We start from the raw sequence: 55,515 nt of genomic DNA, 5'->3' as shown, positions 1-55,515 counted from the left end.
CTGCGAGCCCGCCCTGTGCGACCTGGGTGGTGCCGAAGCGGATCGCGAGCTTGTCGCGCTCGGCGGGTTCGCCCGCCTTGCCGACCGCCATGACGACGCGGCCCCAATTGGCGTCCTCGCCCGCGATTGCGGTCTTCACCAGCGGTGAATTGGCGATCGACATGGCGATCACATGCGCGCTGCGGTCGCTCTCGGCGCCCTCGACGGTGATTTCGATGAGCTTCTGCGCACCCTCGCCATCGCGCACGACGAGCAGCGCGAGCTGGTGGCACAGATCGGCAAGCGCGGCGAAGAAGGCGTCGGCGCCGTCATCCTCGGCGCTGGCGATCGGGGCATTGCCGGCCGCTCCGGTGGCAAAGGCGAGCACGGTGTCGCTGGTCGACGTGTCGCCATCAACGGTGATGCACGAGAAGGTGCGGTTATTGGCATGCGCCAGCGCGCTCTGGAGAAAGGCCGGATCGACGGCGGCGTCGGTGAAGATGAAGCCGAGCATCGTCGCCATGTCGGGCGCGATCATCCCCGACCCCTTGATGATGCCGACCAGATTGACCGTGCGCCCGCCGACCACGGCCTGCGTCGCCGCACCCTTGGTAAAGGTGTCGGTGGTCATGATGGTGGCGGCGGCGGCTTCCCAGTCGCAGGGTTCGGCGGCAAAGGCGGCGTCGAGCCCTGCCTCGGCCTTGTCGATCGGCAGCGGCACGCCGATCACGCCGGTGGACGCGACGAACACGTCGGAGGGCTCGCACCCGATCCGCCCGGCAGCGCGCGCGGCGATGGCCTCCACGGCGGCGCGCCCGCGATTGCCGGTAAAGGCGTTGCTGTTGCCCGCATTCACCACCAGCGCGCGCGCCTGCCCCAGCACCAGCGCGCGGCGGCACCATTCGACTTCGGGCGAGGGGCATTTGCTCTGCGTCAGTACGCCCGCGACCGTGGTGCCCGGCGCGAGCGTGACGAAGGTGAGGTCGCAGCGATCCCAATTCTTGTAGTGCGCGCGCGCGACATGCGGCGTCACGCCGGCAATCGCGGGCAGCGTGGGGAAGGGCAGGGCGAGCGGGGAGCGTGTCGTCGACATGGCGGCCGGAATAGGCGCGCGGCGCGGGGAGGGAAAGAGGGCGCAGACGACAGGTGAAGCTGATATTTTGTCAGGTGTAGTTGACATGGGCGCTTACACGGCGCAGTTTTGTCATGCAAACCTGACAGTGAGTCGTGTTTGCCTGACGACGGAAGGAGCGAGGCGATGAAGAATCGGCTCAAGGTGCTGCGCGCCGAACGCAATTGGAGCCAGGCGGAACTGGCGGGGAGGCTCGACGTGTCACGCCAGGCGATCAATGCCGTGGAGACGGGGAAGTTCGACCCCTCGCTCCCGCTCGCCTTCCGCATCGCGCGGCTGTTCGCGCTGCCAATCGAGGAGATTTTCGATGACGAGCAGGGACATGACTGACAGCAATTGGGGCGAGCGCCGCCTGAGCGCGCGCGACCGGCGGCGCCGGACGATCCGCGTGGCGATGATCGTGGCGGCAATCGCGTTCGGCGTGTTCGCGCCGAAGCTGGTGGCGCCGGGGCCCGATGCGGCGCTGGTGAAATTCCTGCTGTCGCTGGTCTATGCCGGGGTGATCTTCGTCGGCGGACTGGTGTTGTGGCGCCAGACCGACGAAGTCGAGCGGCAGCGCGCGATCCACGCCGCCGCCGCGATGGGCTTTACCAGCCTGTTCGCCACCGTGCTGGTGATGCTCGCGGCGCCGGTGTTCGGGTTGCACAACCCGGCGATGATTATCTTCTGGATCAGCCTCGCGGCGGGAGCGGTCACCTGGGTGGTGCAGCGCGTGCGGGGTTGACCTTTTCGGTCCGAGGCGGAGGATCGGCAGGCGCGGTCGAACATGTCTGGCGCGCCCGGGGGCGTATATGGATGAAGTCGATGCGGTGAAGCACAGCGCGCCAGCGCCGGGGGTGGTGAGGCAGTTTGCACATCGTCCGCAGCCACGCTTCACCGGCGACGGCGTGGTGCTCCGCACGGTCGTCATCATCACGGCGGTGCTGATGCTCGGCGTTGCGCTGTTCGCAGGCGCGTGGCTGATCCTGAACCGGGCGATGCCGATAGTCACGCAGATCGCGGGTGCGTTTACGAAGGAAGCCGACTTTCCCCAACCGCCGGTCGCACGTACACTCCCCGAGCCGCCCGCACCGCCGACGATTGGCCCGCCAAATGCCCCGCTCCAGCCCGCCGAGAGCCCGGGCGCGTGGGTGACCAACGACGACTATCCGGCGGGGGCGATCCGGGCAGGGCAACAGGGCGTGGTCGGCTTTCGGCTGAGTATTGGAACGGACGGGCGGCCTAAGGGATGCGAAGTCACGACAACCAGCGGCGTGCCGTTGCTAGACGCGCAGTCTTGCCGGCTGCTTGTCGCCCGCGCGCGATTCCAGCCGGCGCGCGATGCGCAAGGCCGGGCGATACCGGCGACGTACAGCAGTCGCTTCCGCTGGGAGTTGCCCTGAGCGCGATTGGGGCGGTTGCGACTGGACATGTCGCCGGGGGTGCGTAAGCAGCGTGCGTTCAGCAATCGGCGGCAGTTCGGGTGGGGGTTGGAAAAGCCGCCGCTCCCGACCAACGGACTCGCGCAACCCGACACCGCAACGGCCGTTGTCGCCTTTGAAATCGGGTAGCTTTTCCGTTCGGCGCGGATTTGGGTTGGACTAGCGCGCCGCGAGTACCTATGTCACGCACTGGAGCGCCCGCATCCATCGTGCGGCGCATTTCTGGCGAGAACCCACGGCTTGGAACTGCTGCTTCTCCTGACTGCGTTGTTCGCGAGCCTCACCGGCGTCGGTGTGGGCGAGGGTGCGGTGCGGCAGGTGCAGGGCGTGGCGGTTGTCCGTGCTGCCGAAGGTGCGCAGGCGGCGGTGCTGCCCGCGCGGCGGGCGCTGCCCGTTGGGGTCGCCGCGATCGGCTATGCCGGCGCTGCGCAGATGTGGGCGCTGCCCGACTTTGCCGCGCTGCTCGCCACCCGCCTGCCGTTCGAGCGCCGGCTGGAATAAGCCCTGCGCGGCCCGTTCGGCGGCCGTGCTTCTCCTGATTTCGCTTCACGCGGGCGCCGGCCGCATCGGCGCGCCCGTATCGACACCCATCCAGATACGACAGGAAACTCCCATGTTCGGCGGCCTGGCCAAGACCTTTTTCGGTTCCTCCAACGAGCGCTACGTCAAGTCGCTCGGCACGATCGTCCAGAAGATCAATGGGTTCGAACCCACGATCTCCGCGATGTCCGACGATCAGCTCGCGGCGCAGACGATCAAGTTCCGCGAGGCGCTGGCGAACGGCGAGAAGCTCGACAGCCTGCTGCCCGAAGCCTTCGCCACGGTGCGCGAAGCTGCGAAGCGCGTGCTGGGCCAGCGGCATTACGACGTGCAGATGATCGGTGGCATCGTCCTCCATCGCGGCGAAATCGCCGAGATGCGCACGGGCGAGGGCAAGACGCTGGTCGCGACGCTGGCGACCTACCTCAACGCCCTGCCGGGCGACGGCGTGCACGTCGTCACCGTCAACGATTACCTGGCGGCGCGCGACGCCGACTGGATGGGCCGGGTCTATCGCTTCCTGGGGCTGACCACGGGGACGATCGTTCCCAACCTGACCGACCAGCAGCGCCGCGACGCCTATGCCGCCGACATCACCTATGGCACGAACAACGAGTTCGGCTTCGACTATCTGCGCGACAACATGAAGTATGACCGCGCATCGATGGTGCAGCGGCCCTTCAACTTCGCGATCGTCGACGAGGTGGACTCGATCCTGATCGACGAGGCGCGCACCCCGCTCATCATCTCGGGCCCGACCGACGACCGCAGCGAACTGTACAAGAGCGTCGATCTGGTCGTGAAGCGGCTCGACCCCAAGGATTACGACAAGGACGAGAAGCAGCGCACGGTCGTGCTGACCGAGGACGGCACCGAGAAGGTCGAGCGGATGCTGGAGGAAGCCGGCATCCTGGTGGGCGCCAACCTGTATGATTTCGAGAACACCCAGGTCGTCCACCACCTGAACCAGGCGCTGCGCGCGAACGTGATGTTCAAGCGCGACATCGATTACATCGTCAAGGACGACAAGATCGTCATCATCGACGAGTTCACCGGTCGCATGATGGACGGCCGCCGCTGGTCCGAGGGGCTCCACCAGGCCGTGGAAGCCAAGGAAGGTGTGCAGATCGAGCCGGAGAACCAGACGCTCGCCAGCATCACCTTCCAGAATTATTTCCGCATGTACCCCAAGCTGTCGGGCATGACCGGCACGGCAGCGACCGAGGCGGCGGAATTCTACGACATCTACAAGATGAACGTCGTCACCATCCCGACCAACCTGCCGGTCAAGCGCGTCGACGAGGAAGACGAGTTCTACAAGACGACCGAGGAAAAGTTCGCCGCGATCGCCAAGAAGATCCGCGCGCATTCGGCGAACGGCCAGCCGGTGCTGGTCGGTACGGTGACGATCGAGAAATCCGAGCTGTTGTCCGAATTCCTTCACAAGGAAGGCGTCGAGCACGCCGTGCTGAACGCACGCCACCACGAGATGGAAGCGCATATCGTGGCGCAGGCGGGCCGGCTGGGTGCCGTGACGATCGCCACCAACATGGCGGGCCGCGGCACCGACATCCAACTGGGCGGCAACCTGGAATTCCGCGTCCATGACGAATTGAGCGGGATGGAGGACGGCCCCGAAAAGGACGCCGCGATCGAACAGATCCGCCGCGAGATCGCCGTCGAGAAAGCGCGCGTGCAGGAAGCCGGCGGCCTGTTCGTGCTGGGCACCGAGCGGCACGAGAGCCGCCGCATCGACAACCAGCTGCGCGGCCGTTCGGGCCGCCAGGGCGATCCGGGCCTGAGCCGCTTTTACCTCAGCCTCGACGACGATCTGCTGCGCATCTTTGGCTCGAACACGCTCTTCGCCAAGATGATGCGGTCGAACATCGAGGATGGCGAGGCGATCGGCAGCAAGTGGCTGACCAAGGCGATCGAGACCGCGCAGAAGAAGGTCGAGGCGCGCAACTACGACATCCGCAAGCAGGTCGTCGAATATGACGACGTGATGAACGACCAGCGCAAGGTCATTTACGAGCAGCGCGCCGACATCATGGATGCGGACACCGTGGGCGAAGTCGTGGTCGACATGCGCGCCGAGACCGTCAACGCGATCGTCGGCGATGCGTGCCCGCCCAACAGCTATCCCGAGCAGTGGGACGTCGCGACGCTGAAGGAAAAGGTGATGGCGACGCTGGGCGTCGACCTGCCGATCGATCAGTGGATCAAGGACGAGGAAGCGATCGAGCCCGAAATGGTGGAAGAGCGCGTCCGCGACGCCGCCGATGCGCTGATCCAGTCCAAGGCGACTGATCTGGAGCCCGAGACCTGGACTCAGATCGAGAAGTCGATCCTGCTCCAGAACCTCGACCATCACTGGAAGGAGCATCTGGCGATGCTCGACGCGCTGCGCCAGGTGATCCACCTGCGCGCCTATGCGCAGAAGACGCCGCTCAACGAGTATAAGCACGAGGCGTTCGCGCTGTTCGAACGGATGCTGACCAGCATCCGCGAGGACGTGACCCGCACGCTGGCGTTCGCGCAGTTCCGCATGGAGGAGGCGCCTGCGCTTCCCGAACTGCCGGACTTCCTGACGACGCATATCGACCCGCTGACCGGCGAGGACGATACCTATGATTACGACGCCGGCGCCGCGGGGCTCATCACCACGCGCCTGCCGCAGCTGGGCATTCCCCAGCCGAGCGGCGAGGATCTGGGCACCGACCCTGCGCTGTGGGACGGCGTGGTCAGCCGCAACGCGCCGTGCCCGTGCGGTTCGGGGCGCAAGTACAAGCACTGCCACGGGGCGCTGACGGCGTAAGCCGGACGCACTGGGCCAGACGCAGAAAGGGCCGCCGGTGGGATGCACCGGCGGCCCTTTTTGTCTGTGCGATCCAGGCGGGGTGCCCGGGGGCCCTGGCCCCCCGCTTTCGCGGGGGAACGGGTCAGCGCGTGGTGGGCATCTGGATCTGCTTGCCCAGCCGCTCGACCACTTCATGCGCATCGAACGCGCGGAGATTGTCGGCGGGCTTGGGGCCCTTGCCCATCACGATCTCGGCCATCGCTTCATACCGGTTGACGGTGCGGTAGTCGAAATCGCGCGAGCGCCAGAAGGGATCGTCATAGAACGGGTCCCAGCTGCGCCAGCCGAACTGCGGGCGGTAATAGCGCCAGTACGGGCTCCAATAGCCCCACGGGCCCGCACCGCCCCAAGCGCCGGGGGTGCTGTAGGTTTCGCTGCGCTTCTCGGTATCGCGGGTGACGAGCACGAAATGGTCGAACCCGCTCTGCAGCGTCAGTTCGGCGGCGCGATAGAGCAGATAGCGCTCGACGGTTTCACGCGCAGTCAGGCTGTTGCCGGCGAAGCTGACGCGGAAGCGATTGCTTTCGATCTGCTCGTCGGAATAGCCTGTGCGATACTCGCCCACGCCGGTGGCGGGCTTGTACGGCGTGGCGGTCATGCAGCCGCCAAGTGCCAGCGCGGCAGCCAACGCCGCCAGGCCGGGGCGCATCAGGGTGCCTTTAAACATGGTTCCTCCGATAAATTGGGCGAGGGGCGGGATGCCGATCGCTGGACGAACGCGCGCGGGGGGCTTTATGTCCCGCGCCGGGCCGCGTCGAACTGTGCCCGGTGTACGATTGACGGTTGCTGAACGGGTCAGGCGATCCGATCGGGCACCTCCATCGCTTCCGCGGTCAGGGTCTCCTTGGGCGCCATCGCTTCCCAGGGGAAAATGAACCAGTCCTTGGTCACGGCGCGGTCGATCGCGCGGGCGTGGTACTCGACCTGCTGGGTCGACCGCAGATTGTTCAGCAGCACCGCGAAGCGCACGCCGTCCGCCACGGCGCCCTGTGCCGCCAGCGCGGCGCGGATTTCGCCGATGGTGCGGCCGCTGTCGTTGATGTCCTCGACGAACAGCAAGCGGGCGCCGGTGCGCGTGCGTTCGGCGAGCACGGCGACCAGCTCCTCGCCGAACTGAGCGATGCGCGTCGAATGATCGATCGACACGAGCGGCAGGCCCATGCGGTGCGACAGATAGACCGCCGGGGTCAGCCCGCCGCGCCCGACCCCGACCAGCAGCGTCGGCACCCATTCGGCGGCGGCCTGTGCGATCGCCTCTACGCCGGCGACCAGATCGTCATGGGTGAAGGGCGTGAAGACGATGTTCATCGCTCAGTACGCCGCGACATAGGCATCGAGCCGGGCGAGATGGCGGGCGACGTCGGCATCGTCGAGGAACGAGCCGAGAAAGCTGTTACGCGCCAGCGTGACCAGGTCGTCGCGGTCCAGCCCGCGCCCGTGCGCCACGGCGCGGTAATTGTCGGCGACATAGCCGCCGAAATAGGCGGGATCGTCGGAATTGATCGTCGCGCGCAGCCCCTTGCGCAGCATCTCGTCGATCGGATGCGCATCGATCGCGGCGACGTTGCACAGCTTGACGTTGGACAGCGGGCAGACGGTGAGCGTCATGCTCGACCGGGCGAGGCGCGCGACGAGATCGGGGTCCTCCAGGCTGCGATTGCCATGGTCGAGCCGGTCGATGTGGAGCAGGTCCAGCGCCTCGCGCACATAGGCGGGCGGGCCTTCCTCGCCGGCATGGGCGACGCGCTTGAGCCCCATCGCGGCGGCGGCGGCGAAGACGCGGGCGAACTTGGACGGCGGATGCCCCAGCTCGGACGAATCGAGCCCGACGGCGGCGATCCTGTCGATCCAGGGCTGCGCCTGGGTCAGCGTCTTGAACGCATCCTCTTCATCCAGGTGGCGCAGGAAGCTGAGGATCAGCTTTGACGTGATGCCGTGCCGCGCCTCGGCATCGGCCATGCCCGCGAGCAGGCCGTTGGCGACGACGCCGAAGGGGATGCCGCGATGCGTGTGGGTCTGCGGATCGAAGAAAATCTCGGCATGGACGACGCCGTCCGCCGCGACGCGATCGAAATAGGCGATCGCCAGGTCGCGGAAATCCTCTTCGGTGCGCAGCACGTCGGCGCCGGCGTAATAGATGTCGAGGAAATCCTGGAGATTGGAAAAGGCATAGGCGGCGCGCACCTGTTCCACCGTGTGGAACGGGATCGCCACGCCGTTGCGCCGGGCGAATTCGAACATCTGCTCGGGCTCCAGACTGCCTTCGATATGGAGGTGCAGTTCGGCCTTGGGCAGGCCTGCGAGGAAGGCGTCGAATGCGTCCATCGCGTATCCATTGCAGGGGCCGGGCAGCGGCGCAAGCGGCCGCGAATGCGGATTGCCCCGCGCACGGGCCGGGCATATTATGGGGCAACCATAATCGGTCGCCTGTGTGTTTTTCTTCAGCAGGGGGCGATGATGGATATTCCGAAATTTCTGACGGCGGTGCGCGCATCGTTCGGGAAGCTCGAGCAGAGCCAGGTCGACGGATTCGGCGCGGTGCTGACTGCGTGCGAAGGCGAGCCGCTGTCCTATGCCGCCTATATCCTGGCGACGGCATGGCACGAAACCAACGCGACGATGCAGCCCGTGCGCGAAGCCTATTGGCTGAGCGAGAACTGGCGGCGCACGCACCTGCGCTATTTTCCCTGGTACGGGCGCGGCTATGTCCAGCTGACGTGGAAATCGGGCTATGAGCGCGCCGATCGCAAGCTGGGGCTGGGCGGCGCGCTGATCGCCGATCCCGATCTGGCGATGCGACCGGACATCGCGGCGAAGGTGATTCGGCGCGGCATGGACGAGGGCTGGTTCGCCGACCGATCGCTGGACGATACGCTGCCCGCGCACGGCGCGGCGAGCTTTGCCGCGTTCGCCGCCTCACGGCCGATCGTCAACGGGCATGACAAAGCCGATCTGATCGCGGGCTATGCCGTCACGCTGCAGGCGGCGCTGGAGAAGGCGGGGTGGGGGTGAGCCGGGGCCCAGGCCGATCGGTCAGGCGCCCCGTAAAGGGGTGATTCGCGCTGACGATCGGGCTGTTTCCGCACAAAGAAACAAGTGGCTCCCCGGGCCTGATTCGAACAGGCGACCATTCGATTAACAGTCGAACGCTCTACCGCTGAGCTACCGGGGAACACTTGTTTAGCGACCGAGGCCGCTGCGGGAGGCGCGCCTATAGCAGCGGGTTTCCGGACTTCGCAAGCCGGTTACGCAATAAATTGTTCCATCGTTATCCGATCGTCCAAAGCGTGCTCCGGATCGAAGAGCAAAGTGAGGTCGCGCAGGTGGTCGATGGCGATGTCGACATGGGCGACTTCGCGGACTTCGCGCTGGTCGGCGACCGCGCTGACGGGGCGTTTGTCGGCCTCCAGCACGCGAATCGAGATGCGGGTCTTTTCCGGCAGAATCGCCCCGCGCCAGCGCCGGGGACGGAACGGGCTGATCGGCGTGAGCGCGAGCAGCGCCGAGCCGAGCGGGAGAATCGGGCCGTTGGCGGACAGGTTGTACGCCGTCGATCCGGCAGGCGTCGCGACGAGCATCCCGTCGGCGACCAGTTCGGGCAGTACGATTCGATCGTTCACCGTCACTTCCAGCTTGGCGGTCTGGCGCGTCTCGCGCAGCAGCGAGACTTCGTTGATCGCGGGCAACACGAAATGCTCGCCGTCCACCGTGGTGGCGGTCATGCTTAGCGGTGAGACGCGGAACGGCTTGGCGCGGGCAAGGCGCTCTTCCAGCCGGTCCAGCCGCCAGTCGTTCATCAGGAAGCCGATGGTGCCCAGGTTCATCCCGAACACCGGCACCATGCGCCGCGTTTCTAGCATCGCGTGGAGCGTCTGGAGCAGGAAGCCGTCGCCGCCCAGCGCGATGATCTGTTCGGCCTCGGCCAGCGGCACCCAGTCATAGGCGTCGCGCAGTTCCTGGGCGGCTGCCTGGGCGGGAGGGGTCGGCGATGCGACCAATGCGCGCAACGTCATCCGCCGGTCACGCTCATGTGGCGGCCGACAGCAGGTGCGCTGCCCCGTTCGATTCGGAAATCGTGGCGTGCGGGCTTGATCGTCAGTGCCTCGTCGATCGCGGCATCCAGCGCCGGTATGCCCCCGGTGCGAATCGCCGCCTTCAAGTCGACCTGGTCGTCATGGCCCAGGCACATGTACAGCTTGCCCTCGGTCGTCAGCCGCACCCGGTTGCACCCGTCGCAGAAATTGGCGGTCAGCGGGGAAATGAGGCCCAGCCGGGTGCCGGTGCCCTCCACGCGCCAATAGCGGGCCGGGCCGCCGCTGCGATGGCCGTCGCCGACCAGCGCGAATCGCGTGTGGAGGTCGGCCAGCACTTCGGTGAGCGGCAGGAAGCGATCGACGCGGTCCTCGTCGATCGCGCCCATCGGCATCGTCTCGATCAGGGTCAGGTCGTGGCCCTCGGCGGCGCACCAGGCGAGCATCGGCGCGATCTCGTGCGCGTTCAGGCCCTTCAGCGCGACCATGTTGATCTTGACCGCCAGCCCGGCGGCGCGGGCAGCGGCGATACCGTCCAGCACGACCTGGACATCGCCGTGGCGGGTGATGTGGCGGAACAGCGCGGGGTCGCGGCTGTCCATGCTGACATTGATCCGACGCACGCGGGCATCGACCAGCGCCTCGGCATGGTCGGCCAGCCGCGTGCCGTTGGTGGTCAGCGTCAATTCGTCCAGCCCGCCGCCGATATGGCGCCCCAGACGGCGCGCCAGGTCCATCACGTCGCGGCGCACCAGCGGTTCGCCGCCGGTGAGCCGGATCTTGCGCACGCCGCGCGCGATGAAGCGATCGGCGATCAGCGCGATTTCCTCGAGCGCGAGCAGTTCGGAGCGCGGCAGGAACGTCATCTGCTCCGCCATGCAATATCGACAGCGCAGATCGCAGCGATCGGTCACCGAAATGCGGAGATAGCTGATGGTGCGGCCATGCCGATCCACCAGCTTTTCGACGGAGGGGGCGGGCATGATGCTCATGTATAAGGGGTAAGCACTCGAAGCCCCCCAAACAACCCTTCCCAATGGTAGTGGGCGCGGGTTGCGGCTATCGAAGGGGCAATGGAAGAGAAATTCTCGATAGTCGACGTGGCCGCCGCGCCCCCCGAAGTGACCGTGTTCGTGCTTTCGTTCCGCCAGCGCGACGAAGTTGCGGCGGCGACGGCCGGCGGCGGATGGCGCGTCGTGGCGGCGCGCCGGCCCGAGGGGGTGGACCAGCGGTTCCTGGCCAGCGGCGCGCCCGTGGCGGTGATCGACGCCCGCGGCGCGATGAGCGAGGCGCTGGAGGCGGCCAAGGCGCTGGGGCCGACGATCGCATCGCACGGCGCGGCGATGCTGATCCTGGTCTCGCAGAGCGACACCGTCCACATGCGGCATTTCTACGATGCGGGTGCGACGCATTTCCTGAGCAGCCCGATGTCGTCGGCGGCGATGGCGCATGCGATTCGGTTTGCGATTCGCCATACCGAGCGGCTGGCCGGGTGGAGCGGGCATTCGGCGGGCCCGGCGGAGCCGCTGGGCTGGCGCTATGACCCCATGCTGGGCTCGCTACAGCTCACGCCGGGGCTCGCGACGCTGCTGGGCGTGAGCGAGGCGCCGGGGCTTCGCGCGGCGATGCGACGGCTCGATTCGGCCGATCGGGCGCTGGTGCGCGCGGCGCTGACCCGGCTGGGGCCGGGGAGTGGGTCGACAGCCTTCGCGCACGACCTGTCCGGGATCGGGCGCGTGGTCCAGCATCTGCAATATGACGACGCGACGGGGCGGCTGCACGCGCTGGTCGAGGCACTGGGCGTGGCCCCCGATGCCAGCGCCGCCGTGCGCGACGCGCTGACCGGCGCGCGCGACGGGCCCAGCGCGCGGCGATGGATCGACCGCTGCCTTGCCGAAGGGGCACGGGTGGGCGTGGTGCTGATCGGGCTCAGCCGGTTCGATACGGTCAACACCGTCTATGGCCGCGCCGCCGGCGACGCGCTGCTCCGCGCGGTGTCCAAGCGGGTGGGCGACGTGACCCGCGAGGCACTGGGCAAGGATGCGATCGTCGCGCGGCTGGGCGGTTCGGAATTCCTGGTTGCCAGCTTTGGCGTGGACGAGGCATCGCTTGCGAAGGCGAGCGAGAAGCTGGACGCGGCGCTGAGCCGGCCCTTCGTCGCGGGGGGCGAGATTGCGCCGCTGGGCGCACGGATGGCGAGCGCGATCAGCACGGCGGGGGACAGTGCCGCCAGCGTGCTGCGCCGCGCGAGCGAGGCGTTGCTGGGCGATCCGGTGCGCACCGATTCCAACGCGCCGCCGATCGACGCGCTGGTCAACGACCTGCATCGGGCGCTGGAGCGCAGCGAGATCGGCGTGCTGTACCAGCCACAGGTCGCGATCGCGAGCGGGCGCGTGATCGGCGTCGAGGCGCTGGCGCGGTGGCAGCACCCCAAATATGGCGAAGTCGGCGCCGAGCCACTGTTCGCCGCGGCCGAGCGCGCCGGGCTGGAACTCCAGCTGAGCGACCATGTCCAGCGGCGCGCGCTGTCGGGCGCGGCGCAATGGCCCTCGTCCCTGTCGAAGCTGCGGCTTTCGATCAACGTGACCGCCGCCGAAGTAGCGAAGCCGGGCTTTGCCGACAGCCTGCTCGGGCGGATCGACAGCAGCGGCTTTCCGCGCGCACGACTGACGGTGGAGATCACCGAGAGCGGGATCATGGCGGAGCTGGGCGAGGCGGCGCGGCTGTTGTCCGAACTGCGCACCGCCGGGTGCCGCGTGGCGATCGACGATTTCGGGACGGGCTATTCGAGCCTCGCCTATCTGAAGGCGCTGCCGCTCGACTATCTCAAGATCGACCGCAAGCTGAGCCAGGACATCACCGGATCGCATCGCGATCGCGTGGTAGTGCGCGGCGTCATCGACATGGCGCGTTCGCTGGGGCTGGCGGTGGTGGCCGAAGGGGTCGAGACCGAGGCGCAGCTGGACCTGCTGGCGAAGGAAGGGTGCCAGTATTTCCAGGGGTTCCTGTGCGCAGGGCCGCTGGATGTGCCTGCGCTGGCAAAGCTGGTGAACGGATAGGCGGGCGGGGGCCGGATCGCGACCGGCCCGCCCGCTCCGGCGTCGTCAGTGCATTGCGTGATGCGACGCAGCGGCACGGTTCTGCGGCGCGGCGCGGCGCGAGGCGCCGACAACGGTCGTGAACGCCGACGAATGGGTGCTCAGAGTCTGGACTTCGTCGCTCAGCGTCCGTGCCGCCGCCGATGTTTCCTCGACCATCGCCGCATTCTGCTGGGTTGCGCGGTCCATCGTGCCGATCGCCGAGGAAATCTCGGTGATCGCTTCGGCCTGGACGTTGTTGTCCTTGGCCATGCAGGCAAGCAGTTCGTGGACCTGCCCGACTTCGGTGGAAATGCCGGCCAAGGCGCTATCCACGCGCTGGACCATATCCACGGCGGCGACGATATCGGTTTGCGTTGCCGTGAGCTGATCGCGCGCCCGACCGGCCTCTTCTTCCGCGCGCATCGCCAGCGCGGAGACGAGATCGGCTACCACGGCAAAGCCACGGCCGGCTTCGCCCGCACGGCCCGCTTCGACTGCTGCGTTCATCGCGAGGACGCGGGTCTGGAACGCGATCTTGTCCAACCCTTCGATCACGCTGTCGATGCCCTTGGCGCTGTCCGCCACGCGAGTCATTGCCTGAACCGCCTCATCGGTGATGCGGCGTCCGCTGCCGACGGTCTCCAGCGTCTTGTCCGCGCGTGCGACGGTTTCATTGGCGGCAGTCGCGGTGGCGCGCAGCCGGGTGTCCATCTGGGAGATCGCTGCCGTGGTCTGTTCCAGGCTGGCGGCATTGCTTTCGGTGCGGCGGGCCAGATCCTCCGACGCGGTGCTGATTTCGCCGATGCCCGATGCAATCCGCCCCGTGCCTTCGGTCACTGCGCCGATCATCGTGCGCATCTTGTCGATGGTGTCGTTATAGGCGCGTTCGACCGCCGCAAAATTCTTGGGCATCCCCTCCAGCGTGCGCGTCAGGTCGCCGCCGGCCAGCGCGTTGAACATGTCCTCCAGCTTCGAGACGGCGGCGGTGCGATCGGCTTCCTCGACTTCGAAATAGACCGAAAGCGAGACTTCCATGTCGAGGAGTGCCGCCTTGGTCAGCGCGACCGAGACGTCGACTGCGCTGGGGCCCCGGAACATCGCCAGTGCGCGCCGCCACCAGGGCAGGTTGCGGTGTGCGCTGCGCATCAGCCCCTCGATCACGATCGCGTAGCTGCCGATGTACCAGCGCGGATCGAGCCCGATGCGCGCGTGGGTGGCGCCGATGCGGCGGGCACCGTCCATGTACTCTGCGTCGAACGTGCCTTCGCTGATCCGCGCCCAATGCCGCTCCTGCGCCGCCTTGGCACGGGCCATGTGCGCGGTGTCGGTGAAGAAGCGCGCGGTTTCCGGCGTGGCGCTGGCGCGGGCGTAGAAGCGGTCGAGCGCGGGGCCGATGGAACTGCGGACGATGGATTGTGCGGAGCGAAGCTGATCGAGTTGGTCCTGGTCCATCTCCATGAACGCCAGACGCGACCTTAGCGAGTTACTCACGCACACATCCTTTCGGGGAACCGTCGATACAGCCGACGGTGCCATTATAGACGGTTCCCGAGCAGGAGGGGGCGTTTACGGTGAGTAACTCGACAGTAGAAACGCGCTAACCCGCCGCCTTCGCCAGCCCGCGCGAGATCTGGAGCGCGGCGTTCAGGCGCGAGCGCGGGTTGTTCCACTCGCGGGTCACGACCAGCTTCATGTCCGGACGCAGCCGGGCGGTACCGTCCAGCCGCTCGACATAGGCCATCAGCCCCGCGACGTTGGGGAACTTATCTTCGTGGAAGGTCACCAGCGCGCCCTTTGGCCCGACGTCGATCTTGGCGATGCACGCCTTTTTGGCGTTCAGCTTGGCCTCGATCAGCCGCATCAGGTTTTCGGTCGCATCGGGCAGCTTGCCGAAGCGGTCGATCATCTCGGCGGCGAAGCTCTCGATCCCGTCGCTGTCCTCGATGTCGTTGAGGCGGCGGTACAGCCCCATGCGCAGGTCGAGATCGGGGACATAGTCCTCGGGGATCAGGATCGGCGCATCGACGGTGATCTGGGGCGACAGGTCCTTGGGCCGTTCGTCGCGGATGCCGCCGGCCTTGGCGTCCATGATCGCCTCTTCCAGCATCGACTGGTAGAGTTCGTAGCCGACTTCCTTGATATGCCCCGATTGCTCGTCGCCCAGCAGATTGCCGGCGCCGCGAATGTCGAGGTCGTGGCTGGCGAGCTGGAAGCCTGCACCCAGCGATTCGAGATCGGACAGCACCTTCAGGCGCTTGTCCGCCGCCTCGGTCATCTGGCGTTCGGGCGGCGTGGTCATATAGGCATAGGCGCGCGTCTTCGACCGCCCCACGCGGCCGCGGATCTGGTAGAGCTGCGCCAGCCCGAACTTGTCCGCGCGATTGACGATCAGCGTGTTGGCGCTGGGGATATCGAGCCCGCTCTCGATGATCGTCGTCGAGACGAGCAGGTCGTAGCGGCGATCGTAGAAGGCGGACATCCGTTCTTCCACTTCGGTCGGCGACATCTGGCCGTGCGCGACGACGTAGCTGATTTCGGGCACATCCTGCGCCAGGAACTTCTCGATATCGGGCAGGTCGGAAATGCGCGGTGTGACGAAATAGGCCTGGCCGCCGCGATAATGCTCGCGCAGCAACGCCTCGCGCAGCACCACCGGGTCCCACGGCATGACATAGGTGCGTACCGCAAGGCGATCGACCGGCGGAGTCTGGATGACCGAGAGTTCGCGCAGCCCCGACATCGCCATCTGGAGCGTGCGCGGGATCGGCGTCGCGGTGAGGGTGAGGACATGGACGTCCGCCTTCATCCCCTTCAGCCGTTCCTTGTGCGTCACGCCGAACCGCTGCTCCTCGTCGACGATGACAAGGCCCAGCCGCTTGAAATCGACGGTCTTGGACAGGATCGCGTGGGTACCGACCACAATGTCGATCGTGCCGGTCGCCAGCCCTTCCTTCACCGCCTTTGCCTCGGCAGCGGGGACCAGGCGGGAGAGGCGGCCGATTTCCAGCGGGAAGCCCTGGAACCGCTCGACGAAATTGCGATGATGCTGGCGCGCGAGCAGCGTGGTGGGACACACGACCGCGACCTGGAGGCCCGCCATCGCCGCGACGAAGGCGGCGCGTAGTGCCACCTCGGTCTTGCCGAAACCGACATCGCCGACGATCAGCCGGTCCATCGGGCGGCCCGCCGCCAGATCCTGCAACACGTCGTTGATCGCGCGATCCTGGTCGTCGGTTTCCTCATAGGGGAAGCGATCGACGAACGCGGGGTAGCCGCCGGCGTCGGGCTCCAGCACTTCTCCGGGGCGCACCGCGCGCTGGGCCGCCGTCGCGATGAGTTCGCCCGCGATTTCGCGGATGCGCTCCTTCATCCTCGACTTGCGGCGCTGCCACGCCTCGCCGCCCAGCTTGTCGAGCGCGGCCCCTTCCTCGCCCGCGCCGTAGCGCGTGAGGACTTCGAGATTTTCGACGGGCACGAACAGCTTGTCGCCGCCCGCATAGGTCAGCGCGACGCAATCGTGCGGCGCCTTCTGCACCGGGATCTGGGTTAGTCCCTCATAGCGCCCGATGCCGTGATCGACATGGACCACGAGATCGCCGGGCGACAGCGTGGCGAGTTCCTGGAGGAAGGCGTCGGTGTTCTTGCGCCGCTTCGACCGCCGCACCAGCCGGTCGCCGAGCATGTCCTGTTCGGTGAGCACGGCCACATCGGGCGCGGTAAAGCCATGGTCGAGCGGCAGGACGACAAGGGCCACCCCCTTGTCCGCAGCCCCCAGCGCCTGCTGCCACGAGTCCGCCGGGACCGCGCCCTTGAGCCCGTGATCCTCCAGCAGCCCGCGCAGCCGCTCACGCGCGCCGCCCGAATAGCTGGCGAGCACGGGCTTTTGCCCCGCCTTGCGCAGCTTGGCGATGTGGGCGACCACTGCCTCGTACACGTTGGTGCCGGCTGCCCGCTCGGGGGCGAAGTCACGCGGGCCATCCACGCCAAAATCGAGCACGGTTGCCGATTCGGGCTCGTGGAAGGGCGTGGCGGTATGGACGGGCGCCGCGTCCTGGAGCGCGGTCCATTCGTCGGGGCTCAGGTACAGCGCGTCGGCGTCGAGCGGGCGATAGCTGCCCGGCGCGGTCGATTCGGCGCGGACGCGGTTCTGCTGGTAATCGGCGATAGCCTCGAACCGCTGCTGCCCGGCGCCGTGAGTGGCGACGTCGCGAACGATGACGCTGCCGCCCGGCAGGTGATCGAACAAGGTTGCCAGCCGATCCTCGAACAGCGGCAGCCAATGTTCCATCCCGGCAAGCCGGCGCCCGTCGCTGATCGCCTGGTACAGCGGATCGCCGGTCGCGTTGGCGCCGAACTTGTCGCGATAGCGGCTGCGGAAGCGCTTGATGCTGTCTTCGTCGAGCAGCGCTTCGGATGCGGGGAGGAGGGTGAAACCATCGACGCGCCCGGTGGTGCGCTGGTCCTGCGGATCGAAGGTGCGGACGCTCTCGATCTCGTCGCCGAAGAAATCGAGCCGGAGCGCCTGTTCCGCGCCGCTGGGGAACAGATCGACCAGCCCGCCGCGCACGGCGAACTCGCCTGCGTCATTGACCGTTTCGACCCGGTGGTAGCCGTTGGCCTGGAGCAGCACCGCCAGCTTGTCGAGCCCGATCCGCTCGCCCGGCGCCAGCCGCGCGACGAGCTGGCGGATGCGGAACGGGGTGAGCGTGCGCTGCGTCGCGGCGTTGACGGTGGTGACGAGCAGGCGGGGCTTGTCGCCCTTTGCCTGGAGCGCGTGGAGTGTCGCCAGCCGCTCCGCCATCACGCGCAGCGTCGGGCTGGCACGGTCATAGGGGAGGCAATCCCATGCCGGGTAGGACAGGACCTCGAGATCGGGCGCGAAATAGGGGGCGGTCGCAGCGATCGCGCGCAACGCCGCTTCGTCGGGCGCGATGAATACCGTCACGCCCGCCGCGCGGGTCAGGTCCGCCAGCATCCATGGCAGGAACCCGGTGGGGGCACCCGCCAGCGTCAGCGGGCGCGAAGCGGCGAGGATCGATTTCAGGTCCGGCATGCGTTCTTCTTCTGCCGCTTGCCCGGTGCGGGAAACGGTGGGGGAGGCGGGAATCAGCGGGAGATGGGTACGTAGTTCAGGGTCTTGAGCGCGTTCATGATGGTGCCGTGGTAGCGTTCGGGCGCGTCGTCGGTTCCCATTGCCCAGGCCATGATATCGACGTCCTGTTCCTCGATCAGTTCCTCGAACAGCGCGATCTCGGCATCGTCCCATCCGGCCGAATGCGCGTCGAAAAAGCCGCCGATCAACAGGTCCGCTTCTTTCACGCCGCGATGCCAGGCGCGAAACCGAAGGCGCTTCAGACGATGTTCCCGGTCCATGCTCTTCCTCAACGGCAATTGGCCGGCGGCGCTGGAACACGCGGCCGGCTGGGTATAGGGGTCCGCAGATAGTCATGCGACCCGACATTCTCAATCCACTGTTCGCGGAAGTCACCGCGCTGAAGGGCATCGGCCCGGGGCTGGCCAAGCCGTTGGAGCGGCTGGGCCTCGCGCGCGTCGTCGATGTCGCGTTCCATTTGCCCACCGGCTTCATCGATCGCGAGCCGCGCGACGAACTCGACATGGCCGATTCGGGGCGTGTCATCGCGATCACGCTGACGCCGGTGCAATATCGCTTCGGTGGGGGCGCACGTTCGCCCGCGCGCGTGCAGTGCGTCGATGGGGCGGGAAACCACGTCACGCTCGTCTATTTCGGCGGCAATTCGGGGTGGGCGAAAAAGCTGTTGCCGATCGGCGAGCCGCGCTGGGTGTCGGGCAAGCTGGAGCATTATGGGCAGGACCTCCAGATGGTCCACCCGGACCATGTGCTGCCGCTGGACGAAGCGGCGCTGCCGGGGCGCGAGGCGGTCTATCCCTGTTCCGAAGGGATCACGTCGCGGCGGCTGGCGGCGCTGGCCGCGCAGGCGATCGAGCGGGCGCCGGTGCTGCCCGAATGGATCGAGCCGAGCCTGAAGGCGCAGCAGGACTGGCCCGACTGGCGCGACGCGCTGGTGCGCATCCATGCCGATCCGGCGGATGCCAAGGCGCGGGCGCGGCTGGCCTATGACGAGATTTTCGCCAACCAGCTCGCGCTGATGCTGGTGCGCGGCGAGGCGCGGGCCAAGCGCGGGCGCCCGCTGAACGGCGATGGCCAGTTCCGCGATGCGCTGAAGCTGCCCTACAGCCCCACCGGTGCGCAGGCGCGGACGATCCGCGAGATCGAGGGCGATATGGCGCAGGCCCAGCCGATGCTGCGGCTGCTCCAGGGCGATGTGGGCTCAGGCAAGACGCTGGTGGCGGCGATGGCGCTGCTGATCGCGGCGGAGGGCGGGGCGCAGGGCGCGCTGCTCGCGCCGACCGAGATATTGGCGCGCCAGCATTTCGATACGCTCAGCCGGATGTTCGGCCCGCTGGGCGTGCGCGTCGCGATCCTTACCGGGCGCGACAAGGGCAAGGCGCGCGAAGCGACGCTGATGGGGCTGGCGGATGGGTCGATCGACATATTGATCGGCACGCATGCGATCTTCCAGCAGGGCGTGGGCTATCGCGACCTGGGGCTGGTGGTGGTGGACGAACAGCACAGGTTCGGCGTGGCCGAGCGGCTGATGCTCCAGGCCAAGGCACAGGTGCCGCCGCACCTGCTGGTGATGACCGCGACGCCGATCCCGCGCACGTTGCAGCTCGCCAGCCATGGCGAGATGGACGTCAGCCGCCTCGACGAAATGCCGCCGGGGCGTGAGCCGATCGAGACGAGCGTGATTTCCGAAGAGCGGCTGGACGAGATCGTCACGGCGCTGGGCCGGCACCTGGGATCGGGCAAGCAGGCCTATTGGGTCTGCCCGCTGGTGGAGGAAAGCGAGAAGATCGACCTTGCCGCCGCCGAGGCGCGCGCCGTGCAACTGACCGAGCGGTTCGGCGCCGCCGCTGTCGGGCTGGTCCACGGCCGGATGAAGCCAGCGGAGAAGGACGCAGTGATGGCGCGCTTCGCCGCGGGCGAGCTGGGCGTGCTGGTGGCGACGACGGTGATCGAGGTCGGGGTGGACGTGCCCAACGCGACGCTGATCGTGATCGAACATGCCGACCGGTTCGGGCTGGCCCAGCTGCACCAGCTGCGCGGGCGCGTGGGCCGGGGCGGGGGACGATCGGTGTGCGTGCTGTTGCGCGGGGCCTCGCTCAGTGAAACGTCGCGCGCGCGGCTGGCGTTGATGCGCGAGACCAATGACGGCTTCCGCATCGCCGAAGAGGATCTGCGGCTGCGCGGCGCGGGCGAGCTGCTCGGCACGCGCCAGTCAGGTGAGATGCAGTTCCGGCTGGCGACGCCCGAGATGCTGGGCGGATTGCTGCCCGCCGCGAACAGCGACGCGCGGTTGCTGATCGATCGCGACGGCGGGCTGAAGGGCGAACGGGGACAGGCGGCGCGGATCGCGCTGTATCTGTTCGAGCGCGATTCGGCGGTGGCGCTGCTGCGGTCGGGGTGAGGGCTATTTCATGCCCTTGAGCAGCACGGCGACCATTTCGTAATAGCCCGCCAGGTCCAGCGCCGGGTCGAACTGGCAGCCGATCCGGCCCCCCAATGCCCAGCGGACTTCGGCGATGGTGCTGCCGATCACGGGAAGCGTCACGCGAATCCGGTCGCCGATCGCGAAGCCGTCGTCTGACCGTACCATCATCCCGTGCGCAGAGATGTTGACCACCAGCAGCGTTCGGGCTGCGCCGTCGGGTCCCATGGCGCGGGCGCGATAATGGACGTCCTCGCGCGCGTCGCGCCGGATCTCCACCGCACTGCTCGTCGCCTGATACGTCACACCCGCCCCACACAGCCTGCGTCAGACGTACCGGGCTATCGGGCGCGAGTGAACGTCCGCCCAACGAACCTGATTAATGCGCTCTTATCGTGCGCTCGGGGGTCAGGCGGGGATCAGCAGCCCGTGGCGCTTCTTGCCGAAGCTCAGCTTGACCTGCCCGGTGACCGCGATGGTCGCCGCAGCGTCGGTCGCGACGACATCGTCCACGCGGATCGCGCCCTCGGCGATCTTGCGGCGCGCCTCGCCCTTCGACGCGCAGAGGCTGAGCGCCACCAGCGCATCGACCAGCGCGATGCTGCCGCCCTCGACCGCGAAGCTGGGCAGCGCCCCGCCGGCGGTGCCTTCCTCGAACGTGCGGCGCGCCGTCTCGGCGGCTTCCTCGGCAGCCGCGCGGCCACGGCACATCGCGGTCGCTTCGTTGGCGAGGATCTTCTTCGCTTCGTTGATCTCGGCGCCGCCCAAGGCTTCCAGCCGTGCGATCTCGTCGAGCGGCAGATCGGTGAACAGCCGCAGGAAGCGGCCGACATCGCGGTCGTCGGTGTTCCGCCAGAACTGCCAGTAATCATAGTGCGACAGCTGATCGGGGTTCAGCCACACCGCGCCGGACATGGTCTTGCCCATCTTGCCGCCGTCCGCCGTGGTGATCAGCGGCGTGGTGACGCCGAACACTTCGGTGCCGTCGACGCGGCGGGACAGCTCGATGCCGTTGACGATGTTGCCCCACTGGTCCGATCCGCCCATCTGCAGGCGGCAGCCCGCGCGGCGCGACAGTTCCAGGAAGTCATAGCCCTGAAGGATCATGTAGTTGAATTCGAGGAAGCTCAGCGACTGCTCGCGATCGAGCCGCAGCTTGACCGAATCGAAGCTGAGCATCCGATTGATCGAGAAATGCCGGCCGATGTCGCGCAGGAACGGGATGTATTCCAGCTTGTCGAGCCAGTCGGCGTTGTCGACCATCACGGCGTCGGTCGGCCCGTCGCCGAAGGTCAGGAAATTCTCGAACACCGTCTTGATCGAGGCGATGTTGCTGGCGATCGTGTCCAGCGTCAGCATCTTGCGCGCTTCGTCCTTGAAGCTCGGATCGCCGATCTTGCCGGTGCCGCCGCCCATCAGCACGATCGGCTTGTGGCCCGCCTGTTGAAGGCGGCGGAGCAGCATGATCTGCACCAGGCTTCCGACATGGAGCGACGGCGCGGTGGGATCGAAGCCGATATAGCCCGGCACAACCTGCTTCGCGGCAAGCGCGTCGAGCGCGCCGGCATCGGTCACCTGGTGGATATAGCCGCGCGACGACAGAAGGCGGAGCAGATCGGAGCTGTATTCGGTGGTCATGATGCGCGCCGCATAGCCAATGCAGCGGCGCGCGTCATCCCCGCTACGCCGTTTCAGGCGGTTTCGGACAATGCCCGGGTCGGTACGGGAAGGGTGGGAAGGGGGGCGCGGGCGGCAGCGATGGCGGTGGACAGGACGATCGCGTCCTCGATCGCGCCGGTCGAGACCTGGCCATGGCGGCGCATCGACCGCATCCGCAGCGCAAAGGTTGCATACGAGGCGAGCACTGCCGTGGCGCCCGCCACCGCCGCGCTGGCGAAGCGATCCTTGCGCGGCGACAGCGCCATCCCCGAGAACGCCGCATTCATGCTGCGCACGATCACGGCGGGCGGGATGATCCGGTCGGGCGCAGTCTTCTGTTTGTCGCCCGCGAATTCATAGACGGCCAGCGCCATGGTCCCGAGCGACACCACAGGGTGGCCGAGCCAGCGCGGGGCGCCATTGTCGGCGGGCAGCGTGTTCGTGCGCGCGGCATTGGCGACGACGGCGAGCTGAGTCATCGAACGGGCACCGGCGGTAAGGCCGATCAGGATGGCGCGAAGCATGGGGGTTCTCCGATTGGGGTTCGGTTGCGGGAACGCGCGACCCGCGGCAAGGATGCGCGCGCTTCCCACACGGGCTTGTGCAAGCTGGGCGCGAACCGATACGCTGGATGCGCCCTATGGCTGTCGTGAGCCAGGCGATGACTGCGAGAGGTTGGAGCTATTTTGACAAGCTCAGGACAAACGGGGGAAGGGGGCAGCGGCCATCCCATTCCGCTTGTGCCCCACCCGGCCAAGCCGGCGGCGCGGGTCACAGGTGTCGCGGTCGAGGTTGCACGAGTCGCGCCCGATACGCTTGCGCTGCGCTTCCTTGTGTCGGGCACGGTCGAGGCGTTGGTCGTGCCCGCGACCGAAGCGCCCGCCCGCCGCGACGGGCTGTGGCAGACGACGTGCTTCGAGCTGTTTGCCCGGACCGCGACGGGCTATGTCGAGTATAACTTCTCGCCCAGCAGCCAATGGGCCGCCTATCGGTTCATGGCCTATCGCGAAGGGATGGCGGAGCTGGACGGCATCGACGCGCCGGTGATCGCGCCGGAGCGTGCGCCCGGCAGCTATGCGCTCGACGTCCGCGTCGCGCTCCCCGCCGATACGGGGATCGGGCGGCTCAGCCTTACCGCCGTCATCGAGGAAACCGACGGCACCAAATCCTATTGGGCGGTCGCGCATCCGGCGGGGAAGCCCGATTTCCACGATCCGGCTTGCTTCGTCCTCGAACTCCCGGCAGCAAGCGCGGCATGAAATTCGGTATCGACCGGCTGCTCGCCGACCCCGCACTGCGCAAACCGCTTGAGGGCAAGCGCGTTGCGCTGCTCGCCCATCCCGCCTCGGTCACGGCGGACCTGACGCATGCGCTCGACGCGCTGGTCGCGGCGGGGGTCAATATCTCGGCGGTGTTCGGGCCGCAGCACGGGGTGCGCGGCGATCTGCAGGACAATATGATGGAGTCGCCGGACTTCACCGATCCTGTATATAACGTGCCGGTGTTCAGCCTGTACGGCGAAGTCCGCCGCCCGACGGGCCAGTCGATGGGCACGTTCGACGTGATCCTGATCGACCTTCAGGACCTGGGCTGCCGCATCTACACCTTCGTCACGACGCTGCTCTACGTGCTGGAGGCCGCCGCTGCGCATGGCAAGACCGTGTGGGTGCTCGATCGCCCCAATCCGGCCGGGCGCCCGATCGAGGGCACGACGCTGCTGCCCGGGTGGGAGAGCTTTGTCGGGGCGGGGCCGATGCCGATGCGGCACGGCATGACGCTGGGCGAAATGGGGCGCTGGTTCATCGCGCAGTTCAACCTCGACGTCGACTATCGCGTGATCGAGATGGAGGGCTGGGCGCCCGACGCCGCGCCGGGCTTTGGCTGGCCGGCGGAGCGCCCGTGGATCAATCCCAGCCCCAATGCGCCGAACGTCAACATGGCGCGCGCCTATGCCGGCACGGTGATGCTGGAGGGGACGCTGTTGTCCGAGGGGCGCGGCACCACCCGGCCGCTGGAGCTGTTCGGCGCGCCGGACATCGACGCGCGCGCCGTGATCGCCGAGATGCAGGCGCTGGCGCCGCAGTGGCTGACCGGCTGCACGCTGCGCGACATGTGGTTCCAGCCGACGTTCCACAAGCATGTCGGCCAGCTGTGCTCGGGCGTGTTCCTCCACGCCGAGGGGCCGGGATATGACCATACCGCCTTCCGCCCCTGGCGCGCCCAGGCGCTGGGGTTCAAGGCGATCCGGCGGCTGTATCCCGACTATGCGCTGTGGCGCGATTTCCCGTATGAATATGTGTTCGACAAGCTGGCGATCGACGTCATCAATGGCGGGCCGGCGCTTCGCGAATGGGTGGACGATGCGGGCGCCGAGCCGGGCGATCTCGACGCGCTGACCCAGCCGGACGAAGCCGCGTGGGACGCCGTGCGGGCGCAATATCTGTGCTATTGATTGCACAGCCCGGCCTGACCGCCTAACCCTCGATCATGCTGGCAGGCCTGATTTTCGCTATCGAGGAGGCGAGCGACCGACCGGGGTCGCTGGTCGCGACGTTGCCGTTCGGGGGCATGACCTTGCTCGAATACCAGGTCCGGCTGCTCGCCGGGGCCGGGGCAGAGCATGTGCTGATCGCGGTGGGCAAGATGACGCCGGCGCTGCTGGCGGCCGTGAACCGCGCGGGCAAGCGCGACCTGCACGTCGAAATCGTCCGATCCGCCGAAGAGGCCGTGGAAAAGGTCGATCCCGCCGCGCGGGTGGTGGTGCTCGCCGACGGCCTGGTGACCATGGACCCGGTGATGGACCGGATGGCGGCGGAGGGGCGCGAGGCGCTGCTCGTCACTGACGACCCCGGTTCGCCCGCCGCGATCGAGCGGCTGGACATGCGCGATTGCTGGGCGGGGATTGCGCGGATTTCGGTGCCGCAGCTGGGGCAGATCGCCCAGATGCCCGAGGATTATGATTTCCAGTCGGCGTTGCTGCGCGTTGCCGCGCAATCGGGCGCCGAGCATATTGCGTTGAGCGGCAATTGGGCCCGCGGCGGCCATGCCGTGGAGCGGAGCGCGGAAGGGCTGGCTTCGCGCAACACCGGCGTGCTCGCGGCGCTGACCGAGCGGCGAGTCGACTGGGCGGACCGATGGGTCTTCACGCGCATCGCCCGCATCGTGCTGCCCGAGCTGGTCGCGCGCAACGTGCCGGCGTGGAGCGTACAGGCAGTGGCCGGGGTGACGGCGCTTGCGGCACTGGCGCTCATCGGGCTGGGATATGTGGGCGGCGGCTTCGTGGCGGGGCTGGTTTCCACCGCTGCGCTTGCCACGGGGACGGCGATGGCGGCGCTGCGCGGCGAGGAACTGCGCGCGCGCGGGCTGGAAATGGCGATATTGGGATTGTTCGGCGCAGCGACCCTGCTGGCCGGGTGGGGAGAGCGCGGCGCCACTGCGTCCACGACTCCCGTCGTCCTGGCGCTCGTCGCGGTCGCGGCGCAGTTGCTGGTCGAGCGTGCGCCCACCCGACACCGCCGCTGGTGGGCCAGCCCCGCCGCGCAACTCCTTGTCCTGACGCCCTTTGCGCTGGCCGGGTTCGTCACCGCCGGCCTTGCCGCAGCGGCCCTGTACGCCTTTGGCACACTTGCCGGGGCGGTCGAGGGAATGCGCGAAAAAGCTTAGTCTCGTGTTTACTTCATTTGGGGTAGCAAGGGGGCTATGTCGGATAATCCCATCGACATGCGCAATGGCATCGCCATGGGCGCACGGGAGCTGATCGCGCGGGCGGCGGCTGCGGACGGCCGTGCCTGCAAGGGATTGGCGGTCGCCATCGACGATTTTTTCCTGCCCGACGACCATCGAATCGACGAACGGACCCGATCGGCGCTGCGCGCTTTGCTCCAGTCGCTGGTCGAAACGGTAGCCGCGCAGATTCGCGAGCACGGCGCCCGCCTGCTTATCGGACGCGGCGAGCCGGCGCTGGGCGCCGCGCTGGCAGCACAGGGTGCGTCGGTGTTCCAGCGCCTCGCGCAAGCCGGCGTGCTGCGCGATTCCGTTCTGATGGCCGAGGCGCTGGGCCGCGTGCGGCAGGATGCGCTGGGCGCCGCGCTGCCCATGCATGCGCCGGACGATCCCGACCAGCCCAGCCTGCTCAGCCGCTTTGCCGAACACCCCGATCGCGTTCTGGCCAGCGGAGCGATGGCGCTGCTGATCGCGGAGAGCCGGCGACGGGTCGGCCCGGATGCGGGGCAGGCCGGAACCGATCTGCCCGCCGAATTGCACCACAAGCTTGTCTGGTGGGTTGCCGCCGCGCTGCGCGCGCGCGTGGCTGAGGGCGCAGGCGAGGGGCTGGCCGTGCTCGACCGCGCGCTGTGCGACGCGGCGCAGCGCAGCCTGGCGGCATATGACGAGGGCGATCGGCTGGAGGCGGCGGCGCTGCGCTTTGCGGCGGCGATCGATGCGCAGGCGTCCGAACTGCCCGCGCTGCTGGTCGAATCGCTGGGCGACCGGCGTATCGCGCTGTTCATCGCGCTGCTCGCGCATGCGATCGGCGTGGACTATGCGCTGGCGCGCGACGTCGTGCTCGATCCCGCTGCGGATCGGCTGTGGCTGGCGCTGCGCGCGCTGGAGCTGCCGCGCGATGCGATTGCGCAGATCGGCTATGCGCTGTGCGAAGCCGATGCGCGCCGCGACCTGGAGCGCTTCGCCGATGCGCTGGACGTGATCGCGGCGATCTCCGGTGCCGAGGCGCGCGACGCGCTGGCGCCGTTGCGGCTCGATGCGGATTACCGCGCAGCACTGGTGGCGCTCGCGCAATCGGCGGGGAGCCGATGAACGTGATGGACCCCGCGCTGCCCATCGCGATCGGGCGAGTCGATCCGCACGGGCGGCTGATCGACGCCGAATCGCGGCTGTACGAACTCAACGACCGGGCGGGCGGCACGATCGGCGGACCGCTGGCCGTCCCGCAAATCGCCACGCTGGCGCGGCTGGCGCAGCGGCTGGGCATTGCGATCTCGCGCAGCATCACTGCCGCCGATGGCGAGGACGATGTCGAACTCTGGGTCCGCGCCGAGCCCGATGCCGATGGCGTGCGGCTGGAAGTGAGCGGTTGGCGGCACCGTCCGGGCTGGCGCGCGCCCGCGAGCGAGCCCGAGCGCGACAGCGATTTTTTCCGCGCGGCCGCCGACTGGCTGTGGGAAACCGACGCGGCACTCCGCATCACCTTCCTCTCGATCGAGGCGGGCGTGCGCTATGGGTTCGATGCCAGCGCGATGCTCGGCCAGCCGCTGACCCGGCTGTTCAGCCTGACACAGGACGACGCCGGCGGGCTGCCGATCCTGACTGCCGTGGCGGCGCAGGCGCGGTTCGACGGGCAAAAGGCCGAACTGCGCGGCACCGGGCGGATGGTACGGCTGGGCGCGAGCCCGCGCACCGATGCGACCGGGCGCTTTGCGGGCTTTGTTGGCGCGGCGCACATGCTGGACGAGGGGGATGTGGTCGCGACCGGCCCGGACGTGCCCGTGCCCGCGCTTGGCGAACTGTTCGGCGGCTTCCCCGATTCGTTCAGCCAGCGGCTCGACCGGGCACTGCGCGGTCCGCTGGGCAAGATCATCGCCAACGCCGATTCGATCAGCGCCCAGACCGAGGGGCCGCTGCGCACCGATTACGCCGAATATGCCGCCGACATCGCCAATGCGGGGCGGCACTTGCTGGGGCTCGTCGAGGATCTGGTCGATTTGCAGGCGATCGAACGCGAGGATTTCGCGATCGAGGCGGAGCCGATCGACCTGGCCGATGTGGCCCGGCGGGCAAGCGGCCTGTTGTCGGTGCGGGCCGCCCAGTCCGAGGTGCGGATCGACAAGCCGGCGATCGACGAATCGCTGCCCGTCACTGGCGAGTTTCGCCGCGCGCTCCAGGTGCTGGTCAACCTGATCGGCAATGCCGTGCGCTATTCGCCCGCCGGGGGCATGGTGTGGATACGTCTGGAACGCGATGGCAATCGCGGCTGCGTGATCGTGGCCGACCAGGGCAAGGGCATTGCGCCCGAGGACCAGGAGCGGATCTTCGCCAAGTTCGGCCGCGTCGATCCCAGCGAGCCGGGCGGCAGCGGGTTGGGGCTCTATATCGCCCGGCGACTGGCGCGGGCGATGGGCGGCGACCTGACGGTGGACAGCGCACCGGGAATGGGCGCGCGATTCATCTTCACTCTGCCCTGGCGCGATTAAAGCGCCGCGGCCTCAGCGTTCGGTAAGCCGGGACATCAGCTCAACGAAATTGCAGGGCTTGTGCCGGTTATCCAACTGGGTGGCGAGGATGCCGTCCCACGCATCGGTGACTGCGCCGGTCGATCCGGGCAGCGCGAAGATATAGGTGCCCCGCGCCACGCCCGCAGTCGCGCGCGACTGGATCGTCGAGGTGCCGATGCTCTGGTAGCTGAGCCAGCGGAACAGTTCGCCAAAGCCCGGAATTTCCTTGTCCCACACGCGGGCCAGCGCCGCAGGCGTGATGTCGCGCCCGGTGACGCCGGTGCCGCCGGTGGTCAGGACACAATCGACATGCGGGTCGGCGATCCAGCGTTCCAGCGTCGCCACGATGGCGTCCGAATCGTCGCGGACGATTGCGCGCTCGGCAAGTTCGTGCCCGGCATCGGTCAGCCGCTGGACCAGCCGGTCGCCCGAACGATCATCGGCCAGCGTGCGGGTGTCGGAGACGGTGAGGACGGCGATGCGGATCGGCTGAAACGCGATGCTTTCGTCAATTGCCACGCGCCACCGTTGCCGAACCGCCGGCTACAGAGACGCGCCGGGCGGGCATCCGCACCGATTTCGCGCCGGGCAGGCCGGGGAATTTGGGCCACAGCCCCTGCGCGAGCGCTTCTCGGCTGTCGGAGCGGCGGCCTTCCTGTCCCTCATACATCCAATAGTTGCGCAGCACCGTCATCACATAGCCGCGCGTCTCCCAATAGGGGATGCTCTCGATATAGAGCAGCGGGTCGCCATTGTCCTTGGTCAGGCTGTTCCACGCCTCGACCGGGGTGGGGCCGGCATTGTAGGCGGCGATGATCTTTGGCAGCAGACCGCCGGTAAAGGGCTTGTCGCGCAGCTGCTCCAGATAGGACTGGCCGATCTCCATGTTGACCGAAGGCTTGGTCAGGTCGGATGCGGCATACGTCACGCCGCGGCGGCGGCCCACATCGATCGCGGCCCCGGTCTTGACCTGCATCAGCCCCATTGCCCCGGCGGCACTGCGGATTTCGGCGTTGAAGCGCGATTCCTGGAGCGTGTGGGCGAACACCAGCGCCTTGTCGACGCGCCAGCCGCCGGCGGGCGTCCAGTTGGGCGAGGGATAGCGCGCCTGCATCAGCGGGCGCGCGCCCGCCGGGCCATTGTGCGAGAGCCAGAGCTGCGTCGAGGCGAGGTTGAGGCGCCCCGCCAGCCGGCTGAGTGCACTATGTTCGCCCGCGTTGCAGAACTTCGCCTGATAGCGCAGCACTTCGTCGGCCAGCCGGTCCTCGCCGATCTCGGTGAGCGCGGCGGCGACGCGGACATTGGGGCGGCGTTGCAGCGCGGTCCAGTCCTCGGTCACGAAGCGCTCGCCCTTGGCCGGCTTTTCGTCGATCGCGAGCGCGGCCTTGGACAGCAGGCCGTAAAAGGTCTCGTTATACTGGGCGGCAGCCTTCAGTTTGACGGCGATCTTGTCGGGGCGGCCACAGGCCATGTCGGCGCGCGCGCCCCAATAGAGGCCTGCCGAGCGCAGCTCGGTATCATTGGCGCGCGTCGCCACGCGCTCGAACTCGGCGCCGGCATCGGTGCAGTCCTGTTGGCGCCACGCGGCGAGGCCGCCGACCCATGCCGCCTGCGGGGCCCAGTCGCCCAGACCTTCCTGCGCCTTTGCCGCCATGCGGCGGGCGTTGGTGTCGTCGCCGGAGACGTAATAGATCCACGCAACCTTCTGCTGCCACTCGGTCAGTGCCTCGGGCGTCAGGTCGGGGCCGAATTTCTCGACTAGCGCCTCGGCCTGCATGCCATCGTCCGCCTTGACGAAAGGCTGGATCGCAAGGGCGATTTCGGTCGCGGCGGCGTCGCTCTTGATCGACCGCGCGCGCTGGCGCACCGGCGCGCCATCGAACCAGATAAGCCGCTGGGCCGTGGGCAACACGGGCAGGTCGGTGGCGCCGCGCGTCTTGGCCATGCGGGCAATCTGTTCGGCCTGGGGCAGCTCGGGTGCTTCGGCGAGGAGCGCCAGCAGCGGCGCAAGCTCGACGCGGGGAGACCCCTTGGCAGTGTACAGCTCGGCGCGGGCGATCGCGTGCAGCGGGCCGGGCTTCATCATGTCGAGCTGAAGCTGGGCATCGGTCCATTTCCCGGCGCGGATCGCGGCAAAGACGGTGCGGTATCCGGCGCGCTGATCGGCGTCGAGCTGGTCGGGAATGCCGTCGCCGGTGCGGGCGCCGGCGGGCGCGGCCACGCTTGCCCCGTCTTCGGCGGCAGGAACGCGATCGTCGGCGTGCGCCGCAACCGGCGCCGTCAGCAATGTCGCGGCAAGAAGAATACGCATGTTCATTCGCCTAATCCCCGGCTGGCCAGCAGCAGATGTCTCCAGGCTTCACTCTTGGTGGCGGGCCGTTCCAGCAGGAAACGGGGGTGATAGGTCGCCACCACGGCGGTGTTTCCGCCAAAATCGTTAACGTCGTGTATACGGTTAGCATGCGGCGCTGCTGCCGTCTCGCGCAATAGCCGCCCCGTGGCCTGACCGAGCAACAGCAGATTTTTGGGCCGCAGCAAACTCAGGTGATGCCGCATCAATTCGGTCAGGCGCGCCTCCTGGTCGGGCGTCACGCGGCCCGTCATCGGACGGGCGACGGCGAGCGATGCCAGATAGACCGACTCGCGCGACACGCCGATGGCGGTAAGCATCCGATCGAGCATTCGGCCCTCCGGTCCCGACATCAGCATGTCGGTGTCGCCGGATTCCGGAACATCGGTAAGCACCACCAGCGCCGCGTCGGCGGGGCCGCTGGGGGGCACGATCGGGGACATCCATCCGGCCTCTGGCGCCTTCTCGCCGAGCCGCCACGCGACAAAGGCCTCCAGCGTATCGGGTAGCACCTCCACCACCGGTGCCGCTACGGCAGCGGGCATTATGATGGTGTCGGCGCGCGGCGCCGGCGCGGCCAGCCAGTCGCGTGGTTCGTCGTCGGTAAGCGTCTCTACGCCCGCGTCGCTCCACCATTCGATCGCGCTCGCGACAATATTCGGCCAGTCGTGGATCGCTTCGTCCCCCATACCGTTGGCTTGAATCCCTAGTTGACGGCGCGGTCAATCTGCCTCCATCGACGAAGGGACAGGACGTTGCCGATGCGCGACGACAAGCGGAACGGACGTCCTAGCGTGCAGGCTATGGCAGGGGATTGCAATGAGCGAACGGGAGTCGATGCCCTATGACGTCGTCATCGTCGGCGCCGGACCGGCGGGGCTTTCCGCCGCGATCCGGCTGAAACAGCTGGCGAGCGAGGCCGGGTCGGAGCTGTCGGTCTGTATCCTGGAAAAGGGTTCGGAGGTCGGCGCGCATATCCTGTCGGGTGCGGTGATCGATCCGCGCTCGCTGGACGAGCTGCTGCCGACGTGGCGCGACGACGGGTGCCCGCTAGCGCGTACGCCGGTGACCGAGAACCATCATTGGGTGCTGAGCGAGACGGGCAAGCGGGCGATCCCCGAATTCCTGACGCCGCCCTATCTGCATAACAAGGGCACTTACACCGGCTCGCTCGGCAATCTGTGCCGCTGGCTGGCGGACAAGGCCGGCGAGATGGGCGTGGAGATTTTCCCGGGCTTCGCGGCCGCCGAGATCCTGTTCAACGACGATGGCAGCGTGAAGGGCGTGGCGACCGGCGACATGGGCGTGGCGCGCGACGGCACGCACAAGCCCGATTACCAGCCGGGGCTGGAACTGCACGCCAAATACACGTTCTTCGCAGAGGGCGCGCGCGGGCATCTGTCCAAACAGCTGATGCGCCAGTTCGATCTGCGCAAGGATTGCCAGCCGCAGGTCTATGGCATCGGCATCAAGGAATTGTGGGACATCGATCCGGCCAAGCACGTGCCGGGCCGCGTGGTCCACACCCAGGGCTGGCCACTCGACGACGAGACCAACGGCGGCAGCTTCCTGTACCACCAGGCCGATGGACAGGTGGCGTTGGGCTTCGTCGTGTGGCTCGACTACAAGAACCCCTATCTCTCGCCCTTCCACGAGCTTCAGCGTTGGAAGACGCACCCCGAAATCCGCAAGGTGCTGGAAGGCGGCAAGCGCGTTTCGTACGGCGCCCGCGCGATCACCGATGGCGGGTGGCAGGCGGTGCCGAAGCTGGTCGCGCCCGGTGCGGCGCTGATCGGCTGTGCGGCCGGCTTCCTCAACGTGCCCCGGATCAAGGGCACGCATACTGCGATGAAATCGGGTATGATGGCCGCCGAGGCTGCCTTTGCCGCGATCGGCGCAGGGCGCGAGGCGGACGAGCTGACGGCCTATACCGACGCCTATGAAGCCAGCTGGGTGGACAAGGAGCTGCGTGGCGTCCGCAACGTCGTGCCGCTGGTCAAGAAATTCGGCGCGACCTGGGGGACGATGTTCGCCGGCGTGGCGATGTGGATGGAGCATCTGGGGCTGCGCTGGCCCTTCACGATGAAGCACCATCCCGACAACAAAAGCCTGCGCCGCGCCGACCAGTCGAAGCCGATCGACTATCCCAAGCCCGACGGCGTGCTGACCTTCGATCGCCTGTCGTCGGTGTTCATCTCGAACACCAACCATGAGGAGGACCAGCCGGTCCACCTGACGCTGCACGATCCGAACATTCCGATCGACTTCAACCTGCCGGTCTATGCCGAGCCGGGACAGCGTTATTGCCCGGCCGGGGTGTATGAAGTGGTGGGCGAGGGCGAGGACCTGCGCTTCCAGATCAACGCCCAGAACTGCGTCCATTGCAAGACGTGCGACATCAAGGACCCGACCCAAAACATCAACTGGGTGGTCCCCGAAGGCGGGGGCGGTCCCAATTATCCGAACATGTAGCCTCGCACTGGCGGCGGCGCTGCTGAGTTCGGCGGCGCTTGCGCAAAGCGCCCCGGCAGGGCCGGGCGACCCGGCTGCCTATGTCCGGGCGCGCGCCGCCGATGCGGCGGGCGAGGCGGCGCAGGCCGCCGCCGAATATGCCCGCGCGCTTGCCGCCGCGCCGGACGACGCGACCGTGGCCCTCCGTGCCTATCGGCAGGGGGTGGCGGTGGGCGACTATGCGCTCGCCAGCCGTGCGGCGGCGGTGCTGGTGCGGCAGGGCGTGGCGCCGCCGGATGTGGACGTGCTCGCCTTTGCGATTGCCGTTCGGGCGCGCGACAGGGCGGGTGCGCGGCGCGCCGCCGAACGCCTCGCCAAGGGGCCGTTCGCGTTTCTCGCGCCGTCGCTGGCCGCGTGGATCGCGCGCGATGCGGGCGGCGACGGGCTGGCGGTGCTCGACGCGCAGCCCGCCAATCCGCTCGCGAACCGCTATACCCAGCAGCAGCGCGCGCTGCTCCTCATCGCCGCGCGCCGCGTGCCGGAGGGGATGACGGCGCTCGCCCCCCTCCTGGGACCGGGGGATGACGCGCGGGACCTGCGCATCGACGCGGCGACGTTGCTCTACCGCATCGGCGAGCGCGATGCGGCGAACCAGCTGCTGGATTCGGCGCTGATCGATTCGCGGGTCGCCCGTGGCGGCAAGCGCGCGGACCTTGCGTTCGGCGCCTCGCGCCTGTTCCTCGGTCTCGCGGCGGAACTCTCGACCGAGGATGTCGAGCCGCTTTCGGTGGTGCTGACGCGCGCCGCGCTGTTGATGGACCCCGGCGAGGATCGTGCCCGGCTGTATCTGGCCGACGCGCTCTCTCAGGCGGATGCGGCGGCGACCGCTCTCAAGGTGCTCGACGATGTGCGCCGCGACGGGGGCTATGCCCGCAGCGCGGCGGCGGCGCGGGTGGCGGTGCTCCAGCGCGCGGGGCGCCTGCCCGAAGCGCTGGCGCTGGCGCGAACCCAGGCGATGCGGGGGGACGCGACCGCGAGCGATGCACAGCGCTGGGGCGAGCTGCTGGAGGAAGTCGGGCAATTGGACGCGGCGGCGCGGGCCTATCGGCTGGCGCTGTCGCGGACGGGCGGGGCGGCGGACTGGCGGCTCCACTATCTGCTGGGCAGCACGCTGGATCGCGCCGGGGACTGGGACGGCGCCCGCACGGCGCTGCGTCAGGCGGTGGCGCTGGGGGCCGAGGAGCCGCTGGCGCTGGAGACGCTGGGCACCGCGCTGGTCGCGCATGGCGAGGCGCTGGCCGAGGCGCAGGAACTGCTCGAACACGCCGAGAGCATCGAACCCGACAATGCCGGGATCACCGATGCGCTGGGCTGGACCTATTTCACGCGCGGGGACGTGGAGCGCGCATTGCCGCTGCTGGAAAAGGCCGCGCGGGCCGACCCGGCGGGTGTCCGCGCCAACGAGCATCTGGGCGACGCCTATTGGCGGCTTGGGCGGCGATACGAGGCGCGCTATGCGTGGCAGGCGGCGGCGGTGGCGGCGGACGATGTCGCAATGCCGCGCCTTGCCGCCAAGATCGCCCATGGATTGACCCCGAAGACCGATTGATGACGACCGAGATCGCGCACGCCAAGCTCAACCTGGCGCTCCATGTCCGTGCCCGTCGGGACGACGGCTATCACGAACTCGACACGCTGTTCGCGTTCGTCGCGCTGGGCGACGCACTGCACGTCGCGCCCTCCGACGCGGACAGCCTGACGATCGAAGGGCCCTTTGCCGGGGCGCTCAGCGGCGAGGGTGACAACCTCGTAAGCCGTGCGGCGACGCGCTTTGCCGAGGCTTTCGGCGGCGGCGCCCACGCCATTACGCTGGAAAAGCATCTGCCGGTGGCGTCGGGAATCGGCGGCGGATCGGCGGATGCGGCGGCGACGCTGCGCGCGCTCGCCCGGCTGCACGGCGTCTCCGCGCAGGACCCGGGGATGTTCGCGATTGCCGAGGCGCTGGGGTCCGACGTGCCCGCCTGTCTGCTCGGTCGTACTGCGCGTGGGAGCGGGCGCGGCGAACAACTGGCGCCCATTGCCGGGCTGGCGGGAACGCCGGTGGTACTGGTCAATCCGGGCGTCGGTGTCTCCACGGCGCAGGTGTTCAAGGCGTGGGACGGGATCGATCGGGGGGCGATCGGGGAGGGGGCTTTGCTCGATGTCGCGCGTGCCGGGCGCAACGACCTGGAGGCGCCGGCACGGGCGATTGCGCCGGTCATCGATACGGTGCTCGCCGCGCTCGCCGCGCAACCGGGCGTTCTGCTGTCGCGCATGTCGGGATCGGGCGCGACGTGTTTCGCGCTGTTCGATAGCGATGCTGCGGCCGAGGCGGCGGCGCGCGCCGTGGCGCGGCCCGGCTGGTGGTGCGCGGCGACGCAGCTTTTGTGAGCCGTGACAGCGCGCAGACGATCGGGCAGAGCAAGGGCATGATCCACGTCACCCGAAACGGCGCTGTCGCCACCCTGGCCCTGGCCCGTACCGAGGCCAAGAACGCGATGCCGATCGCGGCATGGGAGGCGCTTGCCAGCGCGGTGGCGACGCTGGGCGATGCCCGCGTGGTGATCCTGCGATCGGACGTGCCGGGCATCTTCTCGGCGGGGGCGGACGTGCAGGAATTCGAGCAGCTTCGCGCCGATCCGGCGCTGCGCACGCGGTTCCGGCTGGCGATGCGCGGCGCGATCGACGCCGTGGCGGCGCTGCCAATGCCGGTGATCGCCGCCGTCGATGGCGGGTGCTTCGGCGCGGCGGTGGCGCTGGTGCTGGCGGCGGACATCCGTATCGCCGGCAACCATGCGGTGTTCGCCACCACCCCGGCGCGGCTTGGCTTGGGCTATCCGCAGGAAGACGTCGCCCGACTGGCGGCGCGGGTGGGGCAGGGCGTTGCCGCGCTCATGCTGTTCACCGGCGACCAGCTTGCGCCCGACGAGGCCAAGCGCATCGGCCTTGCCGAACTGCGCGCCAAGGATGCGCGCCAGACGGCCGAGGCGCTTGCCGCGTCCATCGCCGGCAATGCACCAGGCGCCGTCGCGCTGCTCAAGCGGACGCTGCGCAGCGGCGGCGCGGACCCGGCGCTCGACACCGCGTTCGAAGACACGTTCGGCGGCGCCGAGTTCGCCGAGGGACTTGCCGCGTTCCGGGCACGGCGCAAGGCGGTCTATCCGTGAGCGCGCCGGGGGAGATAGTGTCCGGCAGTGCGCAGGACGTGCTGCTGCTGTGCGATCACGCATCGAACCAGGTGCCAGACGACATCGACCTGGGCATCGACCCTGCGCTGCTGGACCTGCATATCGCCGTCGACATTGGCGCGGGCGCAGTGACGCGGGCGCTGGCCGCGCGGCTGGAGGCACCGGCCATCCTCGCCAAGGTATCGCGACTCGTGATCGACCTGAACCGGGAGCCCGACGCGCTGGGCCTGATCCCGCATCGCACCGACGGTCATGCGATACCGGGCAACGACCATGCCGATCGTGCCGAGCGGATCGCGCGCTTTCACGCGCCCTATCACCGGCTGCTGCGCGACCGGATCCGGTCGCAGCGGCCCCGGCTGATCCTGTCGGTCCACAGCTTCACGCCGCGGCTGGAGCATGGCGGCACCGATCGCCCCTGGGACGTGGGCGTCCTCTATAACCGCGACGCCCGCGCGGCGTTGCCGGCGCTTGCCTATCTGCGTGCTGCCGGATGGGTGACGGGGGACAACGAACCCTATTCGGGGCGGCAGCTCAACGCGACGCTCAACCGGCACGGCGAAGGGAACGGCGTGCCGTCGCTCGCGATCGAAATTCGCAATGACCATATCCGCGATGCCGCCGGGGTCGCCCGTTGGGCGGAAATCCTGGTCGGAATGGCAAATTCTTTGCGCAATAGTCTTGCGTAAACCGCGCTGCTTGCGCAATGGCCTGTCGCATCATGACCAACCGCTTCGATAAGGCGCGGCTTCCCAGCCGCCATGTCTCCGTCGGCCCCGAACGGGCCCCGCACCGCAGCTATTATTACGCGATGGGCATTCCCGAAGAGGATATTGCCAAGCCCTTCGTCGCCGTCGCCTCGGCCGGCAATGACAGCGCGCCGTGCAACACCACGCTCGATTTCCAGGCCGATGCCGCGCGCGAAGGCGTGATCGCCAATGGCGGCATGCCGCGCCGCTTCAACACGATCACCGTGACCGACGGGATCGCGATGGGGCACCAGGGGATGAAATCCTCGCTCGTCAGCCGCGAAGTCATCGCCGATTCGGTCGAGCTGTCGGTGCGTGGCCATTGCTATGACGCGTTGGTCGGCTTTGCCGGGTGCGATAAGTCGCTGCCGGGCATGATGATGGCGATGCTGCGCCTGAACGTGCCGTCGATCTTCGTCTATGGCGGCTCGATCCTGCCGGGCCGCTATCAGGACCATGACGTCACCGTGGTCGACGTGTTCGAGGCCGTGGGCAAGTTCGCCGCCGGCAATTGCCCGCTGCACGACCTGACTGCGCTCGAAAAGGTCGCCTGTCCGGGCCACGGCGCGTGCGGTGGCCAGTTCACGGCGAACACCATGGCGTGCGTCGGCGAGGCGATCGGCCTGTCGCTGCCCAATTCCAACATGGTGCCGGCGCCGTACCAGTCGCGCGAGCAGATTGCCGTCGCGGCGGGGCATCAGGTGATGGAATTGCTGGCGCGCAACATCCGCCCGCGCGACATCTGCACGCGCGAGGCGTTCATCAACGCCGCCCGCGTCGTCGCTGCCACCGGCGGCTCGACCAACGCGGCGCTGCACTTGCCCGCCATGGCGAGCGAAGCGGGGATCGAGTTCGACCTGCACGACGTTGCGGATGCCTTCAAATCAACACCTTACATCGCTGACCTTAAGCCCGGTGGCAAGTATGTCGCCAAGGACATGCACGAGGCCGGCGGCGTCTATATGCTGATGAAGACGATGCTCGCGGGCGGATTCCTCGACGGCAATTGCATGACCGTGACCGGCAAGACGCTGGGCGAGAATATCGATCAGGTGACGTGGAACCCGGACCAGAAGGTGATCTACGACGTCAAGGCGCCGCTGTCGCCCACCGGCGGCGTGGTCGGCCTGCGCGGCACGCTTGCGCCCGAGGGGGCGATCGTGAAGGTCGCCGGCATGCACCGGCTCCAGTTCACGGGCCCCGCGCGCGTGTTCGATTGCGAGGAAGAGGCGTTCGAGGCCGTCGAGCATCGCAAGATCAACGAAGGCGAAGTCATCGTCATCCGCTACGAAGGGCCCAAGGGCGGCCCCGGCATGCGCGAAATGCTGTCCACCACTGCCGCACTCTATGGCCTGGGCATGGGCGAGAAGGTCGCGCTGATCACCGACGGGCGCTTCTCGGGCGCGACGCGCGGGTTCTGCATCGGCCATGTCGGTCCCGAAGCCGCAGAGGGTGGCCCGATCGCGCTGGTCGAGGATGGCGACACGATCCGGATCGATGCCGAAGCCGGGACGATCGACCTGGACGTGCCCGAAGACGTGCTTGCGGCCCGCCGCGCCGCGTGGCAGCCGCGCGTCAACGATTACCAGAGCGGCGCGCTGTGGCGCTATTCGCGCACTGTCGGCCCGGCCTATAAGGGCGCGGTAACGCACCCCGGAGCCAGCGCCGAACGCCATGTGTACGCCGATATCTGACACGACGGCCTGGAAGTATAAGGAGAGCGCAGCCCATGGGCTGCGGCACGGGGCGATGCTGGCAATGGTCGGCATCGCCCTGAGCGGTTGCCAGGTCGACGTGCGCGACAAGGCGGCGGAAGCGCGCGAAAAGGCGGGCCGCGAAAAGATCGCCCGCGCCGAGAGCCGGATCGAATGCGTGCCCCCCGGCGCCGCTGCCTATGCCCCCGTCTGCGCGATCGACCGGGTCCAGTCGCAGGACGGGCTGTTCCTGACGCTGCGCCATCCCGATGGCGGGTTTCGCCGTTTGCTAGTCACGCGCGACGGGCGCGGGGTGATCGCGGCGGACGGGGCCGAGCCTGCGATCGTCCGCCCCATCGCCAGCAACCAGATCGAAGTGGCGATAGGCGATGCGCGCTATCGCTTGCCTGCCACGGTGCGACGGCCCAAACCGACGTCATGATACCCGCATCCGCTCCCGTAGTGGCTGCCGCCGCGATGCGCGATGCGGAGGATGCCGTGTTTCGCAGCGGCGTTTCGCAGGAAGCGCTGATGGAGCGCGCCGGCGCCGCCATCGCCCGCGAGACTGCACGCTTTGCCATGGGGCGCCCCATCCTGGTGCTGGCCGGGCCCGGCAACAATGGCGGCGACGCCTATGTCGCGGCGCGGCTGCTCAAGGCGGCGGGACATGACGTCGTGCTGGTCGCGACGGGTGCGCCAAAGGCGGGTGCCGCCGCGCGGATGCATGCGCGCTGGGACGGGCCGACCAGTTCGCTCTACGCCGCCCGGCCGCGCCCGGTGCTGGTGGACGGGCTGTTCGGCACGGGCATGACCCGCCCGCTGGAGCGCGGGCTGGCGGCGGTGTTCGCCGACCTGACCGCGCAGGCGGACTTCACGCTGTCGATCGACCTTCCCTCGGGCCTCGATACCGATACCGGCGAGGATCTGGGCGCCCCGCGTGGGATCAACGCCACGGTAGCGCTGGGCGCGCTCAAGCCCGCGCATCTGCTCGGCGACGGGATTGCGCGCAGCGGCCATGTGATTCTGGCCGATATCGGCATTCCGGTCGACACGCGCTGGCACACGGTCGGGCGGCCGAAGCTGGCGACGCCGGGCATCCATAGCCACAAATACAGCCGCGGGCTCGTTGCGGTGATCGAAGGGGCGATGCCCGGTGCCGCGCATCTCGCTGCCCGTGCGGCGATGGCGAGCGGGGCAGGCTATGTCGTGCTGGCCGGAGACGAACGGAGGAGCGGCGGGCCGGACGCGCTGGTCCGGCGCGGCGTGCATACGACCGAAGATCTGGCGGAATTTCTCGCCTGGGACCGGATCGACGCTGTGGTGATCGGCCCGGGGCTGGGGCGCGACCGGCGGGCGGAGAGCTTTGTGCGCACTGCCTTTGCCACGCAAAAGCCGCTGGTGGTCGACGGCGACGCGCTGAGCCTGCTCGGCACTGCCGCCGCGCAGTGGCTCCAGACGCGCACCGCCGCGACCTGGCTCACCCCGCATTCGGGCGAGTTCGACCGGATGTTCGCGGGCGAGGGGAGCAAGATCGACCGGACGCTCGCCGCCGCGCACGAAACGCGCGCGACGATCGTGCACAAGGGCCCCGACACTGTGATCGCGGGGCCGAAGGGCGATGTTCGCCTCTTGGCGGGCGCCTCACCCTGGCTCTCGACGGCGGGGACGGGCGACGTTCTGGCGGGCCTGTTGGGCGCGCAGGTGGCACAGGGTGGCAAGGGCGTGGCCGCTGCCGAGGCGGCGACATGGCTCCATGCCCGCGCAGCAGGGGTTGCCGGACCCGCCTTCATCGCCGACAGGCTGATCGAAACGATTCCGGAAGCGATTGGTGCATGTCTGTGAGTGAAGATGAAATCGTCCGCGTCGCGGCGCGCGGCGAGGGCGTAACCGAGGACGGGCGGCATATCCCGTTCGCCGCGCCGGGCGACAAGGTGAGCGGCCATGCGGTACTGGTGCGCGGGCCGCATCATCGCGAGCCGCCGTGCCACCATTTCCCCGAATGCGGCGGCTGCCAGCTCCAGCATCTCGACGATTTCGCGTGGAGCGGGTTCATCGTCGATCGCGTGGCGAGCGCGCTGGCCGCGCATGACCTACGCGCCGAAATCCGGGCGCCCTTGCTCTCGCCACCCAACACGCGCCGCCGCGCGACGCTCCATGCCGAGCGGCGCGGGCGCAAGGTGCTGATGGGCTTTACCGAGCAGGGCAGCCACAACCTGATCGACCTGGAGGAATGCCATGTCCTCGCGCCCGAGCTGTTCGCGCTGGTCGCGCCGCTGCGCGGGCTGCTGGCGAAGTTGCTGCCGCTCGCCAAGCGGCGCGTGAACGTACATCTGGCGATGACCGATCTGGGCCCCGACGTGCTGATCGACGGCATGGAGGCCGAAGGGCTGGCAGCGGCGGAGGCGATTACGGCGTTCTCCAGCCATCACGGCCTCGCGCGGTTCGCGATGGACGAGGGGTTCGGCCCCACGGCGCGCTGGGAGCCGGAACCGGCGACGGTCACGCTGAACGGCGTGCCGGTTCCCTTTCCCCCGGGCAGCTTTTTGCAAGCTACACCAGAGGGTGAAGCGGCACTTGTTGAGACGGTGTGTGAAGCCGTCGGTGATGCCCGCACGGTCGCCGATCTGTTCGCGGGACTGGGCACCTTCACCTTCGCCTTTCCCCGCGCGAAGGTTTATGCCGCCGAGGCGGCGCGCGATCCGATCCTGGCGCTGAAGGCGGCGGCGATCCGGGCGCAGCGCCAGATCTTCGGCGACCATCGCGACCTTTTCCGGCGGCCGGTGACGGCGAAGGAACTCAACAATTTCGGTGCTGTCGTGCTCGATCCGCCGCGTGCCGGCGCACGCGAACAGATCATCGAAATTGCCGCATCCACCGTGCCGGTTGTCGCCTATGTTTCCTGCAATCCCAGCACCTTCGCTCGAGATGCCGAGGTTTTGTGCAAAGGCGGCTATCAGCTCGACTGGGTCCAGCCGGTGGGCCAGTTCCGCTGGTCCACCCACGTCGAACTGGCGGCGAAGTTCAGCCGTCAGGGATAATCGGCGCGCAGGAAGTACAGCCCGTCGGGCGGGGCGTTGAGGCCCAGCGCAGCGCGATCGCGCGCTTCCAGTGCCTGCGTCATCTGCTCGGGCGCCCATTTGCCCTGGCCGACGAGCGCGAGGCAGCCCACCATCGAGCGTACCTGGTGGTGGAGGAACGAGCGGGCGGAGGCGAACACGCTGATCCGATCGCCCTGCGCCACCACGTCGAGCCGGTCGAGCGTGCGTAAGGGACTGTCCGCCTGGCAATGCGCCGAGCGAAAGGTGGTGAAGTCGTGGCGCCCGACCAGCCGGTCCGCGCCCGCCTGCATCGCGGCGGCATCGAGCGGCACCGCCAGGCGCCATGCCAGCCCCGCCTCCAGCGTCAGCGGCGCGCGGCGTGTTATGATTCGGTATTCATAATGGCGCGCAACACACGAGAATCGCGCGTGCCAATCGTCCGGAACTTCGACGCAATCGAGGATCGCGACGGGCGCCGGGCGGACGCGGGCGTTGAGCGCTTCCATCAGCCGGAACGCCGCGATCGGCTTGGCGATGTCGAGATGCGCGCGCATCCCCAGTCCGTGCACCCCGGCATCGGTGCGGCCCGCGGCATGGACGATCGTGCGTTCGCCGGTGATGGCGAAGGCGGCGTCCTCGATCGCCTGCTGGATGCTGGGGCCATGGTCCTGCCGCTGCCAGCCCATGAACGGACCGCCGTCGAATTCGACCGTGAGCGCGAACCGCGTCAAAGCTGAGTTCCCTTCGGAATCGCAAAGCCGCGCAGCAACTCGTCCGGGGCCATGACGCCACGCCCAGCGCGCTGGACGCGCAGCGGGCGGATCGCCCCCGCCGCACAGCCGATCGTTAGGGCATCGTCCAGCACCAGCCCCGAGCCACTGCCGTCCACGACCTGCGCCGCATGGACGCGCACGCGCTCGCCGCCGATTTCGAAGAAGGCGCCGGGCGCGGGATTGAACGCGCGGACCTGTCGTTCGACTTCCACTGCGCTGCGCGTGAAATCGAGCCGCGCCTCGGCCTTGTCGATCTTGGGTGCATAGGTGACGCCCTCTTCCGGTTGTGGGACCGGCGGATAGGCGTCCGGGTCGGCCAGCACCTGCACCATCAACCGGGCGCCCATCGCCGCCAGTTCGGCGGTCAGGTCGCCGGCGGTCTTGCCGTCCACAGGGGTACGATCCTCGAGTCGCACCGGCCCGGTGTCGAGCCCGGCCTCCATCTGCATGATCCCCACGCCCGTTTCGGCATCGCCCGCCAGGATCGCGCGCTGGATCGGCGCCGCACCCCGCCAGCGCGGCAACAGCGAGCCGTGGACGTTCAGGCACCCCATGCGGGGCGCGTCGAGCACTGCGCGCGGCAGGATCAGGCCATAGGCAGCGACCACCGCGACATCGGCCTCCAGCGCCGCGAATGCCGCCTGTGCCTCCGCATCGCGCAGCGTCAGCGGGGTGCGGGTCTCGACGCCCAGCGCCTCCGCACGCGCCTGGACCGGGGAGGGCGTCAGGCTCTTGCCGCGCCCGGCGCGCCGGGGCGGCTGGCTGTACGCCGCGAGGAGAGTGTGGCCCGCCTGTACCAGTGCATCGAGCACCGGGACGGCGAATTCGGGTGTTCCCATGAAGATGATCCGCATGCGGCCTCTCAACCGCTTGGCAGGCGTGGGCGCAAGCCCCTATGTCTGGCGCATGGCATCCCCCGAAATCGAAGCGCTGACCCAGGCCCTGTCGCGACTGCCCGGACTGGGGCCGCGATCCGCGCGCCGGGCGGTGCTCCATCTGCTCAAGAAACGCGAGACGGCGCTCGAGCCGTTGCTCGCGGCATTGGGGGCCGTCAGCGCGCGGCTGGCGACCTGTTCGGTCTGCGGCAATGTCGACACGCATGATCCCTGTTCGATCTGCGCCGATCCGCGCCGCGATGCGCGATCCTTGTGCGTGGTGGAGGAAGTGGCGGACTTGTGGGCGCTCGACCGGGCGCGGTTGTTCCCCGGCCGCTTTCATGTGCTGGGCGGTCGCCTGTCGGCGCTGGAAGGCGTGCGGCCCGAGGATCTGCGCGTCGATAGCCTGGTGCGCCGGATCGCCGAGGGCGGCATCGACGAAGTCGTGCTGGCGATGAATGCCACGCTGGAGGGGCAGACCACGGCGCACTACATCGCCGAGCGGATCGAGACCTATCCGGTGCGCGTGACGCAGCTTGCGCATGGCCTGCCGGTGGGGGGCGAACTTGACTATCTGGACGAAGGCACGCTGGCCCAGGCGCTGCGCGCGCGGCGGCCGGTCGCATAATTGCCATTGGGGGTGACCCCGGCTAGGGGGACCGCCGCACACCGCGCCACGGGCGCTGTTTCACGCCTCCCTTGCAGGGACGCCAGCCGAGAATTAAATTACCGCCATGGCCATTCTACCGATTGTCGAGATTCCCGATCCGCGCCTGCGCACCATCTCCACGCCCGTCGCGGAGGTGAACGACGAACTGTGCGCGCTGATCGCCGACATGTTCGACACGATGTACGACGCGCCCGGCATCGGCCTGGCCGCGATCCAGGTGGGCGTGGCCAAGCGCGTCGTCGTGATGGATTTGCAGGAAGAGGAAGACGAGGAGGGCAAGGCGATTCGCAACCCGCGCGTCTTCATCAATCCCGAGATCCTCGATCCTGCCGAGGAACTGTCGGTCTATACCGAAGGCTGCCTGTCGGTGCCGGACCAGTTCGCCGATGTCGAGCGCCCGGCCCAGTGCCGCGTCAAGTGGCTGGACGAGCAGGGCAACGAACATGACGAAGTGTTCGAGGGGCTGCTGGCGACTTGCATCCAGCATGAGATGGATCATCTGGAAGGCGTCGTCTTCATCGACCACCTCTCGCGACTGAAGCGCGAGATGCTGCTCAAGAAGCTGGCCAAGGCGCGCCGCGCCGCCGCCTGACCGCGGTTATTCGGCCTTTGCCGTCTCCACGCCCGGCGACGTGTAGGTCGGGATGATGTCGCGAATCCAGGCGCGCTCGCGGAACCACTTGGTGACGATGTACTTCGTGCCTTCCAGCACGCGCATCCCCTCGTGCAGCGTTTCGTAATTGGGCGTGCCGTCGGGCGCCATATTGTTCCAGATGACGAGCAGCCGCCGCTTGGGCTTGAACCGGATGCCAGCGCGGGGGAACCAGGTGGCGCCGCCTTCGGGTACGTCGTTGAGATAGGCCATGGCGGTCCAGGTGCGCTGGCCGCCGGTTTCCACCATGCGCGGCCAATAGTCGCTGGTTTCGTGGAAATAGTCGCAATGTGCGCGGAATTGCTGGTTCATGGCATAGCGCTGGCCCTGAAGCGTTTCGGCATTCTCGCCGGGGATGCCGAGCAGGTTCGCGATCCGCTGGTCGATCGTCCAGATCGATTCGTCCCAGCGGTACAGGTCGCTGCTGCTGCTGGTGCGGTATTCCGGGTCCTCGCTGGTGGCGAGCAGGGTCGAGGGGCGCGAATTGCTGTCGATCAGGCGGATGAGCGTGTCGCATTCCGCGTCGCTCAGGAAATCGGGATAGGTGTACATTTGCGCACCCTCCACCTTGGCGCGGCGGACCGCCGGGTTCGCGTCGAGGCGGGCGGCCACGTCGCGGCCGATCTTCGCGCGGGCAGGGGAGGCGCTGCCCGAGATTTTGCCGATATTCTTGCTCACGCTCCGCGAAATCGCGCGCGGCGGCGCGGAATGCAAGAGCCTCAAACGACGACCGCAAACGACGGGGGCCCGGCGTTTCCGCCGAGCCCCCGCGTTCAGGCAAGGGAGCGGGCGCCCTTACCAGAAGATGTCGTAGATCGTGTCGACTACTTCGCCCGTGTAGATGTCGACCAGCAGCGCGTCGTTGTAATAGCGCACCCAGCGATAGGGCCCATCGACTTCGGGAAGGCGATAGTAGAACGGGTCGTTGATCCAATATTGCTGCGAGAACAGCAACGGGCTGAGCGTGAAGCCGATCGAGAAACGCCGATAGCCATAGCCCCAGCCGCTGGGCGCATAATAGCGCGGCAGGCGGTACAGGCTGCGGTTCGACGTGCGATAGCCGCGCCAGTCATAGCGGCGATCGTTGCGCCAGCTGTTGTTCCAGCGCCCGCCATTGCGATCGTTCCAGCTGCGGAAGTTGTTGCGATCGTTCCACCCGCGATTGTCACGCCCGTTCCAGCCGGGATTGCCTCGATCGAAGCGGCGATCGTTATTCCACTGGTTGCGGTCGGGGCGGTTGGGGCCACCATTCCACTGGTTGCGGTCGGGGCGGTTGGGGCCACCATTCCACTGGTTGCGGTCGGGGCGGTTGGGTCCGCCATTCCACTGGCCGCGATCGGGACGGTTGGGTCCGCCATTCCACTGGCCGCGATCGGGACGGTTGGGGCCGCCGTTCCACTGGCTGCGATCGGGACGGTTCGGGCCGCCATTCCACTGGCCACGATCCGGGCGGTCGCCGCCGTTCCACTGGCGCGGCGGTTGCGGTGCCTGTGCCTGGGGAGGCTGTTGCTGCTGGAACTGGCCGCGATCCGGACGGGGGCCGCGATCGCCACCATTCCACTGGCGCTGTGGCTGCGGTCCGCGATTGCCGTCCTGACGCCAGCCGCCGCGATTTTCGCGCGCTGCCGGCGCCGGTTGCTGGTTGGAGGCGCCGCTGTCCGGACGGTTGCCACCGCCCCAGCGACCGCCACGGTCCTGCGCCAGTGCCGGCGGGACCAGAGCCGTTGCGGCGATGATTGCCGCGAGCAGGGTCTTCTTCATCGTTTGTCTCCGCTGGCCCGGCACGGGAGGGACCGGGTTTTCGAGGTAGGACAGTGTTTATCCCCGCGCCGATGAGCGGTTGCTGAATTGCGGTGAAAGCAGACTGAAAGCTTTGGTCACTCCGGCGGGTCGCCGACTTCGGCGTCACTTGGCGTGTTCAACGCGGCATCGCCCCGCGCGATCCGCGCCGCATCGGTGATTGCGCCCAACAGCCGTGGGTAGATGCCGCAGCGGCAGATATTGGGAATCGCTTCCTTGATCTCTTCTTCGGACGGGTTGCGGTTTGTCCGCAACAGCACCGACGCGGCCATGACGATGCCGGGGATGCAATAGCCGCATTGGGGCACATTTGCCGCGATCAGCGCCTGTTGCACCGGGTGGCTGCGATCCTTCGACAGGCCCTCGATCGTGGTGACGAACGTGCCCTCCAGCGCGCCGATCGTCTCCTGGCAGGCCAGCCGCGCGGTGCCGTCGACATCGACGGTGCACGCGCCGCAATCGCCGGTGCCGCAGCCATATTTGGTGCCGGTCAGGTTCGATGCGTCGCGCAGCGCCCAGAGCAGTGGCGTGCGCGGGTCCATCTTGTACGCGACCGGCTGGTTGTTGACGGTGAAGCGAGTCATGGTGGCGGTGTAGCGGCAAACGCAGCGTTTCCGAAACCGGCATTGCGCCCCGCCACAGGGCGGGCGACATTCCGGGCATGACCCTTCCCACGCTGTACCTGCCGCATGGCGGCGGCCCCTGTTTCTTCATGGACCCCCAGGGCGGCCCGCCCGACCCGATGTGGCAGCCGATGCAGGACTATCTGGCAGGCCTGATCCGCGACCTGCCCGAGCGGCCGCGCGCGATCCTGATGGTCTCGGGCCATTGGGAGGAGCGCGACGTGACCGTGCATGTCGGCGACGGCCATCCGCTGCTGTTCGATTATAGCGGCTTCCCCGAGCACACCTATCGCCTGCGCTGGGACGCGCCCGGGGCGCCCGATGTCGCGATGCGGGCAAAGGCGCTGCTGGAGGCGGCGGGGCATCCGGTCGGCGTCGAGCGGGCACGCGGATGGGACCATGGCGTGTTCATCCCGATGATGGTGGCGGTGCCCGATGCCGACATTCCGCTGGCGCAGATGTCGCTGCGCCGCGACCTCGATCCGGCGGCGCATATCGCGATCGGCCAGGCACTGGCGCCTTTGCGCGACGAGGGCGTGCTGATCGTCGGATCGGGCATGAGCTTCCACAACATGCGCGCTTTCGGGCCGCAGGTGACGCCGATCGCCGATGCGTGGGATGCCGGGCTGACGGCGGCAGTGACCGATCCCGATCCGGCCCGCCGCGCCGCGCGCGTCGCCGACTGGCGCAGCCTGCCGCACGGCCCCTTTGCCCATCCGCGCGAGGAGCATCTGCTGCCGCTGATGGTCGCGCTGGGGGCAGGCGGCGGCGATCCCGCAACGTGCGACTATAGCGGACACGTGTTGGGCTGGACCGTCAGCGGGTATCGTTTCGGCTAGGGATTTATCGGAGGTTTCCGCCGCCGGCAGGCGTGCCATGGTCCGTGTGCGGTCCGATGCCGCGTGCGGAGTCTGCGCAGATGGCGACGAACAGTTCCTATTTCCTCCAGCTCCAGGCGATCAACGGTCGCAAGGTGCTGGTCAACATGGCGAACGCCCGCGCGGTCTCCACGATCGATATGGCGGGCGATCAGGTCGGCGTGGTCGGGTTCGATCGTGTCCATGAGGCGGTCGTCGACGAGACGGCGGCGAGCATAGCGGCCGCGCTTTCAGCCAGTGCAGCCACACCCGACGCCGGAGCGCCGGGAGCGACCTCGGCTCACTGATACCCGCCTTCTTCTTCGCGTTCCTTGGCAGCCTCTTCCTGCGCCTGTTCCAGCGTTTCGCTGTCGTCAGCCACAGTGCCGGGCTCCTGTTCGGGGTCGATCATCGCGTTTCTCCTGCAAGTACAGGGATAACGCGCGGCTGCCGCCTCGGGTCCGCGCTCAGTCGCGCCAGCTTCGGTCGGTGCGATCGACCAGCCGGACCATCGCCGCGAAGTCTGCCGCCCCCATGCCGCCAGGCACCTGCGCCATATGCAGGTCGCGCTGGTGCACCGCGACTACCGCGTCATCGACCAGCAACGGAGTGCCCATCGACGCGGTCGCCACCTGGATCTCGCAGGCGCGTTGCAGCGACCAGTGCTTGATGAACGCCTCCGGCAGCGTGCGGCCCATCACCAGGATGCCGTGATTGCGCAGCAGCATCACGCGCTTGTCGCCCAGATTGCGCAGCAACCGCTCGCCCTCTTCGTCGCGCACGGTCACGCCTTCGAAATCATGGTAGGCGATCTGCCCCGCGAAATTGCAGGCGTAGAAATTGGTCGGCCGCAGCCCGCCCTCGACCGAGCTGACCGCCATGCCCGCCGTCGTGTGGCTGTGCATGATGCAGTGCGCGTCCGGCAGATGGCGATGGAACAGCGCGTGCTGGACGAAGCCGGCGCGGTTCACCGGATAGGGCGAGTCGTCCAGTTTGTTGCCGTCGATGTCGATCTTGACGAGGTTGGAGGCCTTAACTTCGCTGAAATGCAGGCCGAACGGGTTGATGAGGAATGCGCCTTCTTCGTCCGGCACCTTCACCGTGATGTGGTTGTAGATCATCTCGGACCAGCCGAGCATGTCGAACACGCGGTAGCAGGCGGCAAGCTGTTGCCGCGCTTCCCATTCGGCTTCGGTTACACCGGGGCGGCTTGCGATCGCGGTGGCCATGAACCCTCTCCAGAGTATTTTTCGTGGATCGGGTATGCCATGAAGGCGCCACGCGGGCAACTCCGGGCAGGGGCCTAGCGAAAGCCGTAGGGCACGACGCGGCGATGGTCCGTATCGATCTCGATCACCGATCCGGCGGGGGGGAAGGCGCGCTGGTCGCAATCGGCGCGCGGGCAGATGCGGCACGAGGCACCGATCGGCACCGCAGCCCCGCCCAGCTTCACATCGTCGGCATAGACGAAATCGGCGGCATGGGCCTCTTCGCACCCGAGCGCCACGGCATAGCGGCGCGGCGGGCGGGCATAGCTGCCCGAGGGTTTGACCAGCCCCTTCGCCATCGAGACATAGCGCGTCCCGTCGGGCATTTCGGCGAGCTGGACCAGGATGCGGTCGGGGATCGCCACGGCTTCGTGGACGATCCACAGCGGGCAGGCGCCGCCCAGCGCCGCGAACTGGAGCCGGGTGGCGGAGTGCCGCTTGGTGATGTTGCCCGCCATGTCGACTCGGCAGAAGAAGAAGGGCAGCCCCGCCGCGCCGGGGCGTTGCAGCGTCGAGAGGCGGTGGCACGATTGTTCAAAGCTGACCTCGAACCGCTGGCGCAGGCGGTCAATGTCGTGCCGCACCTCGCGCGCGGCCAATCGGAAGCGCGTATAGGGCATCAGCAGCGCGCCCGCCGCGTAATTGGCGAGGCCGACGCTTAGCAATTCGCGCGCGGCCGGGCTCGCCAGCCCGGCGCCGTCGATCACCAGCCGCATCTCGTTGGCGAATTCATAGCGGACCAGCCGGTGCGCGAGCAGGAACGCACGGCTTTCGGGCGGAAGGCCGCGATTGAGCGACAGTGTGCGGCTGGGCCCGTCGAAACGGCTCAGCTGGCTGCCGTCGCCATCGGTATCGGCGATGCGGACGCCGTGCCACAGGCGCAGCCGCTCCTCCAGCCCGCGTGCGCCCTCGTCCAGCGCGTCGGCCAGCGCCTCTGCCGAGCGATCGATGGCGTCGATGTAATTGCCTTCCGCCTGGAACCAGTCGCGTACTTCCTCCCAGGGCAGGGGGGCGGCATCGGTGCCGCCGCTGTCGAACCGGTCGTCGAGCACGCGCAGCTGTTCCTGGCTGCGGCGCCACGCCTCGTGCAGCGCGACCATGCGCCGGGCGAGCAGCGGCTGTTGCTCCATCCCGCGTCGGATGTCGGCTTCGTCCAGCCGACCTGCGGGGACGCTCGAATCGGTGGCGGCGTCGATCGTGCGGAGCAGCGATGCGGTCTCCGCCTCGGCGCCGATTGCGGTCGCCTCGAGCGGGAATTCGCGGGCGAGGGCGACCAGCACCGCGTCGGTGATCGGGCGATCGTTATTCTCAATCTGCGACAGATAGGGAACCGAAATGCCCAGCCGCGCGGCCATCGCCGCCTGGCTGAGTGCAAGGCGGCGGCGCAGGTCGCGCAGGCGAAATCCCTCGAACAGGCGGCGGCGGGGTGCGGGCATGGCGGGACTATATATGCAAATACGATGGAAGCAACTTTGCAATATTGCATTTGCAAGCACGAACGGGCCCTGTGCATGGGCCATTTCCAGGAGAGACGGATGTCATCGACGATCGACGAACTGGAGCGCCGCCGCGCCGCCGCCCGACTGGGCGGGGGACAGAAGCGAATCGACGCGCAGCACGCCAAGGGCAAGCTGACCGCACGAGAACGGTTGGAGGTCCTGCTCGATCAGGGATCGTTCGAGGAGCTCGACATGTTCGTCGAGCACAACTGCACCGATTTCGGGATGCAGGATCAGGTGGTGCCGGGCGACGGCGTGGTCACCGGCAGCGGCACGATCAACGGCCGGCTGGTGTTCGTGTTCAGCCAGGACTTCACCGTGTTCGGCGGATCGCTTTCGGAGCGCCACGCGCAGAAGATCTGCAAGATCATGGACATGGCGCTCAAGGTCGGTGCGCCGGTGATCGGGCTCAACGACAGCGGCGGCGCGCGCATCCAGGAGGGCGTCGCCTCGCTCGGCGGCTATGCCGAGGTGTTCCAGCGCAATGTGCTCGCCTCGGGCGTAGTGCCGCAGCTCAGCCTGATCATGGGGCCCTGCGCCGGCGGTGCGGTGTACAGCCCCGCAATGACGGACTTCATCTTCATGGTGAAGGACTCGTCGTACATGTTCGTTACCGGCCCAGATGTAGTGAAGACCGTGACGAACGAGATCGTCACGCAAGAGGAACTGGGCGGCGCGGTGACGCATACCACGAAGTCGGGGGTCGCTGATGTGGCCTTCGACAACGATATCGAGGCGCTGCTCGCGGCCCGCGACTTCGTGGACTTCCTGCCGGCCTCGAACCGCGAGGGCGTGCCCGAGCGTCCGTGCGACGATCCGTGGGACCGGCTGGAGCCCAGCCTCGACACGCTGATCCCGCCGAGCGCGAACCAGCCGTACGACATGCACGAACTGCTGCGGAAGACGCTGGACGAAGGCGAGTTCTTCGAACTGCAGCCCGCCCATGCCGGCAACATCCTGATCGGCTTCGGCCGGATCGAGGGGCGCACGGTCGGCGTGGTGGCGAACCAGCCCATGGTGCTGGCCGGGTGCCTCGACATCAACGCGTCGAAAAAGGCGGCGCGGTTCGTCCGATTCTGCGATGCGTTCGAGATCCCGATCGTCACTTTTGTCGACGTGCCGGGCTTCCTGCCGGGCGTGGGGCAGGAGCATTCGGGCATTATCAAGCACGGCGCCAAGCTGCTGTTCGCCTATGCCGAGGCGACGGTGCCCAAGATTACGGTGATTACCCGGAAAGCCTATGGCGGCGCGTACGACGTGATGGCGTCGAAGCACCTGCGCGGCGATTTGAACTATGCCTGGCCGACCGCCGAGATCGCGGTGATGGGCGCAAAGGGCGCGGTGGAGATCATCTTCCGGGGCAAGACGCCGGAGGAAATCGCCGAGCGCACCGCCGAGTATGAGGCCCGCTTCGCCAACCCGTTCGTCGCGGCGAGCAAGGGGTTCGTGGACGAAGTGATCCAGCCGCATTCGACGCGGCGGCGGGTTGCGCTGGGCTTGCGCAAGTTGCGGAACAAGCAGCTTGAGAACCCGTGGAAGAAGCACGACAACATTCCGCTGTGAACGGCGCTGCTGCGGTTGCCGACGCTATCCGAGGATTGCCATGCCGGTTCTGACTCTTGCTCTCGCGCTGCTGGCCAGCCAAGCTGCTCCCGCGCAGGTTGCGCCCGTGTGGACGTTCAAGGAAAGCACGGACCCCGCGCAGCCCAAGAACGCCAGCGCCTCGATCCGCACCGCCGATGGAAATGCGCGGTTGGTCGTACGGTGCGATACCGCTGCCAAGCCCATCGTGTCGGTGCAGTTCATACCTAAACCGCAGATTCCGGCGGGGGACTCGCGAACCGTAAGCGTCACCTATAACGAGGCGCAGGCCGAGATGAGCCAATGGCAGTTTCCCGGGGCGGGTGCCTATAATGGCGAGCCCGTTGAGGTGTTCCTGCTCGTTGATCAGATCGCCAAGGCCAAGACGGTGCGCGTTGGCGTGCCCGAAGGGGAAGTGATGATCGAGGGTACCTTTGCGGGCCCCGGTAGCGACGCGCTTTTCCGCAAGGTTTATGCGGCGTGCGGGCTCCCCTATGCGATGCCCCCTGCGACTGCGACACCGAAATGAAACTCGGTCGTCTCAACCATGTGGGGATCGCCACGCCTTCTATCGAAGCATCGATCGCGCTGTACCGTGACGTCCTCGGCGCGGAGGTGATCCGCGAACCCTTTGACCTGCCCGCGCAGGGCGTGCGCGTTTGCTTCGTGGATACCCCGAACGCGCAGATCGAACTGATCGAGCCGCTGGGCGAGGCGTCGCCGATCCATGGTTTCCTCGCGAGGAATCCGGCGGGGGGGCAGCATCACCTCTGTTACGAAGTGCCCGACATCCACGAGGCCAAGGCGTGGTTTGAGGCGAAGGGTGCCAAGGTGCTCGGCGAGCCGCGCATCGGGGCGCATGGGACGCCGATCTTCTTCGTCCACCCCAAGCACATGGGCGGGGTGCTTACCGAGATCATGGAGACGCCGCGTGAGCAGCACTGACACCCGTGCTCCCGCGAAAGCGGGAGTCCAGAGCCATGGGCGGTGCGCTTGCAGCCCTGGGCTCCTGCGTTCGCAGGAGCACGCGGCATGACCAAACCCACCCTCGACCAATGGTCCGCCGCTGCCGCCAAGGAAGTGAAGGGCAAGGACCTCACCTGGCACACGCCGGAGGGGATTGCGGTCAAGCCGCTCTACACCGCCGAGGACGTGGCGGGCATCGACCCCGGCCTGCCGGGCTTCGCGCCGTTCACGCGCGGGGTGCGCGCGTCGATGTACGCCGGGCGGCCCTGGACGATCCGGCAATATGCGGGATTTTCCACCGCCGAGGAATCCAACGCCTTCTACCGCCGCAACCTTGCCGCCGGGCAGAAGGGGCTGTCGGTCGCCTTCGATCTCGCCACGCATCGCGGCTATGACAGCGATCATCCGCGCGTGACGGGTGATGTCGGCAAGGCCGGCGTGGCGATCGACAGTGTCGAGGACATGAAGATCCTGTTCGACGGGATTCCGCTCGATCAGATGAGCGTCAGCATGACGATGAACGGTGCGGTCATCCCGATCCTGGCGTTCTTCATCGTCGCGGGCGAGGAGCAGGGCGTCGACCAGAGCCTGCTCGACGGGACCATCCAGAACGACATCCTCAAGGAGTTCATGGTCCGCAACACCTATATCTACCCGCCCGAACCGAGCATGCGGATCATCTCGGATATCTTCGCCTATACCTCGGCGCACATGCCGAAGTTCAACAGCATATCGATTTCCGGCTATCACATGCAGGAAGCCGGGGCGACGCAGGTGCAGGAACTGGCCTTCACCATCGCCGACGGCATGGAATATGTGAAATACGGCGTCGCATCGGGGCTGGACATCGACAAGTTTGCCGGGCGGCTGAGCTTCTTCTTCGCGATCGGCATGAACTTCTTCATGGAGATCGCCAAGCTGCGCGCGGCTCGCGTGCTGTGGCACCGGGTGATGACGCAGCTGGGCGCCAGGGACGAACGCAGCAAGATGCTGCGCACGCATTGCCAGACCAGCGGAGTCTCGCTGACCGAGCAGGACCCGTATAACAACGTCATGCGCACCACGATCGAGGCGATGGCCGCGATGCTGGGCGGCACGCAGAGCCTGCACACCAATGCGCTCGACGAAGCCATCGCGCTGCCCACCGATTTCTCCGCCCGGATCGCGCGCAATACCCAGATCGTGATCCAGGAAGAAACGGGGATGACCAAGGTGGTCGATCCCCTGGGCGGCAGCTATTATGTCGAGGCGCTGACGCAGGAGCTGGTCGACAAGGCCTGGGCGATCATCGAAAAGGTCGAGGCCGATGGCGGCATGGCCAAGGCGGTCGCCGCCGGCTGGCCCAAGGCGATGATCGAGGAAGCCGCCGCCGCGCAGGCCGCGCGGGTCGATCGCGGTGAGCAGGTGATCGTCGGCGTCAACAAATACCGCAAGGATGGCGAGGACCCGATCGACATCCTCGATGTCGACAACGTGGCCGTGCGTGAGGCGCAGATCGCCCGTATCCAGCGCGTGAAGGCGACCCGCGACGAAGCGGCGTGCCAGGCTGCGCTGGAGGCGCTGCGGGCGGCGGCGTTATCCCCGTCCGGGAGTGGGGCAGAGGCCAACCTTCTCGCGCTCGCGGTCGTCGCGGCCCGCGCCCGCGCCACGCTGGGCGAAATCAGCGCGGCGATGGAGGCAGGGTTCGGGCGCTATGGCACCCAGCCGACGCCGGTGCAGGGCGTCTATGGCGGGGCCTATGCCTTCGACCAGCGCTGGGCACGATTGAAGGACGGCGTTGCCGCGACCGAGCGCCGGCTGGGCCGCAAGCCGCGCATGTTGGTCGCCAAGATGGGGCAGGACGGGCATGATCGCGGCGCGAACCTCGTCTCGTCCGCGTTCGGCGATCTGGGGTTCGAAGTCGTGCCGGGCCCGCTGTTCCAGACCCCTTCGGAAGCGGCGGCGCTGGCGCTGGAGAAGGATGTCGACGTGGTCGGCG

52 protein-coding genes and 1 tRNA gene (2 of these 53 cut by a window edge) are annotated in these 55,515 nt (G+C 67.9%); 30 read left to right on the top strand and 23 right to left on the bottom strand.

Going from position 1 to position 55,515, the window contains the following annotated elements; translation table 11 throughout:
• On the bottom strand, nucleotides 1-1,072 hold the 5' portion of the coding sequence (argJ, locus tag ACG3SL_RS09320) for a bifunctional glutamate N-acetyltransferase/amino-acid acetyltransferase ArgJ (protein WP_448664854.1). 155 nt of this gene lie to the left of the window's left edge; only the first 1,072 of its 1,227 coding nucleotides appear in the window; it begins with the start codon at nucleotides 1,070-1,072; its stop codon lies beyond the left edge, outside the window.
• 165 nt (nucleotides 1,073-1,237) lie between these two features.
• Between argJ and ACG3SL_RS09315 the strand changes: the two genes are divergently transcribed.
• The 5 genes from ACG3SL_RS09315 (at nucleotide 1,238) to secA (ending at nucleotide 5,890) form a co-directional block, all read left to right on the top strand.
• On the top strand, nucleotides 1,238-1,441 hold the full coding sequence (locus ACG3SL_RS09315; protein WP_448664853.1) for a helix-turn-helix transcriptional regulator: 204 nt from the start codon (nucleotides 1,238-1,240) through the stop codon (nucleotides 1,439-1,441).
• Nucleotides 1,434-1,835, top strand: a complete 402-nt coding sequence (locus ACG3SL_RS09310) for a hypothetical protein (protein ID WP_448664852.1) — start codon at nucleotides 1,434-1,436, stop codon at nucleotides 1,833-1,835. Before ACG3SL_RS09315 ends, ACG3SL_RS09310 begins: the two co-directional genes overlap by 8 nt.
• Nucleotides 1,836-1,902: 67 nt before the next feature.
• Entirely contained in the window at nucleotides 1,903-2,493 is a 591-nt protein-coding gene (locus tag ACG3SL_RS09305) for an energy transducer TonB (RefSeq protein WP_448664851.1), read from the top strand.
• A 279-nt stretch (nucleotides 2,494-2,772) separates the two neighbouring features.
• On the top strand, nucleotides 2,773-3,033 hold the full coding sequence (locus ACG3SL_RS09300; RefSeq protein ID WP_448664850.1) for a hypothetical protein: 261 nt from the start codon (nucleotides 2,773-2,775) through the stop codon (nucleotides 3,031-3,033).
• Between the two features lie 112 nt (nucleotides 3,034-3,145).
• Nucleotides 3,146-5,890, top strand: a complete 2,745-nt coding sequence (secA, locus tag ACG3SL_RS09295) for a preprotein translocase subunit SecA (protein ID WP_448664849.1) — start codon at nucleotides 3,146-3,148, stop codon at nucleotides 5,888-5,890.
• A 124-nt stretch (nucleotides 5,891-6,014) separates the two neighbouring features.
• On the opposite strand, the gene ACG3SL_RS09290 is transcribed toward secA, so the two are convergent.
• The 3 genes from ACG3SL_RS09290 to ACG3SL_RS09280 all read right to left on the bottom strand — a co-directional run bounded on the left by ACG3SL_RS09290 (nucleotide 6,015) and on the right by ACG3SL_RS09280 (nucleotide 8,257).
• Complete coding sequence (locus ACG3SL_RS09290; RefSeq protein WP_448664848.1) at nucleotides 6,015-6,599, bottom strand: CC0125/CC1285 family lipoprotein; 585 nt, start codon at nucleotides 6,597-6,599, stop codon at nucleotides 6,015-6,017.
• 128 nt (nucleotides 6,600-6,727) lie between these two features.
• Nucleotides 6,728-7,240: a phosphoribosyltransferase gene (locus ACG3SL_RS09285; protein ID WP_448664847.1), complete on the bottom strand. Its 513-nt coding sequence runs from the start codon at nucleotides 7,238-7,240 to the stop codon at nucleotides 6,728-6,730.
• A 3-nt stretch (nucleotides 7,241-7,243) separates the two neighbouring features.
• Nucleotides 7,244-8,257 (bottom strand): adenosine deaminase, encoded by a 1,014-nt coding sequence (locus tag ACG3SL_RS09280; protein ID WP_448664846.1) that lies wholly within the window; start codon nucleotides 8,255-8,257, stop codon nucleotides 7,244-7,246.
• Between the two features lie 129 nt (nucleotides 8,258-8,386).
• Here ACG3SL_RS09280 and ACG3SL_RS09275 point away from each other — a divergent pair, with 129 nt between their 5' ends.
• A complete protein-coding gene (locus ACG3SL_RS09275) occupies nucleotides 8,387-8,944 on the top strand; it encodes a hypothetical protein (RefSeq protein ID WP_448664845.1) in 558 nt (185 codons plus the stop codon).
• 85 nt (nucleotides 8,945-9,029) lie between these two features.
• Here the strand turns inward: ACG3SL_RS09275 and ACG3SL_RS09270 are convergent.
• The 3 genes from ACG3SL_RS09270 to moaA all read right to left on the bottom strand — a co-directional run bounded on the left by ACG3SL_RS09270 (nucleotide 9,030) and on the right by moaA (nucleotide 10,955).
• Nucleotides 9,030-9,104, bottom strand: a tRNA-Asn gene (locus ACG3SL_RS09270).
• Nucleotides 9,105-9,177: 73 nt separating this feature from the next.
• Entirely contained in the window at nucleotides 9,178-9,945 is a 768-nt protein-coding gene (locus ACG3SL_RS09265) for an NAD kinase (RefSeq protein WP_448664844.1), read from the bottom strand.
• The gene (moaA, locus tag ACG3SL_RS09260; RefSeq protein ID WP_448664843.1) at nucleotides 9,942-10,955 is read right to left on the bottom strand and encodes a GTP 3',8-cyclase MoaA; all 1,014 of its coding nucleotides are present in this window, start codon (nucleotides 10,953-10,955) and stop codon (nucleotides 9,942-9,944) included. The genes ACG3SL_RS09265 and moaA overlap by 4 nt, the downstream gene beginning before the upstream one ends.
• A gap of 81 nt (nucleotides 10,956-11,036) precedes the next feature.
• On the opposite strand from moaA, the gene ACG3SL_RS09255 reads away from it, so the two are divergent.
• Nucleotides 11,037-13,022 (top strand): putative bifunctional diguanylate cyclase/phosphodiesterase, encoded by a 1,986-nt coding sequence (locus ACG3SL_RS09255; protein WP_448664842.1) that lies wholly within the window; start codon nucleotides 11,037-11,039, stop codon nucleotides 13,020-13,022.
• A 45-nt stretch (nucleotides 13,023-13,067) separates the two neighbouring features.
• On the opposite strand, the gene ACG3SL_RS09250 is transcribed toward ACG3SL_RS09255, so the two are convergent.
• The 3 genes from ACG3SL_RS09250 to ACG3SL_RS09240 form a co-directional block, all read right to left on the bottom strand.
• Nucleotides 13,068-14,579 (bottom strand): methyl-accepting chemotaxis protein, encoded by a 1,512-nt coding sequence (locus tag ACG3SL_RS09250; RefSeq protein WP_448664841.1) that lies wholly within the window; start codon nucleotides 14,577-14,579, stop codon nucleotides 13,068-13,070.
• Between the two features lie 61 nt (nucleotides 14,580-14,640).
• The gene (mfd, locus tag ACG3SL_RS09245; RefSeq protein ID WP_448664840.1) at nucleotides 14,641-18,096 is read right to left on the bottom strand and encodes a transcription-repair coupling factor; all 3,456 of its coding nucleotides are present in this window, start codon (nucleotides 18,094-18,096) and stop codon (nucleotides 14,641-14,643) included.
• A 53-nt stretch (nucleotides 18,097-18,149) separates the two neighbouring features.
• The gene (locus ACG3SL_RS09240; protein WP_448664839.1) at nucleotides 18,150-18,416 is read right to left on the bottom strand and encodes an FAD assembly factor SdhE; all 267 of its coding nucleotides are present in this window, start codon (nucleotides 18,414-18,416) and stop codon (nucleotides 18,150-18,152) included.
• Between the two features lie 74 nt (nucleotides 18,417-18,490).
• Between ACG3SL_RS09240 and recG the strand changes: the two genes are divergently transcribed.
• Complete coding sequence (gene recG, locus ACG3SL_RS09235) at nucleotides 18,491-20,554, top strand: ATP-dependent DNA helicase RecG (RefSeq protein WP_448664838.1); 2,064 nt, start codon at nucleotides 18,491-18,493, stop codon at nucleotides 20,552-20,554.
• A 3-nt stretch (nucleotides 20,555-20,557) separates the two neighbouring features.
• On the opposite strand, the gene ACG3SL_RS09230 is transcribed toward recG, so the two are convergent.
• From ACG3SL_RS09230 to ACG3SL_RS09220, 3 genes are all read right to left on the bottom strand, one after another.
• A complete protein-coding gene (locus ACG3SL_RS09230; RefSeq protein ID WP_448664837.1) occupies nucleotides 20,558-20,881 on the bottom strand; it encodes a PilZ domain-containing protein in 324 nt (107 codons plus the stop codon).
• Nucleotides 20,882-20,983: 102 nt separating this feature from the next.
• Nucleotides 20,984-22,213, bottom strand: a complete 1,230-nt coding sequence (tyrS, locus tag ACG3SL_RS09225) for a tyrosine--tRNA ligase (RefSeq protein WP_448664836.1) — start codon at nucleotides 22,211-22,213, stop codon at nucleotides 20,984-20,986.
• 53 nt (nucleotides 22,214-22,266) lie between these two features.
• On the bottom strand, nucleotides 22,267-22,758 hold the full coding sequence (locus ACG3SL_RS09220; protein WP_448664835.1) for a DUF4126 domain-containing protein: 492 nt from the start codon (nucleotides 22,756-22,758) through the stop codon (nucleotides 22,267-22,269).
• A 162-nt stretch (nucleotides 22,759-22,920) separates the two neighbouring features.
• Here ACG3SL_RS09220 and ACG3SL_RS09215 point away from each other — a divergent pair, with 162 nt between their 5' ends.
• The 5 genes from ACG3SL_RS09215 to ACG3SL_RS09195 are packed head-to-tail and all read left to right on the top strand — an operon-like array spanning nucleotide 22,921 to nucleotide 28,443.
• Nucleotides 22,921-23,493 (top strand): DOMON-like domain-containing protein, encoded by a 573-nt coding sequence (locus ACG3SL_RS09215; RefSeq protein WP_448664834.1) that lies wholly within the window; start codon nucleotides 22,921-22,923, stop codon nucleotides 23,491-23,493.
• Complete coding sequence (locus ACG3SL_RS09210; RefSeq protein WP_448664833.1) at nucleotides 23,490-24,686, top strand: exo-beta-N-acetylmuramidase NamZ family protein; 1,197 nt, start codon at nucleotides 23,490-23,492, stop codon at nucleotides 24,684-24,686. Before ACG3SL_RS09215 ends, ACG3SL_RS09210 begins: the two co-directional genes overlap by 4 nt.
• Nucleotides 24,687-24,721: 35 nt before the next feature.
• Complete coding sequence (locus ACG3SL_RS09205) at nucleotides 24,722-25,897, top strand: hypothetical protein (RefSeq protein ID WP_448664832.1); 1,176 nt, start codon at nucleotides 24,722-24,724, stop codon at nucleotides 25,895-25,897.
• 36 nt (nucleotides 25,898-25,933) lie between these two features.
• A complete protein-coding gene (locus ACG3SL_RS09200; protein WP_448664831.1) occupies nucleotides 25,934-27,049 on the top strand; it encodes a DUF2336 domain-containing protein in 1,116 nt (371 codons plus the stop codon).
• Nucleotides 27,046-28,443: an ATP-binding protein gene (locus tag ACG3SL_RS09195; protein WP_448664830.1), complete on the top strand. Its 1,398-nt coding sequence runs from the start codon at nucleotides 27,046-27,048 to the stop codon at nucleotides 28,441-28,443. The genes ACG3SL_RS09200 and ACG3SL_RS09195 overlap by 4 nt, the downstream gene beginning before the upstream one ends.
• Nucleotides 28,444-28,455: 12 nt before the next feature.
• Here ACG3SL_RS09195 and moaB read toward each other — a convergent pair whose 3' ends face one another.
• From moaB to ACG3SL_RS09180, 3 genes are read right to left on the bottom strand one after another with little or no spacing between them, the layout of a single operon-like run.
• Nucleotides 28,456-28,983 carry a molybdenum cofactor biosynthesis protein B gene (gene moaB, locus ACG3SL_RS09190; protein ID WP_448664829.1) on the bottom strand — a complete coding sequence of 176 codons (528 nt, stop codon included), beginning with the start codon at nucleotides 28,981-28,983 and terminating at the stop codon, nucleotides 28,456-28,458.
• The gene (locus ACG3SL_RS09185; RefSeq protein WP_448664828.1) at nucleotides 28,973-30,781 is read right to left on the bottom strand and encodes a lytic transglycosylase domain-containing protein; all 1,809 of its coding nucleotides are present in this window, start codon (nucleotides 30,779-30,781) and stop codon (nucleotides 28,973-28,975) included. The genes moaB and ACG3SL_RS09185 overlap by 11 nt, the downstream gene beginning before the upstream one ends.
• A complete protein-coding gene (locus ACG3SL_RS09180; protein WP_448664827.1) occupies nucleotides 30,778-31,503 on the bottom strand; it encodes a uracil-DNA glycosylase family protein in 726 nt (241 codons plus the stop codon). Before ACG3SL_RS09180 ends, ACG3SL_RS09185 begins: the two co-directional genes overlap by 4 nt.
• A 130-nt stretch (nucleotides 31,504-31,633) precedes the next feature.
• On the opposite strand from ACG3SL_RS09180, the gene ACG3SL_RS09175 reads away from it, so the two are divergent.
• From ACG3SL_RS09175 to ACG3SL_RS09135, 9 genes are all read left to right on the top strand, one after another.
• Entirely contained in the window at nucleotides 31,634-33,286 is a 1,653-nt protein-coding gene (locus tag ACG3SL_RS09175) for an electron transfer flavoprotein-ubiquinone oxidoreductase (protein WP_448664826.1), read from the top strand.
• A 175-nt stretch (nucleotides 33,287-33,461) separates the two neighbouring features.
• Nucleotides 33,462-34,874, top strand: a complete 1,413-nt coding sequence (locus ACG3SL_RS09170; RefSeq protein ID WP_448664825.1) for a tetratricopeptide repeat protein — start codon at nucleotides 33,462-33,464, stop codon at nucleotides 34,872-34,874.
• On the top strand, nucleotides 34,874-35,695 hold the full coding sequence (locus ACG3SL_RS09165) for a 4-(cytidine 5'-diphospho)-2-C-methyl-D-erythritol kinase (protein ID WP_448664824.1): 822 nt from the start codon (nucleotides 34,874-34,876) through the stop codon (nucleotides 35,693-35,695). The genes ACG3SL_RS09170 and ACG3SL_RS09165 overlap by 1 nt, the downstream gene beginning before the upstream one ends.
• Entirely contained in the window at nucleotides 35,692-36,471 is a 780-nt protein-coding gene (locus ACG3SL_RS09160) for an enoyl-CoA hydratase/isomerase family protein (RefSeq protein ID WP_448664823.1), read from the top strand. The genes ACG3SL_RS09165 and ACG3SL_RS09160 overlap by 4 nt, the downstream gene beginning before the upstream one ends.
• On the top strand, nucleotides 36,468-37,181 hold the full coding sequence (locus ACG3SL_RS09155; protein WP_448664822.1) for an N-formylglutamate amidohydrolase: 714 nt from the start codon (nucleotides 36,468-36,470) through the stop codon (nucleotides 37,179-37,181). Before ACG3SL_RS09160 ends, ACG3SL_RS09155 begins: the two co-directional genes overlap by 4 nt.
• Nucleotides 37,182-37,213: 32 nt before the next feature.
• Entirely contained in the window at nucleotides 37,214-38,935 is a 1,722-nt protein-coding gene (ilvD, locus tag ACG3SL_RS09150; protein ID WP_448664821.1) for a dihydroxy-acid dehydratase, read from the top strand.
• 55 nt (nucleotides 38,936-38,990) lie between these two features.
• The gene (locus ACG3SL_RS09145) at nucleotides 38,991-39,377 is read left to right on the top strand and encodes a hypothetical protein (protein ID WP_448664820.1); all 387 of its coding nucleotides are present in this window, start codon (nucleotides 38,991-38,993) and stop codon (nucleotides 39,375-39,377) included.
• Nucleotides 39,374-40,777 (top strand): NAD(P)H-hydrate dehydratase, encoded by a 1,404-nt coding sequence (locus ACG3SL_RS09140; protein ID WP_448664819.1) that lies wholly within the window; start codon nucleotides 39,374-39,376, stop codon nucleotides 40,775-40,777. Before ACG3SL_RS09145 ends, ACG3SL_RS09140 begins: the two co-directional genes overlap by 4 nt.
• Nucleotides 40,768-41,973 carry a class I SAM-dependent RNA methyltransferase gene (locus ACG3SL_RS09135; protein WP_448664818.1) on the top strand — a complete coding sequence of 402 codons (1,206 nt, stop codon included), beginning with the start codon at nucleotides 40,768-40,770 and terminating at the stop codon, nucleotides 41,971-41,973. The genes ACG3SL_RS09140 and ACG3SL_RS09135 overlap by 10 nt, the downstream gene beginning before the upstream one ends.
• Here the strand turns inward: ACG3SL_RS09135 and truA are convergent.
• Nucleotides 41,964-42,704, bottom strand: a complete 741-nt coding sequence (truA, locus tag ACG3SL_RS09130) for a tRNA pseudouridine(38-40) synthase TruA (protein WP_448664817.1) — start codon at nucleotides 42,702-42,704, stop codon at nucleotides 41,964-41,966. The two genes, ACG3SL_RS09135 and truA, sit on opposite strands and share 10 nt — an antisense overlap.
• Nucleotides 42,701-43,600, bottom strand: coding sequence for a methionyl-tRNA formyltransferase (gene fmt / locus ACG3SL_RS09125; protein ID WP_448664816.1), 900 nt, complete (start codon nucleotides 43,598-43,600; stop codon nucleotides 42,701-42,703). Before fmt ends, truA begins: the two co-directional genes overlap by 4 nt.
• Nucleotides 43,601-43,652: 52 nt before the next feature.
• On the opposite strand from fmt, the gene recR reads away from it, so the two are divergent.
• Both recR and def read left to right on the top strand, forming a co-directional pair.
• Nucleotides 43,653-44,249, top strand: a complete 597-nt coding sequence (gene recR, locus ACG3SL_RS09120; protein WP_448665102.1) for a recombination mediator RecR — start codon at nucleotides 43,653-43,655, stop codon at nucleotides 44,247-44,249.
• Between the two features lie 106 nt (nucleotides 44,250-44,355).
• Nucleotides 44,356-44,883: a peptide deformylase gene (def, locus tag ACG3SL_RS09115; RefSeq protein ID WP_448664815.1), complete on the top strand. Its 528-nt coding sequence runs from the start codon at nucleotides 44,356-44,358 to the stop codon at nucleotides 44,881-44,883.
• Between the two features lie 6 nt (nucleotides 44,884-44,889).
• Here def and ACG3SL_RS09110 read toward each other — a convergent pair whose 3' ends face one another.
• From ACG3SL_RS09110 to ACG3SL_RS09100, 3 genes are all read right to left on the bottom strand, one after another.
• The gene (locus ACG3SL_RS09110) at nucleotides 44,890-45,621 is read right to left on the bottom strand and encodes a 2OG-Fe(II) oxygenase (protein WP_448664814.1); all 732 of its coding nucleotides are present in this window, start codon (nucleotides 45,619-45,621) and stop codon (nucleotides 44,890-44,892) included.
• A 117-nt stretch (nucleotides 45,622-45,738) separates the two neighbouring features.
• Nucleotides 45,739-46,704 carry an RcnB family protein gene (locus ACG3SL_RS09105; RefSeq protein WP_448664813.1) on the bottom strand — a complete coding sequence of 322 codons (966 nt, stop codon included), beginning with the start codon at nucleotides 46,702-46,704 and terminating at the stop codon, nucleotides 45,739-45,741.
• A gap of 116 nt (nucleotides 46,705-46,820) precedes the next feature.
• Entirely contained in the window at nucleotides 46,821-47,327 is a 507-nt protein-coding gene (locus ACG3SL_RS09100; RefSeq protein WP_448664812.1) for a (2Fe-2S)-binding protein, read from the bottom strand.
• Between the two features lie 77 nt (nucleotides 47,328-47,404).
• Between ACG3SL_RS09100 and ACG3SL_RS09095 the strand changes: the two genes are divergently transcribed.
• Together ACG3SL_RS09095 and ACG3SL_RS09090 are read left to right on the top strand one after the other, a co-directional pair.
• Nucleotides 47,405-48,205, top strand: a complete 801-nt coding sequence (locus ACG3SL_RS09095; protein ID WP_448664811.1) for a DODA-type extradiol aromatic ring-opening family dioxygenase — start codon at nucleotides 47,405-47,407, stop codon at nucleotides 48,203-48,205.
• Between the two features lie 80 nt (nucleotides 48,206-48,285).
• Nucleotides 48,286-48,531 carry a hypothetical protein gene (locus ACG3SL_RS09090; protein WP_448664810.1) on the top strand — a complete coding sequence of 82 codons (246 nt, stop codon included), beginning with the start codon at nucleotides 48,286-48,288 and terminating at the stop codon, nucleotides 48,529-48,531.
• A 159-nt stretch (nucleotides 48,532-48,690) separates the two neighbouring features.
• Here ACG3SL_RS09090 and ACG3SL_RS09085 read toward each other — a convergent pair whose 3' ends face one another.
• On the bottom strand, nucleotides 48,691-49,452 hold the full coding sequence (locus ACG3SL_RS09085) for a class II aldolase/adducin family protein (protein ID WP_448664809.1): 762 nt from the start codon (nucleotides 49,450-49,452) through the stop codon (nucleotides 48,691-48,693).
• Between the two features lie 74 nt (nucleotides 49,453-49,526).
• Nucleotides 49,527-50,927 (bottom strand): helix-turn-helix domain-containing protein, encoded by a 1,401-nt coding sequence (locus ACG3SL_RS09080; RefSeq protein WP_448664808.1) that lies wholly within the window; start codon nucleotides 50,925-50,927, stop codon nucleotides 49,527-49,529.
• 99 nt (nucleotides 50,928-51,026) lie between these two features.
• On the opposite strand from ACG3SL_RS09080, the gene ACG3SL_RS09075 reads away from it, so the two are divergent.
• The 4 genes from ACG3SL_RS09075 to scpA all read left to right on the top strand — a co-directional run.
• A complete protein-coding gene (locus ACG3SL_RS09075) occupies nucleotides 51,027-52,553 on the top strand; it encodes an acyl-CoA carboxylase subunit beta (RefSeq protein WP_448664807.1) in 1,527 nt (508 codons plus the stop codon).
• A gap of 40 nt (nucleotides 52,554-52,593) precedes the next feature.
• Nucleotides 52,594-53,100, top strand: coding sequence for a hypothetical protein (locus ACG3SL_RS09070; RefSeq protein WP_448664806.1), 507 nt, complete (start codon nucleotides 52,594-52,596; stop codon nucleotides 53,098-53,100).
• Nucleotides 53,097-53,516: a methylmalonyl-CoA epimerase gene (gene mce / locus ACG3SL_RS09065; protein WP_448664805.1), complete on the top strand. Its 420-nt coding sequence runs from the start codon at nucleotides 53,097-53,099 to the stop codon at nucleotides 53,514-53,516. The genes ACG3SL_RS09070 and mce overlap by 4 nt, the downstream gene beginning before the upstream one ends.
• An 87-nt stretch (nucleotides 53,517-53,603) precedes the next feature.
• On the top strand, nucleotides 53,604-55,515 hold the 5' portion of the coding sequence (scpA, locus tag ACG3SL_RS09060; RefSeq protein WP_448664804.1) for a methylmalonyl-CoA mutase. The gene runs 245 nt beyond the window's last position; 1,912 of the gene's 2,157 nt are visible here — the first part of the coding sequence; it begins with the start codon at nucleotides 53,604-53,606; its stop codon lies off the right edge, out of view.

The sequence above is a fragment of the Sphingomonas degradans genome, from assembly GCF_053502645.1.
This window is presented reverse-complemented; position numbering and strand designations above follow the sequence as displayed.

Excerpts from the sequence above, each read along its gene's own strand:
- ACG3SL_RS09315 (WP_448664853.1), top strand. The coding sequence starts at position 1,238 with ATGAAGAATCGGCTCAAGGTGCTGCGCGCCGAACGCAATTGGAGCCAG.
- ACG3SL_RS09310 (WP_448664852.1), top strand. The coding sequence starts at position 1,434 with ATGACTGACAGCAATTGGGGCGAGCGCCGCCTGAGCGCGCGCGACCGG.
- ACG3SL_RS09305 (WP_448664851.1), top strand. The coding sequence starts at position 1,903 with ATGGATGAAGTCGATGCGGTGAAGCACAGCGCGCCAGCGCCGGGGGTG.
- secA (WP_448664849.1), top strand. The coding sequence starts at position 3,146 with ATGTTCGGCGGCCTGGCCAAGACCTTTTTCGGTTCCTCCAACGAGCGC.
- ACG3SL_RS09290 (WP_448664848.1), bottom strand. The coding sequence starts at position 6,599 with ATGTTTAAAGGCACCCTGATGCGCCCCGGCCTGGCGGCGTTGGCTGCC.
- ACG3SL_RS09285 (WP_448664847.1), bottom strand. The coding sequence starts at position 7,240 with ATGAACATCGTCTTCACGCCCTTCACCCATGACGATCTGGTCGCCGGC.
- ACG3SL_RS09280 (WP_448664846.1), bottom strand. The coding sequence starts at position 8,257 with ATGGACGCATTCGACGCCTTCCTCGCAGGCCTGCCCAAGGCCGAACTG.
- ACG3SL_RS09275 (WP_448664845.1), top strand. The coding sequence starts at position 8,387 with ATGATGGATATTCCGAAATTTCTGACGGCGGTGCGCGCATCGTTCGGG.
- ACG3SL_RS09265 (WP_448664844.1), bottom strand. The coding sequence starts at position 9,945 with ATGACGTTGCGCGCATTGGTCGCATCGCCGACCCCTCCCGCCCAGGCA.
- moaA (WP_448664843.1), bottom strand. The coding sequence starts at position 10,955 with ATGAGCATCATGCCCGCCCCCTCCGTCGAAAAGCTGGTGGATCGGCAT.
- ACG3SL_RS09255 (WP_448664842.1), top strand. The coding sequence starts at position 11,037 with ATGGAAGAGAAATTCTCGATAGTCGACGTGGCCGCCGCGCCCCCCGAA.
- ACG3SL_RS09250 (WP_448664841.1), bottom strand. The coding sequence starts at position 14,579 with ATGGCACCGTCGGCTGTATCGACGGTTCCCCGAAAGGATGTGTGCGTG.
- mfd (WP_448664840.1), bottom strand. The coding sequence starts at position 18,096 with ATGCCGGACCTGAAATCGATCCTCGCCGCTTCGCGCCCGCTGACGCTG.
- ACG3SL_RS09240 (WP_448664839.1), bottom strand. The coding sequence starts at position 18,416 with ATGGACCGGGAACATCGTCTGAAGCGCCTTCGGTTTCGCGCCTGGCAT.
- recG (WP_448664838.1), top strand. The coding sequence starts at position 18,491 with ATGCGACCCGACATTCTCAATCCACTGTTCGCGGAAGTCACCGCGCTG.
- tyrS (WP_448664836.1), bottom strand. The coding sequence starts at position 22,213 with ATGACCACCGAATACAGCTCCGATCTGCTCCGCCTTCTGTCGTCGCGC.
- ACG3SL_RS09220 (WP_448664835.1), bottom strand. The coding sequence starts at position 22,758 with ATGCTTCGCGCCATCCTGATCGGCCTTACCGCCGGTGCCCGTTCGATG.
- ACG3SL_RS09210 (WP_448664833.1), top strand. The coding sequence starts at position 23,490 with ATGAAATTCGGTATCGACCGGCTGCTCGCCGACCCCGCACTGCGCAAA.
- ACG3SL_RS09205 (WP_448664832.1), top strand. The coding sequence starts at position 24,722 with ATGCTGGCAGGCCTGATTTTCGCTATCGAGGAGGCGAGCGACCGACCG.
- ACG3SL_RS09200 (WP_448664831.1), top strand. The coding sequence starts at position 25,934 with ATGTCGGATAATCCCATCGACATGCGCAATGGCATCGCCATGGGCGCA.
- ACG3SL_RS09195 (WP_448664830.1), top strand. The coding sequence starts at position 27,046 with ATGAACGTGATGGACCCCGCGCTGCCCATCGCGATCGGGCGAGTCGAT.
- ACG3SL_RS09185 (WP_448664828.1), bottom strand. The coding sequence starts at position 30,781 with ATGAACATGCGTATTCTTCTTGCCGCGACATTGCTGACGGCGCCGGTT.
- ACG3SL_RS09180 (WP_448664827.1), bottom strand. The coding sequence starts at position 31,503 with ATGGGGGACGAAGCGATCCACGACTGGCCGAATATTGTCGCGAGCGCG.
- ACG3SL_RS09175 (WP_448664826.1), top strand. The coding sequence starts at position 31,634 with ATGAGCGAACGGGAGTCGATGCCCTATGACGTCGTCATCGTCGGCGCC.
- ACG3SL_RS09165 (WP_448664824.1), top strand. The coding sequence starts at position 34,874 with ATGACGACCGAGATCGCGCACGCCAAGCTCAACCTGGCGCTCCATGTC.
- ilvD (WP_448664821.1), top strand. The coding sequence starts at position 37,214 with ATGACCAACCGCTTCGATAAGGCGCGGCTTCCCAGCCGCCATGTCTCC.
- ACG3SL_RS09145 (WP_448664820.1), top strand. The coding sequence starts at position 38,991 with ATGCTGGCAATGGTCGGCATCGCCCTGAGCGGTTGCCAGGTCGACGTG.
- ACG3SL_RS09140 (WP_448664819.1), top strand. The coding sequence starts at position 39,374 with ATGATACCCGCATCCGCTCCCGTAGTGGCTGCCGCCGCGATGCGCGAT.
- ACG3SL_RS09135 (WP_448664818.1), top strand. The coding sequence starts at position 40,768 with ATGTCTGTGAGTGAAGATGAAATCGTCCGCGTCGCGGCGCGCGGCGAG.
- fmt (WP_448664816.1), bottom strand. The coding sequence starts at position 43,600 with ATGCGGATCATCTTCATGGGAACACCCGAATTCGCCGTCCCGGTGCTC.
- recR (WP_448665102.1), top strand. The coding sequence starts at position 43,653 with ATGGCATCCCCCGAAATCGAAGCGCTGACCCAGGCCCTGTCGCGACTG.
- def (WP_448664815.1), top strand. The coding sequence starts at position 44,356 with ATGGCCATTCTACCGATTGTCGAGATTCCCGATCCGCGCCTGCGCACC.
- ACG3SL_RS09105 (WP_448664813.1), bottom strand. The coding sequence starts at position 46,704 with ATGAAGAAGACCCTGCTCGCGGCAATCATCGCCGCAACGGCTCTGGTC.
- ACG3SL_RS09100 (WP_448664812.1), bottom strand. The coding sequence starts at position 47,327 with ATGACTCGCTTCACCGTCAACAACCAGCCGGTCGCGTACAAGATGGAC.
- ACG3SL_RS09095 (WP_448664811.1), top strand. The coding sequence starts at position 47,405 with ATGACCCTTCCCACGCTGTACCTGCCGCATGGCGGCGGCCCCTGTTTC.
- ACG3SL_RS09090 (WP_448664810.1), top strand. The coding sequence starts at position 48,286 with ATGGCGACGAACAGTTCCTATTTCCTCCAGCTCCAGGCGATCAACGGT.
- ACG3SL_RS09085 (WP_448664809.1), bottom strand. The coding sequence starts at position 49,452 with ATGGCCACCGCGATCGCAAGCCGCCCCGGTGTAACCGAAGCCGAATGG.
- ACG3SL_RS09080 (WP_448664808.1), bottom strand. The coding sequence starts at position 50,927 with ATGCCCGCACCCCGCCGCCGCCTGTTCGAGGGATTTCGCCTGCGCGAC.
- ACG3SL_RS09075 (WP_448664807.1), top strand. The coding sequence starts at position 51,027 with ATGTCATCGACGATCGACGAACTGGAGCGCCGCCGCGCCGCCGCCCGA.
- ACG3SL_RS09070 (WP_448664806.1), top strand. The coding sequence starts at position 52,594 with ATGCCGGTTCTGACTCTTGCTCTCGCGCTGCTGGCCAGCCAAGCTGCT.
- mce (WP_448664805.1), top strand. The coding sequence starts at position 53,097 with ATGAAACTCGGTCGTCTCAACCATGTGGGGATCGCCACGCCTTCTATC.